Raw genomic sequence first — 57,671 nt, 5'->3', positions numbered from 1 at the left:
GACCGAGAAATTTCCGGGCTGGTCGGCGCTCGGCTGGCTCTTCGTCAATGCCATCCCCGGTCTTCTGCTGATCGGCATCATTTTCGGCGGCGTGCGCTCCGGCGTCTTCACCGCCTCGGAAAGCTCCTGTATCGCGGCCGTCTACGCCCTGCTGGTGACAACCCTCGCCTATCGCACCATGGGCTGGGACGATTTTGTCGGCGCCACCAAGGCAGCCGTGCGAACCACCGCCATGGTGCTGCTGGTGATCGGCTGTGCGGCGTCCTTCGGCTGGCTCCTGGCCTTCCTGCGCATCCCGGCCGAACTCGTCGCCTTTCTCAAGGACATTTCGGAAAATCCGCTGGTGATCCTGCTCCTGCTGAACATCGTGCTTCTGTTCCTCGGCACCTTCATGGACATGTCGCCGCTGATCGTCATCACCACGCCGATCTTCCTGCCCGTGGCCACCGCCTTCGGCGTCGATCCGGTGCATTTCGGGGTCATCCTGGTGCTCAATCTCGGCATCGGCCTGTGTACCCCGCCGGTCGGCACGGTGCTCTTTGTCGGCTGCGCTGTCGGCCGGATTTCCGTCTGGGACGCGATCCGGACGATCTGGCCCTTCTATGGCGCCGCCGTCTTCACGCTGCTGCTCGTCACCTACATTCCGGCACTGTCCCTGTGGCTGCCGTCTCTCTTCCACTGAGGCCTGTCCGATGTTCGTCAAGACCTATCCGGAAGTCGCCGCCGATCCCGGCATTCGCCGCCAGGTGCTGTCCCAGACACCGGAACTGATGGTGGTCGCCTTCCGCTTCCAGCAAGAAGGCGCCGAAGGCAAGCTGCACCATCACGTCCATGTCCAGTCGACCTACGTGGAAAGCGGCCGCTTCCGCTTCTCCATCGACGGCGAAGCCTTCGAGGTCGGACCCGGCGACAGTTTTGTCATTCCTTCCGACGCCCTACACGGCTGCGTCTGCCTGGAACCGGGCACCCTGATCGACACCTTCACGCCGCGCCGCGACGATTTTCTGTAATGCAAAGGATTTGCCATGCTGACCGTTGAAACCCGTTACGCCATTGATCCGGACACGGCCAAGGCGCTCGACACCTCCGGGCTGCGAACCCATTTTCACGCCTCCGGCCTGTTTCAGGACGGCCGGATCAACCTTGTCTACACCCATTACGACCGCATGATCCTGGGCGGTGCCGTGCCCGCCGGCGGCAACCTGGTCCTGGACGCGGTCAAGGAAGCCGGCACCCCGTCTCTGCTCGACCGGCGCGAACTCGGTGTTCTCAATATCGGCGAGCCCGGCACCGTCTCCGTTTCCGGTGACACCTACGAGGTCGGCAAGGGAGAAGTGCTTTATGTCGGCATGGGCGCCGGACCGGTCACCTTCTCGGGCGCCGGCCGGTTCTACATCCTGTCCGCGCCGGCCCACCGGACCTGCCCGACACGGCTGATCACCCTGAAGGACGCGCGAAGGGTCGAACTTGGCTCGGCGGAAACCTCCAACGAGCGGGTCATCCTGCAGTTCCTGCATCCGGAAGTCGCCGAGAGCTGCCAGCTGCTGATGGGCTACACCCAGTTCGCCAGGGGCTCGGTCTGGAACACCATGCCCGCCCATGTCCATGACCGGCGCATGGAAGCCTATCTCTATTTCGACCTCGGACCGGACCAGCGCGTGTTTCACTTCATGGGCAAGCCCGAGGAAACCCGCCACATGGTGATCGCCAACGAGGAGGCGATCGTCTCCCCGCCCTGGTCGATCCATTGCGGCGCGGGCACCGGTGCCTACACCTTCTGCTGGGCGATGGCCGGAGACAATGTCGATTTCACAGACATGGACATGGTCGCCATGGAGGACCTGCGGTGAGCGCGTTTTCTCTTGAAGGCAAGCGGGCGCTGGTCACCGGTGCGAACACCGGCATCGGTCAGGCGATTGCCATCGCCATGGCTGCGGCCGGAGCAGATGTCCTCTGCGCCGCCCGGCGTGACTGCGACGAGACCCTTTCGAAGATCGGCAGCGGCCGTCACGTGCAACTGGATTTTTCCGATCCGATGGCCGCCACGAAGCTGTTTGACCACGAACGGATCGATATCCTGGTCAACAATGCCGGCATCATCCGCCGGGCGGATGCCGTCGATTTCACCGAGGCCGACTGGGACGATGTCATGGACGTCAACCTGAAGGCCGTCTTCTTCACCTGTCAGGCTTTCGGCAAGGCCGCATTGGCGGCAGATCGTCCGGGCGCCATCGTCAACATCGCCTCGCTGCTGTCCTTTCAGGGCGGCATCCGGGTACCGTCCTACACAGCCTCAAAACACGGTGTTGCCGGCCTCACCAGGCTGCTCGCCAACGAATGGGCGGCGAAAGGCATTAACGTCAACGCCATCGCACCGGGCTATATCGCCACCAACAACACCGAAGCGCTGCGCAACGATACGGAGCGCAACCGGCAGATCCTGGAACGCATCCCGGCCGGCCGCTGGGGCGAGGCCAGCGACATCGGCGAAGCGGCCGTTTTCCTGGCCTCGCCGGCCGCGAAATATATTCATGGCACCGTTCTCAATGTCGACGGAGGCTGGCTTGCCCGCTGATCTGCCCCGCTTGTCCCGCAACCGACCGGCGCCCCGCCCCGGGATCGTTCACCTGGGGCTGGGCGCGTTCTTCCGCGCCTTTGGCGTCATCTACATCGAAGAAGCAGCCGCGCATTCCGGCGAAGACTGGGGCATCGTCGGGGTCAGCCTGCAAAGCCCGCGCGTGCATGACCAACTGGCGCCGCAGGATTTCGTCTACACCACCCGCGAACTGGGACCGGAAGGCGAGGTCTTGCGCCAGGTGGAGAGCATTGTCGATGTGCTGGTGGCCCGCGAGAACCCGGAGGCTGTCCTGGCGGCGCTGGCGGATCCGGCCATTCGCATCGTCACGCTCACCGTCACCGAGAAGGGCTATTGCCACGATCCGGCAACCGGGCGGCTCAATCTCGGTCATCCTGACATTCAGCACGACCTGACCCAGTCCCTGCCGATCTCCGCACCAGGTTTCCTCGTGCGGGCACTTGCCCGGCGCAAGGCAGCCGGCTTGCCACCTTTCACCGTCCTGACCTGTGACAATCTTCCCGACAACGGCCGGCTCGTGCGCGGCATCGTCCTGGAGCTTGCCGAAAAACTCGATCCGGAGCTTGCGGCCTGGATCGCGTCCGAAGGCCGGTTCCCCGCCACCATGGTCGACCGCATCGTGCCGGCGACGAAACCGGAAGATATCGACGCCCTGGCGCAAAAGACGGGACGCTACGACGCCGCCCCAGTTTTGCATGAACCGTTCCGCCAATGGGTCGTCGAGGACGATTTCGTGCCGGCCTACGGCTCCGGCGCCAGGCCCGATCTTGGCGCTGCCGGTGTCGAACTGGTCGACAATGTCACGGCTCATGAGCACATGAAGCTCAGGATGCTCAACGGCACCCATTCGTCGCTCGCCTATCTCGGTTACCTCGCCGGCTACGAGACCATAGCCGAAACGGTGGCCGATCCGGTCTTCGCGCGTTTCGTCAAGGATCTGTGGAGGCGGGAGATCATGCCCTCGTTCCGCGCCCCTCCAGGTGTCGATCTGGAAGCCTATGCCGACGCTCTCTTTGAACGCTATGCCAATCCCGGCATCCGGCACCGCACCTGGCAGATCGCCATGGACGGCAGCCAGAAACTGCCGCAGCGCATTCTCGGAACGCTCTCCGACAACCTGACTGCGGACCGGCCATCTCCGGGCCTCAGTCTCGCGGTCGCCGCCTGGATGATCTATGTCGGCGGCACCGACCTGAACGGCACCCCGATCGACGTGCGGGACCCGCTGGCCGGCAAGCTGAAAGCCCTGTCCGACAGTGCCGGCGACACCGCCGGCAAGGTGGCGGCTCTCCTGGAAGTCACCGAGATTTTCGAGCATCGGCTGGCAAATGCCCTGCGCCCCGCCGTGACCGCCGCCTATGCCGCCCTTCATAAAGACGGGGTGCGCACAAGCCTGGAGGCCCTGGCATGATCGAGGGTTGGCGCTGGTATGGCGGCTTCGACCGCATTTCGCTCTCCGAGATTGCGCAGACGGGCGCGACAAGCATCGTCACGGCCCTGCACGAAATTCCCTATGGCCAGGTCTGGCCGCGCAACACGATTGCCGACACGCGCGCCCAGATCAACGCCGCCGGATTCGACTGGACCGTGGTGGAAAGCCTGCCAGTGCACGAGGCAATCAAGCGGGCCGAAGGCGACCTGTCAGAGCTCTTTGCCAATTACCGGCAATCCATGGCGAACCTTGCCGCCGAAGGCATCCGGGTTATCTGCTACAACTTCATGCCCCTGCTCGACTGGACAAGGACGGACCTTGCCGCTCCGGTCCCACGCGGCGGCACCTGCCTGCGCTTCTCCCTTCCGAAGATGGCGGCCTTTGACGTTTTCATGGTGGAACGGGACGGCGCGGAGAAGGACTATTCTGAGGCCGTTCTCGCTGCCGCCAGATGCTGGTTCGACAAGAGCACCCCGGCCTTAAGGGAAGGGCTGACCGCCGCGATCATGGCTGGCTTACCAGGCGCCTATGACCGCTATGATGCCGATGGGCTTCGCCAGGCACTCATTCCCTATGCCGGGCTCGACCGGACCACGCTCCGGCAGAACCACAAACGTTTCCTGGAGGAAGTGATCCCGACGGCCGAAGAACTCGGCCTGAAACTCGCCGTCCATCCCGACGATCCGCCGCGCGATCTGCTCGGCCTGCCGCGGATCGTCACCTGCGCGGAGGACATCGACTGGATCCTGTCGGCCGTGGACAGTCCGGCCAACGGACTGACGCTCTGCGCCGGTTCGCTCGGCGCCAATCCCGACAACGACGTGCCGGCGATCGCCGAACGCTTCGCCGGCAGAATACACTTTGCGCATCTGCGCAATGTCGCCAAGGATCCGGATGGCTCCTTCGAGGAAGCCGCACACCTGACCGGCGACACCGACATGCCTGCCCTGGTGTCCGCGTTTCTTCGGGAAGAGCAACGCCGGCGCGCCGAAGGACGGAGGGATGCAGAGATCGTCTTTCGCCCGGACCACGGCCACGAGCTGCTGGACGATGCCGCTCGCGGCACCCATCCCGGCTATCCGCTGATCGGCCGCCTGCGTGGCCTTGCCGAATTGCGCGGTGTGATCGCGGGGTTGAACGCAAGCATGCCCAATATCGCCTGATCGCTTTGAAGGTTTGCCCTCACCGGGCCTGTTCGGGCTCCCCCGCCATCGGCGGGTGGGCGTCGGTCATACCCGTCAGCAAGCGGTCGGTAACACCCGAGGACAGCCAGATTGCCGTCAAAGTGATCCAGGCAGTGACAGCGAAAATGGAAGCACCAGTAATGCCGGCGCCGACTGCGCAGCCGCCCGCCAGCATGCCGCCAAAACCCATCAGGGTCGCTCCGGTCAGATAACGTGCCATCGACTTGCCACCTTCAAAGCCCTGCAGCGACAATTCCCGCGTTAGCAGGGCTGCCAGGAAGGAGCCGAGGAAGACACCGGGCACAAGGCCGATATCAAAATCGAGCACGTCACCCGGCGGCGACAGCACCAGCATCAGCGTGTCCGCGGACGGGCCGGTGAAGGTAACGCCTTCCACCTGTACCGGATCGAAGGCCTGCCGGGCCATGGCCGAGGTGAACCACCAGGCGAGCGGAATCGCCAGCCCCGCGCCCGCCGCCGCAACCATCTGCCAGAGCGCCACCCGGGCCCGCCACGCAAAGAACAGCCCCGCCATCGACCACAGGGCGGCAAAGGCAATGGTCATGGCAGGTGTCAGGCCAAGATGGGCGGTCAGGTCATTGCCACCGATATCGCCCGTGGTCCAGAGCCCCGCCAGGCCTTCGCGCACAGGCGCGAGCATGCCTCGCAGGCTTGCCTGCGCCACCACCGCAAACACCAGGCCGGATAGCAGCGCCCTCAGGTTGCCCGTTGCCGACAGAACCAAGAGACGGCTGGCACAGCCGCGCGCCAGCACCATGCCGGTGCCGAACATCAGGCCGCCGAGCAGCGCTCCCGACAGGCTTTGCGGCGAGGCCAGCTGCCGCGCCTCGTTGGACTGAACCTCGCCCAGAGCGATGAGAACCTGCGTGCCCAACAGGGCAGAAGAGAACGCAAACAGCCAGACCGGCAACCGGTCCTTCGGAGCGCCCCGGGAAAACTCCAGACTTGCCGCCCGCAGGCAAAACCGGCTCTGTTGAGCAAAAGCGCCGAACAGCACCCCGACGAGCAGTCCTCCGACTGCCAACAGCCAGGGTTCGGAGACCCTGTCGAGCAGAAATGTCAGATCCATCGCCCTCTCCTTCAGACAGCGTTTCGTCAGTTTCGCTGCGCTTTCACACGTCAGGCATTGACCAATCTCAAGGAAACATAGATAAATTCAAAAGTTTGCATATGTGGAGGATGCCATGACGCGCACGCCAGGGAAAGATCTCACCAGACGCACGGTTCTCGCCGGAGGTCTTGCGGTTGCGGGCGCAAGCCTCACTGGCCTGCCGCGGCGGGCATCGGCGGAAACCGCGCTCAGCCTGGGCGACCATCAGATCATGGTGTTTTCAGACGGACACCTGACCCTGCCGATGAATTTCATTCTGCCAGATCGCAGCGAGGCCGAGATTGCAGCGCTGCTGGAACCGCATGGCCTTGCCACCGACGTATTGACGCCCAACTGCAACATCACGCTGCTGAAATCCGGCGATCGGCTGGTCCTGTTCGATGTCGGTTCAGGCACCAATTTCCAGCCGACCGCGGGTGAGCTGCCAGCGAAGCTGGAAGCGGCGGGAATCGATCCGTCCAACATCACCGACGTGGTGCTGACCCACGCCCATCCGGACCATCTCTGGGGCATTCTCGACGATTTCGACGATCCGCTGTATCCGGAAGCCAGCATCTGGGTGCCGGAGGCCGAATGGGACTATTGGCGTGCCGATGACACACTCGCCAACATGCCGGAGGAGCGCAAAAGCTTCGTGGTCGGTGCGCAGGCCCGCTTCGAGGCAATCGAGGATCAGGTCTCGATGATTCGCCCGGGACAGGAAATGCTACCGGGCGTCGAGGCTGTCGATACCGCCGGACACACACCGGGTCACATGTCCTATGTGATTCATGGCGGCGGTGACAGCGTCATGGTCGTCGGCGATGCCATCACCAACACGGTGATCTCTTTTGAAAAACCCGGCTGGGCGTCCGGCTCGGACCAGGACCGGGACATGGGCATCGCGACACGGATGGCGTTGCTGGATCGGCTGGCGCAAGAAAACACGCGGCTGATCGGCTACCACTTCCCGCACCCGGGCAATGGCCGCGTGGAGAAGGCCGGCGTAACTTATCGCTTCGTGGCAGGCTGAGTTTCCGAAAACTATTCTGCCGCAGTGGGACGAACGCCATCACTGCGGCGGAAGGCGGCCAGCACCGAGCCTTCCATCAGCCAGGCAAGGCCGACGCGCGCGCCGAAGGCCATGGACAGCATGACAACAGGCGCCGAGATGGCCAGCGCGGAAAAGCCGGTGATGCCCTGCCCGACCGTGCAGCCCATGGAGAAGACACCGCCAACACCCATCAGCGTGCCGCCAAGGAGATGCCGGCCAAGTTCGCGGGCATCGTCACAGGCTTCCCAGCGGATGTCCCGGTTCCACAGGGCCGCCACGACGGCGCCCACCAGGGTTCCGATGATCAGGCCAACGCCGTAATCGGGCCAGGTGCCCGTATAGGTGATCAGCTGCATGATCGTGTCGCCGACCGGCACCACGAAGGACCCGGCTTCGATCTGCACCGGATCGAAGGAGCGCTCGGCGACAAAGGTGGTCGCCCACCAGCCGAAGGTGATTACGCTGCCGATGATGACGGCGGCCCCGATTTTCGTGATCTGTTTCCGGTAAGACGTCGACTTGAAAATCCAGAACAAACCGGTGAGAGCGATCACGGCCGCCACGACGCCGGTCAGGTCCAGGCCAAACAGGCTGGAGACAATGTCCCCCATGGACTGGCTGCCGCTGTTGGCAAAGGAGATGGCCAGGTCGTCGACCAGAGGCACGCGCAGGACACCGACTATGCCCCGCTGCGCCGCCAGCGCGGACAGACCGATCACGGTAAGCACCACAAGCGCCCGAAGACTGCCGCCACCAAGGCGAAGAACCGCGCCGAAACCGCAGGTACCTACCAGCGCCATGCCGATGCCGAACATGACCCCGCCGATGATGGCACCTGTCCAGGGAAAGGCGGAGGCGAGATAGAACGAGGCATGCGTGTCGGCAAGACCAAAGGCGGCGAGAATCTGCGTGCCGATCAGGGCGGAGACCGACGCCAGAACCCAGGTTCGAAGACTGCTGCTGTCACCGGCATACCAGTGACGCTCCAGCGCCGACAGCGTGCAGAAATGGGTCGCGCGGGCGGCGAAACCCAGGACGCACCCAGCCAGCACACCCAAAATCGGCGTCAGCACCACCGGATCCAGTATTATCATGTGCGCATAACCCCACAGCCCTTTCCGGGCCTTTTGAAGCGTTTCCTCTCCCTCGCCTTCCGGCGATCCTCAAAAAAGGTAGCAGGCGGGTCTTCAGCCCGCAAACAATGTCCATGCTGCGCCGCACGCCGAAACCGGAGGGTTCCTGCCGTCAGGCGTCCTTGGCGCGCACGTCCTTGCAGAACAGTTCATAGAGGCTCGCGATGATCGAGCTGACTTCGTCATCCAGAAGACGGTAGTAGATCATGCGGCCGTCACGGCGCGACTGGACCAGGCCCTCCAGGCGCAGCCGGGCCAGTTGCTGGGACACGGCCGCCTGCGGCATGGTCAGGATCTCTTCCAGTTCGGAAACCGACTTTTCGCCTTCCGACAGCAGACACAGGATGACCAGGCGGACTTCGTGAGACAGGGCCTTCAAAAGGTCGCTGGCCTTCCGGGCCTGCTCCATCAGCAGGTCGAGATCCTTTGCGTCCATGTCTTTGGTAAAGACCGGTAGGTTCATCTAAGCCAATTGCCCCAATTCATCCTGCCTATTGCATCGCACAATAGTCAGCAATCAAGATACATGCCCGAACTTGCCATACGGATCAACAATCTCAGTTGATCTTTTCGGGTAGTTTTTCGAGCATAGCCGCGAGAAGCGGCCAGAAGAAGTGTTCGCCCGGATATCCCCTGAGCCGGTCGATCTCAACCCCGTCCGACACCAGGATGAAGGTCGGCGTCAGCCGTTCTTTCGCAACCTTGTCGAGGTCCTCCGGCCACGCGCCGGTGATGTCGACCCGGCGCAAGGGAGCTCGCGCGCCTTCCGCGGTTTTGGGATAGGCACTCCCGATTTCCTCGTTCCAACGCTTGCACCAGACGCAGCCTGGCTGCTCCAGCATGATCAGCTCCGCCGACGCCGCGGGCAGCACCCAGACAAGCGCTGTCAGAAGCCCCGCCGCGATCGCCAATAACCGAGTTGTGAAAGGCATCATGCCGTCTCCGAATTTCTCTGATTGCAATATATAGGAATTTTTGAATATTTTAAAGCAACTCATTCTCGAGATTCACCGGGAGGCAAGGAATGCTCGACGTGACCCTGGGCGCCGCCTTTCTGGCCGGGTTGCTCTCCTTCATATCACCCTGCGTGCTGCCAATCGTGCCGCCCTATTTGTGCTACCTGGCAGGCGTAAGCGTCGACGAACTCAAGGGCGATGCCGCCACGGCGGAGACCGGACGCCGGGTCGTTCTTGCAGCCATCGCCTTCGTGCTCGGGTTTTCCGTCGTCTTCGTCGCGCTCGGCGCGACGGCCAGCGTCATCGGCCAGTCGATTGCGCGCTACTACGACATTCTGACCTATGTGGCCGGCGCCATCATCATCGTCATGGGCCTGCATTTCCTGGGCGTGTTCCGGATCGGTCTCTTGTTCCGCGAAGCGCGCATTCATGTGGAAAGCAAACCGGCGGGGCTGATCGGCGCCTTTCTGATGGGCCTGGCTTTCGCCTTCGGCTGGACGCCCTGCGTCGGTCCGGTTCTGGCCTCAATCCTGTTCGTCGCGGGGTCTTCGAACACGATCTGGCATGGGGCGGGGCTGCTGGCGGTCTACGCCCTCGGCATCGGCCTGCCCTTCGTGCTCGCGGCCGCCTTTGCCGGTCAGTTCCTGAAATTCGCCGGGCGGTTTCGCAAACACATGGGCACGGTCGAAAAGATCATGGGCGGACTTCTGGTCCTGACCGGGCTGCTCTTCATCACCGGCCAGATGTCGGCCATCGCCCTCTGGCTGCTAGACACCTTCCCGGTCTTTTCGCAGATCGGATAACACGCCTTGGGAGGATTATAACATGCGCATCCTGACAGCATTGATAACCGCAGTGGTCATCACCGCGACCTCGTATCTGCCGGGAATTGCCGCCACGATGGGCGAGGACGGACTGCACAAGCAGCCCTGGTTCACCATCACCTTCAAGGACATGGCTGAGGACATCCAGGCCGCATCCGAAGAAGGCAAGCGACTGGTGGTCATCTTCGAGCAGCGTGGCTGCACCTATTGCCGCCAGATGCACGAGAAACTGTTCTCGGACCCGGAAGTGACCGACTTCATCAAGGAGCATTTCATGGTCGTCCAGTACAACATGTTCGGCGACGAGGAGGTCATCGACCTCGACGGGGAAGAGCTGACCGAGAAGACCGCCGCCCGCAAATGGGGCTATGTTTTCACTCCGACGATTGTGTTCCTGCCGGAGGAAGTTCCCGAGGACGGATCGGTCTCTGAAGTCGCTGTCGCGACCATGCCTGGGTTGTTCGGCAAGTGGACTTTTCTAAACATGTTCCGCTGGGTGCACGAAAAAGGGTATGAGGGCGAAGAACATTTCCAGAAGTATCATGCTCGTATTTACAACGAGTTGCGGGAGGAAGGCCGGATCGATTCCGAGTAAGGGAACCATGTTGCGGCTGATAAAAACGGTCTTCGCAAAAAGGCCTATTGCATAACATATGCAAAAAATCATATCTTTTAATATGAGGAGAACAGGCAGGCTGGGGATTCGGACCTGCCGGCGAAACGCAAACCGGCGAAGCCCGGGCGTTTCACATTGAGGAGGAAAGCCGACACAATGACCAAGGGCGCGACATTCAAAGCTTTGCCGGCCGCGCTGGCCGGACTGGCTCTCATGGCCGCATCGGTGGCGACCGCCGGAACCGTGGCACCGGACAGTGTGCCGATCGAGGACATGGAGCTCAAGCAATCGCTGACCGGTACAGCTGGTGACGCGGTTGCCGGACGCGAGGCCTTCGCCGACCGCAAGAAGGGCAACTGCCTGGCCTGCCATGCCAACACCGATCTGAACGAGCAGCTGTTCCACGGTGAAGTCGGACCGGTGCTGGACGGCGTGGGCGACCGCTGGGACGAGGCCCAGCTGCGCGCCATCGTCGTCAACTCGAAGGATGTCTTCGGCGAACAGACCATCATGCCCGGATTCTACACAATGAAGGTCGGCATCAACGTGGCCGAAGACAATCAGGGCCAGACCATCCTCACCGCGCAGGAAGTGGAAGACGTTGTCGCCTACCTCCTGACGCTGAAAGAAAACTGATCTCGACACTCTGGGAGCAAGAGATGATCATCACACGACGCCAAATGTTCGGTCTGACGGCAGGTGCCGCCGCCGTTCTGGCTTTCAACCCGCAGCTTTCCTTTGCAGCACCGGATGAAACCGAAGCCGCCATCAAGGCCTTCACCGGCGGCGCAACGCCGACGGAAGGCACCGTCAGCCTGGACACGCCGGAAATCGCCGAGAACGGCAACACCGTGCCGGTCGGCGTCTCCGTCGACAGCCCGATGACGGCCGACAACTTCGTCGAATCCGTGCTGATCCTGGCGGACGGCAACCCGAACCCGGCCGTTGCAACGTTCCACTTCACCGCCATGAGCGGCGCGGCCGACGCCAAGACCCGTATTCGTCTTGCGAAGACCCAGAACGTGATCGCCGTCGCGAAAATGAACGACGGCTCCACCTTCATCGACCGCAAGGAAGTCAAGGTCACCATCGGTGGCTGCGGCGGCTAAGCGAGCGGAACAGGATACGAGGAAACAAACATGGCAACTCCAAAACCCCGCGTGAAAGTGCCCAAGAAGGCATCCAAGGGCGAAGTCATCACGATCAAGACGCTGATCAGCCATCCGATGGAATCGGGCCAGCGCAAGGACAAGAAGTCCGGCGAGCTCATTCCGCGCCAGATCATCAACAAGTTCACCTGCGAATTCAACGGCCAGATGGTCTTCAGCTGTGACATGGATCCGGCCGTCTCCGCGAACCCCTACATGGAGTTCAATGCGAAGGTGACCGAGTCCGGAACATTCAAATTCACCTGGGTGGATGACGACGGCAGCGTCTACGAAACCGAAAACAAGATTGCTGTTGAATAGGGTGCGGGAACGCAGCCGCACAAATCGGGAGGAGACGATTTGGCCAAGACGTATAAAAGCATCGCCCTGTTCTCAGCATTGTTGATGGGAACGGGAGCCGCACTGGCCGGGGGGCCGGTCGACGACAAGCTCGTGATCGACGGGGAAATGGAAATCCAGACCCGCGTCGCCGCACCTGAGGGCCATCCGTTCGACGAGATCATCTCGGGCTGGCACTACCGCACGGAAGAAACCCGCGCCCTCGAGGCCGACAGCTTCCAGAACCCCGGCATGCTCTATGTGGAGCGCGGCGAGGAGATCTGGAACACGGTGGACGGCGACGCCGGCAAGTCCTGCGCCTCCTGCCACGAGGATGCCGGCGAGTTCCTGAAGGGCCTTGGCGCGAGCTATCCGAAATGGAACGCGGACGCCGGCAAACCGTTCAACATCGAGCTGCAGATCAACCAATGCCGCGAAAAGAACATGCAGGCCAAGCCCTACAAGTTCGACGCGGCCGATCAGAAGGCGCTTACCACCTATATCAAGCACCAGTCGATTGGCATGCCGGTGGAAGTGGATCTGACCCAGGGCGACATGCAGGCCTGGTGGGACAAGGGCAAGGAGCTCTATTACACCCGCACCGGTCAGCTGAACCTCGCCTGCGCGTCCTGCCACGAGGATTACAACGGCAAATACATTCGCGCCGACCACCTCAGCCAGGGCAATGTCAACGGCTTTCCGACCTATCGTCTGAAACAGTCCGAAATGGTGTCCCTGCACAACCGCTTCCGCGGCTGTATCCGCGACACGCGCGCCGAATTCCCGGCCGCCTTCTCCGACGACCTGATGGCGCTGGAAGTCTATGTGACCTGGCGCGGCTCGGGTCTCGGTGTCGAAACCCCGGCGGTGCGCCAATAGGCTGACCGCAACTCTCCGGCGCGGCCGCAGCCGCTGCGCCGGACCTTTCGCCGCCGTTGCGGCTTGTGATTTCAAAACCGCCTTCGGGAAGACCGGGGCGCATGAGGTATCGTGCGCCGGCGGGTAAACTGTGCCTTTGGGCCTTGGCGAGGTAAACGCCCGGTCCTTGAATTTGGAGTGAGTTGGAATGTTCTCAAGACGTGAGTTCCTGATGGCCGCGACGGCCACCAGCGCCCTGCTCGGGTCCGGCATGGCCGGTTCCTGGTCGCGGCTCATGGCGCAGCAGTCCCTGACCGAAGACCAGCTTCTTGCCATCGAACCGACAGGCCAGCTCACGCTGATCCACATCACCGACATTCATGCCCAACTGAAACCCCTCTATTTCCGCGAGCCGTCGATCAATCTCGGCATTGGCGATGTCAACGGCAAGCCGCCGCATGTGACCGGCGCCGATTTCCTCAAGCTCTACAACATTCAGCCGGGCACCCCCGACGCCTATGCGTTGACCTCCGAGGACTTCGTCTCTCTTGCAAGGACCTACGGCAAGATGGGCGGCATGGACCGCGTTGCCACGGTCATCAAGCGCATCCGCGCCGAACGCGGCGCCGACAATTGTCTCCTGCTTGACGGCGGCGACACCTGGCAGGGCAGCTACACCTCCAACGTCACCAGGGGCGAAGACATGATCACCGTCATGAACGCCCTGGAACCGGATGCCATGACCGGCCACTGGGAATTCACCTATGGCACCGACAGGGTCCAGGAAGTTATCGACAACCTGCCCTTTTCCTTCCTCGGCTCCAACATCTACGACAATGAATGGGACGAGCCAGCCTTCGAAGCCTGGAAGATGTTCGAGCGCGGCGGCGCCAAGGTCGCGGTCATCGGCCAGGCCTTCCCCTACACGCCGATTGCCAATCCGCGCTGGATGATCCCCGGCTGGTCCTTCGGCATTCGCGAGGAGGACATTGCCAAGCATGTGGCCGAAGCCCGCGATGAAGGCGCCGAAGTGGTCGTGCTGCTGTCCCACAACGGTTTTGACGTCGACCGAAAGCTGGCCTCCCGCGTCGACGGCATCGACGTCGTCCTGACCGGCCACACCCATGACGCCCTGCCCGAACCGGTGATCGTCAACGACACGCTGGTAATCGCGTCCGGCTCCAACGGCAAGTTCGTCTCACGCGTGGATCTGGACATCAGGGACGGCAAAGTCGCCGGTTACGCCTACCGGCTGATCCCGATTTTCTCGGATGTGATCTCGCCCGACGCCGACATGGCGTCGCTGATCGACGAGGTTCGCGCTCCTTACGAAGCCGACCTTGCCCGTGTGCTTGGCAAGACCGAAAACCTCCTCTACCGGCGCGGCAACTTCAACGGCACCTTCGACGACCTGATCTGCCAGGCACTGCTGGAGGAACGAGATGCCCAGATCGCCCTGTCGCCCGGCTTCCGTTGGGGCACCTCCCTCCTGCCGGGACAGGACATCACATTCGAGGACCTGCACAACGCCTGTGCCATGACCTATCCGGCGGCCTACCGCTCGACCATGACCGGCCAGATGCTGAAGGACATCCTGGAAGATGTTGGCGACAACCTCTTCAACAAGGATCCCTATTACCAGCAGGGCGGCGACATGGTCCGCGTCGGCGGCATGGGCTACACGATCGATCCGGACAAGGACATCGGCGAACGCATTTCGGGCATGACCCTGCTTGCCACCGGAGAGGCCATCGACCCGGCCAAGGATTACGTGGTCACAGGCTGGGCCTCGGTCAACGAAGCCACCGAGGGCCCGCCCATCGACGAGGTCGTTGAGAGCTACCTTCTGAAAAACCCAGTCGTGAAACTGCCGGACAACCAGTCCGTCAAGCTGGCCGGCTGATCGAACACCCAAGAGAAATCCTAAGGACACCCCCATGAGTGATACCAAGGGTTCCCCCCCCCAGAACCTTTCCCGCCGTTCTCTCCTCAAGGCGGGTCTGGCGGCCGGTGCGGTTGCCGGATCCGCCGGTGCGGCCAAGGCCGCCGGCGACCCCCTGATCACCGAGGTCCAGGACTGGAACCGTTATCTCGGCGATGGCGTGCAGGCCCGGCCCTACGGCACCCCGTCCGAGTTTGAATCCCATGTGGTTCGCCGCGACGTGGAATGGCTGACCGCCTCGACCGAAAGCTCGGTCAACTTCACACCGCTCCATGAACTCGACGGCATCATCACGCCGAACGGCCTGTGCTTCGAGCGCCATCACGGCGGCATTTCCGAGATCAACCCGGCCGATCACCGGCTGATGATCAACGGACTGGTCGACACGCCGCTGGTCTTCACCATGGAGGACCTGAAACGCTTCCCGCGGGAAAACCGGGTCTATTTCCTGGAATGCGCTGCCAATTCCGGCATGGAATGGCGCGGTTCCCAGCTGAACGGCTGCCAGTACACCCACGGCATGGTCCACTGCGTGATGTATACCGGCGTGCCGCTGAAGCTGATCCTGGAAGAAGCCGGTATCAAGACCAACGCCAAATGGGTCATGCCGGAAGGTGCCGACGCCTCGGCCATGACCCGCTCCATCCCGATGGAAAAGGCGCTCGATGACTGCCTCATCGCCTTCAAGATGAACGGCGAGGCGCTCCGGCCCGAACAGGGCTACCCGCTGCGCCTAGTCGTGCCCGGCTGGGAAGGTAACATGTGGGTCAAGTGGTTGCGCCGCATCGAGGTTGGGGACGAGCCCTGGCATCAGCGCGAGGAAACCTCCAAATACACCGATCTTCTGGCATCCGGGAAAGCCCGGCGCTTCACCTGGGTGATGGACGCCAAGTCCGTCATCACGAGCCCCAGCCCGCAAGCCCCCGTGACACACGGCAAGGGCCCGATGGTGATCTCCGGTGTCGCCTGGTCCGGAAACGGCCGCATCACCCGCGTGGACGTCTCGATCGACGGCGGCCGCAACTGGAAAACCGCACGGATCGACGGCCCCAGCCTGCCCAAGGCACTGCACCGGTTCTATCTCGACATCGACTGGGACGGCTCGGACCTTCTGATCCAGTCCCGCGCCATGGACGAGAACGGTTACTTCCAGCCGACCAAGAACGAGCTGCGCGCCGCCCGCGGCGAGAACTCGATCTACCACAACAACGGCATCCAGACCTGGTATGTCAAAGCAGACGGAACGGTGGAAAATGTCGAAGTTTCTTAAAGCACTTTGCCTCGGGACCGCCCTTGCCGCCCTGCCCGGCCTCGCAATCGCCGGCGATGCCGCCAAGGGCGAGAAGGTCTTCAAGAAATGCGCCGCCTGCCACGCGGTCGGCGATGGCGCCAGGAACAAGGTCGGCCCGCAGCTGAACGAGGTTTTTGGCCGCACGGCCGGAACCGCCGAGGATTACAAATACTCCAAGGCGATGATCCAGGCGGGCGCGGACGGACTTGTCTGGAACGAGTCAACGATTGCCGCCTATCTGGCTAAGCCGAAAGACATGATCAAGGGCACCAAGATGGCCTTTGCCGGTCTCAAGAAGCAGGAAGATCTGGACAATGTGATCGCCTATCTGGCGAGTTTTTCAAGCGCGTCACCGGCTGCGCAGGACCAGAGTTCCGCGGAACCGGCTGCTGCAGAGCAGACCCAGACCGCGGACGCCTCTGCGGCAGCCGCACCGGTCTCGGCGACCCGCGACGGAGGTGTCTTCGGGCTCGGCCGCGAAGCCACCGAGGATGAGATCGCCGCCTGGGACATCGACATCCGCCCCGACGGAACGGGTCTACCGGTCGGCTCCGGAACGGTTGCCGACGGTGAACCGATCTATTCCGAAAACTGCGCGGTCTGCCACGGCGATTTCGGCGAGGGCGTCGGCCGCTGGCCGGTGCTGGCCGGCGGTCATGACACCTTGAGGGAAGACCGGCCGGAAAAGACCATCGGCTCCTATTGGCCGTATCTGTCGACCGTCTACGACTATGTCAGACGGGCCATGCCCTATGGCAATGCGCGCTCGCTGTCGGACGACGACGTTTATGCGCTGACCGCCTATCTGCTTTACCTCAACGACGTGGTGACCGACGAGGATTTTGAGCTCTCCAACGAGAACTTCACCGACATCCATCTGCCCAATGAAGAAAACTTCATCGCGGACAATCGTGCGGATGAAGAACACTACGCCCAAAAGGGTGAGCCCTGCATGAGCGACTGCAAGCCCAATGCCGTCGAGATCACCATGCGCGCGCGCATTCTCGACGTGACACCCGGCTCGGTCGATGACGACGAGGCCGCCGGCGTTGGCGGCGTCGACTGACATCGTTTTGCGGCCGGCCGGCAGTCTTGACCAGCCGGCCGCATGACACTGTTTCCGCACGGCGGAAACGCCAGAGGGAGGGAACGATGAGACTGTTTGCAAAATTGGCGGCGGTGCTGTCCGTCATGATGATGCTTGCCACAACCGCTTTTGCCGAAGACGGGGTCCACAAGCTGGCACTTCAGATCACCGACAATGATCCGCAGAAAATGAACACGGTGCTCAATGTCGCCGCCAATGTCGCGCGCCACTATTCGGATATGGGCGAAGAGGTCGACATCAAGGTGGTTGCCTTCAATCAGGGCCTGCACATGTTCCGGGCTGACACCTCGCCGGTGAGCGAGCGGATGAAATCCTTCGTGCAAAGCATGCCGAATGTCGCCTTCGAAGCCTGCAACAACACCCTTCAGGCGATGACCAAGAAAGCCGGCAAGGACATCACGCTCTTGGAAGGTGTCGAAATCGTTCCGGCCGGAGCTGTCGCGCTGATGGAACTGAACGAGGACGGCTATACGATCCTCAGACCCTGAGGTAAAAGCATCTCTGCGCGGGCCCCAAACCCGCGCAGCCTGCCAGGACGGGTACAGGAGGACCCGGAATGACACCAACCGGACGTCGCAGGTCAAAGTGGATCGCCCAATCCGGCCTTTTTGCCGGGAGGCTGAACGTCCGGACAATGGTTTTAGCCAGCTGTCTGACACTATCCGCTCCGGCCCTCGCCCAGGAAGGCGATCCGGCAAAGGGCGAAAAAGTGTTCCAGGCCTGCAAATCCTGCCACCAGGTCGGCGCCGAAGCCCGCAACGGGGTCGGACCGCATCTCGACGGCCTGTTCGAACGCAAGGCCGGAGCCATCGAAGGTTTCAAATATTCCAGCGCCATGAAAAAGCTGGGCGAAGACGGCCTGGTCTGGAACGATTTCACGCTCGATCAGTATCTTGAAAAACCGCGCGACTATGTGCCGGGCACACGCATGTCCTTTCGCGGCATGAAGGACAAACAGGATCGGACCGACGTGATCGCCTATCTGAAAGCCCTCTCGCAGGAAGCCCCTGCCGCCGACCCGACCGCCTCCGGAACGGCACGGCCGGAAATCGGCGGGGCGGCAATGCATCTCGAAGGCGATCCGGAATATGGCGAGTATCTCTCCAGCGAATGCGTCACCTGCCACCAGATATCCGGCCGCGCCGACGGCATTCCCTCGATCATCGGCTGGCCCAGGGAGCCCTTCATCCGGGCGCTCTTCGAATACAAGACCAACGTCCGCAGTCACCAGGTCATGCAGAACATGACCGTCAATCTCGGCAACGAGGAAATCGCAGCACTTGCGGCCTATTTCGGGTCACTCGATCCGCAGTAGCAAGAAGAGGAGCCAAGCCGCCCGCTGCCAAATTGGGAGGAAGGAAAATGCCTGGAATCTCTCGTCGAACTTTCGGCATGCTCATGGGCGCCGGAGCCACAACATTGGCGATGCCCTATTACGCCCGCGCCCAGGGCAAACCGCGTGCGGTTGTCATCGGCGGCGGAGCCGGCGGCGCAACGGCGGCCCGCTACATGGCCAAGGATGCCGGCGAGGATCTCGACGTCACCCTGATCGAGGCCAACCCGAAATACACGACCTGCTTCTTTTCCAATCTTTATCTCGGCGGCTACCGCGACTTTGACAGCATCACCCACGGCTATGACACGCTGGCCTCGAATTACGGCATTAGCGTCGTCAACGGCATGGCGGACAGCGTCGACCGGGACGCGAAGGAAGTCGTCATGGCGGACGGCTCCAAGGTGCCCTATGACCGGCTGATCGTCGCGCCGGGCATCGACCTGATCTATGACAGCGTACCGGGCTATTCGGAGGAAGCGGCGGAAATCATGCCGCATTCCTGGAAGGCCGGACCGCAGACCCAGCTGTTGAAGGCAAAACTCGACGCGATCGAGAACGGCCAGCAGATCGTCATGGTCGCCCCGCCCAACCCCTATCGCTGCCCACCTGGTCCGTATGAGCGTGTCTCCATGATGGCCCATGTCCTGAAGGAAAAAGGGTTCACGGACGCCAAGATCATCATCATCGATCCGAAGCCGAAATTCTCCAAGCAGGGTCTGTTCACCGAAGGCTGGGAGAAACACTATCCGGGCATGATCGAATGGTACGGACCCGACGTTCACGGCGGCATCAAGAGCGTCAATCCGGCGACCGGCGAGGTCGAGACCGATTTCGACACGTTCAAGGGCGAGCTGGTCAATGTCATCCCGGCCCAGAAGGCCGGTATGATTGCCGCCAGGACCGGCCTTGCCAACGAAAGCGGTTTCTGCCCGATCGATCCGAAATCGATGCGCTCCTCGGCGGACGAGAACATCTTCGTCATCGGCGATGCCTCGATTGCCGGCGACATGCCGAAATCCGGCTTCTCGGCCAACAGCCAGGCCAAGGTCGCGGCCATGGCCGTACGCGGGGACCTCACCGGCTCGAAAGTGTTTCCGGCGAAATACTCAAACACCTGCTGGAGCCTGATCGAGACCAATGATGGCGTGAAAGTCGGCGCGCAATATGCCCCGACCGACGAGAAGATCGCCTCGACCTCGAGCTTCATCAGCCAGACCGGTGAAGACGAAGCCCTGCGCCAGGCGACCTATGAGGAATCCGTCGGCTGGTACAAGGGCATCACCGCCGACATCTTCGGCGCCTGAATGTAAACCCGGTTCCGCGGCCAACCTTGCCGGTCGCGGGACCATTCTCGTTTCCTCATCCCACAGTGGAAACACCGGGGCTGACAAGGCGCGATGCGCCTGATACTGGTCGCGACTGCTTCGATACCGGCGCTCGATCGCCGGGTTCGGCATATGAACATCTGCTTCGATCGGCGCGCACGTGACCAAAGTCTGCATCTTCACCTATTCCTACATGCACCGGCACCACACGATGGTGAATTTCCATATCGACAACATGTTCGATGGCAATTCCTGTGTCTGTGTCGAGGACGAGCGGGAATTCAGGACCGTCGAGCGGCCGCGCCTTGTCCGCAACGACGTGCCGCGCGGACCTCTCGACCCGCTTCTCGGCGTGATCACGAAATTCTCCAACAAGTTCCGCAAACTGCCGGCCGGCAGCATTTATGGATCCGAGCGCCGGGCGATCCTCGAGTTTCTCGCCAGAGAAAAGCCCGATGTTATCTTGTGCGAATTCGGCTGCATCGGTGTCGACATCGCCGAGGCTATTAGCACCTGCGGTATTCCGATATTCACCTATTACCGCGGCTACGACGCCACCATGCGGGTGCGTTCAAAACGTCAGCAGAACCTGATCCGGCGCGCCTTTCCGAAAATGAAAGGGGTGTTCTTCGTCTCGCATTACCTGCGCAAGAACCTGGCCACATACGGTCTGGAACATCCGAACAGCCACGTCTTTCCGAGCGGCGTCAACACCGACAAGTTCACCCCGGCCGAGAAACGCAAGGCGAATTTCATCGCCGTCGGCCGGCTGATCGAAAAGAAGCGCCCGGACCTCACCGTCGAGGCCTTCTGCAAGGAAGCCCGGGATTTCCCCAAAGCGACCCTGGATATTCTGGGCGGCGGTCCGATGCTGGAACCCTGCCGTGAGATCGTCCGCCGCGAAGGCATGGAAAACCAGGTCACCCTGCATGGCGAGCAGCCGCATGGGAATGTGCTGAAACACTTGCGCGAGGCGGAATTCTTTCTGCAGCATTCCGTCACCAGCCCCAGCGGCGATGCCGAGGGCGCGCCGACCTCGATCCAGGAGGCATTGGCCTGCGGCTGCACCGTCATCGCCACCCGCCATGCCGGCATCCCGGATCTTGTCGAAGAAGGCAGAACCGGTTTCCTGGTCGACGAGATGGATCTGGACGGTTACCGGAAATGGATCCGGGCCGCGCTCGCCGGCGAGATCGACGCCCCGGCCATCTCCAGGGCCTCGCGCGACTTCGCCGTCGCTAACCTCGACAACCGCCGCCTGATCAAGCGGGTGGAAGCGGTGCTGGAAAGCGCGGTTTGAAGGCAAGCAGGTATACGACAACCACACCCACTGCGTCATCCTGAGGAAGCGCGCAGCGCTGTCTCGAAGGATCCGCCACTTGCAAAAGAGACCGTCGGCCATCTTCCTGGACACGCGGCAGTCCGATCCCCTCAGCCCATCATTCCGGACAAGTGCAGCAATGCTGCACGCTGATCCGGAACCCAGCGCATCAGCGCGAGCGAGAGCGAGCACAAATCAAACAAGCATCTGAATTTACGGATTAGGACGCACCTGCGGTGCGAAGTATCCGCTAGGTTCCGGATCTGGCCATGCAGCTGCGCTGCAGACCGTCCGGAATGACGATTGAGACGTCGTCAACGGTCTCAGCGCGCAGGCACTCTTACCTGAACAGCCGCGCCAGTTTCTTTTTCGACAGGAACCGGAAGAACGGCTTTTTCTTTTTGTCCTTGTCCTGCGGCTTGAAGCCGAAGCCGATCTTGACGTTTTCCTTCACCGGGAAGTCCCGGTGGGCCAGATATTCGCGGATCACGGACTTGTAGAGCCTGTTCTTGACCTCGGCCTTGAGGTTCAGGAATTCCTGCACCACCTCGACATCGAGAAACGGATAGCGCGCCTCCATGCCGAAGGAGCCGGCAACCATCTCTTCCTTGGCAAGATAGGCCGCCTGGGTGCTGCCGAAGACCGACGCCCAGGGGAACCGGCCGAGCAGATTGTTCGGAAACTTGCCGCCGAAATTGCTGTGGGCGAAGAACTTGTGACCGTCGAAGCCGTAGTCGGAGACGATCTCGTCGGCACCGCTGCCCGAAAGATAGACCAGCGCACCGGCCGCTTTCGCCCGCTCGCAGACACCGGCCAGGATCAGCGCCGCTTTGTCCTTGTGAACGCTCTTGCCAACCTCGACCCGCTCGCCGCTGTCATTGACGATGACATAGGGCTGGTCCTCGACATTGTCGTCGAGCCATTTGCGCAATTTCTCGACCTCAAGCTCCGTGTCGGGAATGGTGATCGGCTCGTTGCCGGAAGCGCGCACAGCGGCTAGCCGCCCTTCGACCACCTCTGGGTCTTCGCGCCCCTCGACGGTGACGCTCATGAAGTCCTTGCCCTGCGCGATCAGCGAAGCGGCGATCGCGCCGCTGTCATAGCCGCTGGAGAGGCCGACAAAGGCCTTGCCCTTCATGTGCTTGACCCGCTTGGCGACGGCCCGGTCAAAGGCGTCGAACCAGCCGGTCATGTCGGTCTTGAACTGCGCCAGATTGAACGTGTAGATCTCGCGCTCCAGGATCCGGGTCCGGTCCAGGCTGTATTCAACCGCATGGTTCGGCTTCAACGGCCGGACCTCATCAAAGCCGAGCACGAGGAGCGCGTCGCGATAGCTGGCGAAGCCGAACTCGTCTCCCCTGGCGCCGAAAAACAGCGGCTTGGTACCGAAACAGTCGCGCGCCACATGAACAACGCCGGCGCAGAAATCGACGATCACGATGGCATATTCGCCGTCCAGCTCCTTGAAACAGTCCGCGCCCTTGTCCTTGTAGAGATCAAAGAGATAGCGCGCTTCGCTGGAGTAGGTTTCCGGACAATTGTAGATCTCGCCGTTGAACATGACGACGACGTTCTCGGTGTCGGCCACATAGGGCTGGCCGACATAGTCGCCGCGCATGGACAGAAGATTGTGGCAAAAGAAACAGCCTTCGATCACGTGGCTCTGGGTGAAATCCGGACCGCGCAACGCCATGATCCGGTTGAACTCGGTCGTGGTCGGCTGGATGGTCGAAAAAACGAAACTACACATTCTGGTCCATGATCCTGGCGAGCGGCCGCGCCCCTGGCTTGAGCCCCTGCCGCCTTAGTGTGCCTTTCAGCCACGAAATGCAAGGCTCCAGTCGCTTCGCCGTATCTCGAGCCTGGCCACACCCGCATGAGAGGTATTTCCCCGGACAACAACAATGACTTACATCTTTCAGGTCACATATTACAATTCTCTGGAAAGCAGAAAATTGATAGACTAGGTCCAGGATCAATCCTCTCGTCGGGAGCAGGTATTCGATACCTGTCTGACTATGACGACCCTTGTTTTTCACTCGATCAATGCCACCATCGGCAGCAGCGCTGCCAATGTCCTTCCGGTTCGGCCTGAAAAAACGCCCAGACTTCGAAAGGGAACACTTGGCTCCCTGGGGGTTGCAGCCGCTCTCCTCTTCGCTGTCTCCCTGCCCGCCACCGCCCAGGTTCCCGATGTCGGCGACGGTGTCTGTGTCGCCTTTTGCGACGACTACACGCCGCCGACCTATGACAGCTACAATTACGGCGGCGGCGGTGGTTACAGCTACCAGCAGGAACAGATGAAGCGGAGCAACACGCAGCCGAGCACACGTCCGAAAAAATTGCGGCCGAGCGCCAGCCAGCGCAAGAAGATCAAACAACAGAAACAACTGGCCAACTGGCGCCGCAAATCCGTTCAGGAAAACAAGAAATGCCTGAAGGCGTTCGACGTTCTCTATTTTAACACGGAGCGCATCGAGACGTTGATCAAGCATTGTTCCGCCGCGCTCGACTATTGCCGGAAAGGCCGTGGCAATTGCACGGTCGACCGCTGGAACATGGCGCTCGCAAACGCCAACAAGGCCAAGGAAGACAAGAACTACGCCGACGCGGTCACCTATTACGACGAGGCGATCAACCTTTGCGGCTATGACGACGACTGCAGCGGCGTCGGCTCACATTCGTCACTGGAAGGCATGCGCTCCAGCCTGGAGGCCAGCCGCAAGAAGGTCGCCGCGCTCGCCGAGCTGCAACGGGAGGCAGGGCAGAGCCAGAGCAGGATCGAAGCGGCCGTGACCAGCCCCCTGGTGGACGCGCCCGCCTCCAGCGCGGATACCGGCCTGAGCTTTCTGGAGGCTGATGCCATCATGCCCAGCCAGAAGGCCACCTATCTTCTTGACGCGCTTCAAGCCGGCCAGGGCAACTGGACCAAAAGCCTGGAAGACCTGGAAAAAACCGTACGCGACAATCCGGACGACCGCTCAGCCCGCGACGCCCTGCTTTATCTCAAAGGGTTGCACCAGGGTCACCTGACGATCTCCAAACTGAGCAACGCCCGCTACAAGAAAGGCATCAACGCCTGGATGGACGGTGACTACAAAACGGCAACCGACTTTCTCGCCGAGAGTTATCTCGCCGATCCCGATGATCCCTCATCCCTGGAGGCCTATGGCATTGTCTCTGGCCTCGCCCAGTCGGATCTTTATCTCGACTGGACCCAGAATTGCGGCATGTTGAAATGCCCGCCGCCGGATCCCCTGCACTATGTCGGGGAATATGCCTCGCTCCTGAACAGCACCGCCTACGAGCTCCTGAACGAAGATGAGCGGGAACGGCTGATCCAGGCGCGCTCCCTCTATTCCGATCCGGGCGCCGATCCGGACCAGCGCGCGGCCCTGCAATATGTCGAGGGGCTCGCCGCCTGGGACGATTTCCGGGAGCGCGTGCTGGAACGGGCCGGTTCCGGGGCGGACGTGCCGACTTTGACACAGGCCTATATCAAGATGGGCACCGGCGATTATCAGGGCGCCATCGATCTGCTCAGCCCCGGAGCGCTCCTGGACGACGACGCCGCCACGTTTGCCTATTTCCATGCCATCGGCCTGGCCGGGCAATACACACCGACCGGCAGCGCCTTCCTGTTCGAGGAGAACCAGGACCGGCTGGAAGCCACCTGGCGCGACCTCCAGGAAACCCGCTCCGCCGCCCGGGTGCTGGTGCGGCACGATCCGAACCTGCGGCCACCCTGGAAAGTCATCCGCGACCGGCTCAATGCCGCGGAATATGCCGCCTGGGCGGACTTCATGGCCGATCCCTTTGAGACCGCGGAGGAAATTGTCCGGCTCCAACAATAGGTATTGTGATGAAATGGTTCCTGACAGCCTTTTTGATCGCCTGCGCTGTTGTCTCCACCCCGGCGCTCGCCGACTTGCGCGACTGGAAAACCGAATATCAAAAAGGGCTAGAGGCCGCCAAGGCCGGTGATTTCAAGAAGGCCGCCGAGCTTTTCTCCCTGGTGAACAGCGAAACGGAAGTTCATCCGGGCGTGATCTTCAACTACGGCCTCGCCAGCGCGCGCAACGGCAACTCCTTCAAAGCCACGATGATGTTCCGGCTCTATCTCGTCATGCTTCCGGAAGCACCGAACGCCGCTGCGGTCAGGCTTGAGATCGAGCGGCTCGACGAGGAAATCCTTGCCAAGCAAACGGATCTGTTTCGCCGCGCGCTCGCCGCCGCCAAGGAATTCCCGGAAATCGCGCCTGAAAGCGATTACTCACGGCCCAAGAAAATGAGCCTTCTGGATTCCATTGCCGACAGCGCAAACGCGGTCGGCAACTCGGAGATTGCCGAGGAAGCGATCCGGCTGGCACGTCGGTCCGCCGAGATCCACGGCTATGACTACAAACCCGACGATGCGGCGGAACAATACCGCGACAATCTCGACGAGGCCGGTGACATTGTCGCCCTTGTCGAGGCTTACCCGCAATTCGACGATGCCGAAGACTATGTTGAAGCGCTGCTGGCGGCGCTGGACGGGCTCTCCGATTATGCGCCGGACGGCACCTTGCCCTTTCTCGAAGCACTGCCGAAAGAACTTCTGACGGCCGACAATTATACCGTCAATGACCTGATCAAACTTGCACTGGATTCCGGGAGTGATGACCCCTTCTTCACGCATCGCGCCTGGGACGATGACTTCATTTATCTCAAAGACACGGATCTCCAGGACACCGTGCTGGCGTTTCAACCTCCGGAAAGCTGGCGGCCGATGGCCGAAAAAATCTTGCGGCGCAAGCCGGACAGCGTCGGCACTCTAGCCGCCCTGTCCCAGTCCCGGCAGGCGTTAAAGATTGTCATGGACAACAGGGGCAATCCCTTCAACCCGTATGGGGAATGGGCCAGTTCGGTCCGGGTCGCCGAACTTTCCCTGGCAATCGGGAATGTCGACGGCATCAAACGCGCGCGCAAACAGCTGCTGAAGCTCTCGGACGAAGAAACCGATTTCAGCAAGATGAGCAATGTGCTGCTGCAGACGGCCTCGGGACACATCGACAAGGCGCTCGCCGCTATGCAGGATCGTGCGCCCGAATGGGACAGCTGGGAACAGACCATGGACCTTTATTACGGCCGGGTCGCCAAGACTGCGGCCCGTGCCCTCATGCAGAAGGAGAAATACAAGGACGCCGAAAGAATGATCCTGGAGGGAACGCGCGCGTATGAGACCGCCGATCTGCTGCGCGAACTGGCTGACCGAATGGAGGAAGGCGGCAACACCGGCGAAACCGGACGCCTTCGCAAGTCGGCCGACGAGATCGAGACCAGGACACGCGGTGGCTGGAAACCGGAGTCCGACGAACAATTTGAGCGTGTCAGAAAGTGGCGCAAGATCGCCAACTATTACAAGTTTGGCTTTTCCAACACCGAGAGTGTCGACAAGGCCGTCGAACAGGCGCTCAACACCGACTATTGCCACTACGACACCGAAGCCGAATGCATCATCAATTCGCTCGACTATTCCGCAAAGACCTGGGGGCAGAACCTGATGACCATCAGGGCGCTGGAAAAACTCGACCCGGAAAACGCGACCTGGCTGACGCCGGAAACACGTAAACGGCTTGCCAAAGTCCGCAAGGAAGCGCTCGAAAAGATTGGCCCGACGGCGCGTGAAGCCCTCGCCAAATGGCTGGCGGAAGACGATCTGGATGACGACGAGACCCGCTACAAGTCCATCAACGACCACAGGATGGCCGCGAGCGAAGGCAACGCCGCGTCCGTGCGCAGACTGATCGATCTATACGATCCGGAGGAGAAGGGTCTGAAAGCGCCGGAAGTGGCCAGTTTCATTGCCGACGGCCTGCGCCGGGGCGACCGGTCTCTCCACGATCATGTGACATCGAGCTTCAGCAGTTGGCCCAAGCCGCTGCGCCTCGAGTTCCAGCGGGTGCTCGCCGATGAGGGCCTTTACAGCAGCGGCATCGACGGCGCCATCGGCCCCGGTACCCGCAAGGCGATCGAGGGCCTGTTCGCCAGCGCGGCGCCGGCAAACTGAATCCGGATGACGCAGGACAGGACATACTTTCGGCAAAAAGACGAGCCGGCTAAATTCTTCTGATGAAACGGCCGAAGGCGTTGCCGTTCAGGCCCTTTGACCTGCACGGATCATGTCCGCCGCCTTTTCCGCGATCATCACCACGGGCGAGGCCGTATTGCCCGAAACGATCTTGGGCATGATCGAGGCGTCGATCACTCTGAGGCCGTGCAATCCCCGCACACGGAGCTCCGTATCGACCACTGAGCCCTCGTCCGCGCCCATGCGACAGGTGCCGACCGGGTGGAAGATGGTGGTGCCGATGTCGCCGATCTTTTTCAAAAGATCCTCGTCGCTGTCGACCACGGGTCCCGGCAGGATTTCCTCCGGCTGGTAGGGCTGCAACGCCTTGGCGGTCATGATGGTGCGTGCCTGGCGCACGGATTTCAGCGCGATGTCCTTGTCCTTTTCCGCCGACAGGTAGTTCAGGCGGATGTCCGGCTGCGCCGCATTGCCTTGCTTGGTGACATGCACCGAACCTGTGCTTTCCGGCCTCAGGTTGCAGACCGACATGGTGATTGCCGGGAACGGATGCAGCGGATCGCCGAGCTTGTCGGTCGACAGCGGCTGGACGTGATATTCGAGATCCGGCGTGTCCAGCGATGGGTCGGACTTGGAAAACATGCCGAACTGGCTCGGGGCCATCGACATCGGTCCGGACTGGGTCAGCGCGTATTGCAGCGCGATCTTCGCCTTGCCAACCAGAGAATTGGCCATCGTGTTGAGCGTCTTGGCGTTCCTGACCCTGTAGACCGTACGGATCTGCAGGTGATCCTGAAGGTTCTCGCCGACACCAGCACTTTCGTGCCGGACCTCAAGGCCCCTGTCGCTCAGGATTTCCGGCGCGCCGATGCCGGAAAGTTCCAGGATCTTCGGCGAGTTGATTGCCCCCGCCGCCAGCAACACCTCGCGCTCTGCGGAAGCAGTCAGACTGCGGCCCTTGTGGGTGAAGCGCACGCCGGTGACCTTCTTGCCGTCGAGCACCAGGCTGTCGGTTTCCGCATAGGTGATCAGGCGCAGGTTGGGCCGTTTCAGCGCCGGCCGCAAAAAGCCCTTCGCCGTGTTCCAGCGCACGCCGTTTTTCTGGTTGACCTCGAAAAAGCCGCTGCCTTCATTGTTGCCATCGTTGAAATCGGCGCGCGGCTCGATGCCGAATTCCCTGGCGCCTTGCTGAACGGCTTTCAGGATGTCCCAGGTCAGCCGTTGCCGCGACACCTTCCATTCGCCGCTGGAACCGTGCAACTCCGACTTGCCGGCGTGGTGATCCTCCGATTTCAGGAAATACGGCAGGACGTCTTCCCAGGACCAGCCGACATTGCCGAGCTGGCGCCAGTGGTCATAATCGGCCGCCTGGCCGCGCATGTAGATCATGCCGTTGACGGAGGTACAGCCGCCCAGCACCTTGCCGCGCGGATAGACCAGGCTGCGGCCGTTGAGGCCCGGCTCGGCGGCCGTCTTCATCATCCAGTCGGTGCGCGGATTGCCGATGCAGTAGAGATAGCCGACCGGAATATGCACCCAGTGGTAATTGTCGGACCCGCCCGCTTCCAGCAGCAGAACGCGGGTGGACGGATCTTCGGTCAGCCGGTTGGCGAGCACACAGCCTGCCGTGCCGGCGCCGATGATGATGTAGTCATAGGATCCGTCGAGTGTGTCCGGCCCGCTCATCTTACTTCCCATCCCTGCATTCCTGTCGCCACAGAGGCTTTACCCGGCCGCACAGGACCGCTTATTTGACCGCTCCGCACCAGCCCTCATTCTGCCAGGGCAGCTATTTTCACCGAGCGTAATCTTTCCCAGTAGAAGTGCAACTTATCCTGCAGGACTAGGCGGTATCTCCAAACTCGTCCCAGAATGACCGCATGGTCTCAGTGAGTTTGAGATACATGCGGTAGCGGCGATCGTATTGCGCTTGCATCGACGCATCCGGCAGATATTCGTTTTTGGTCCTTGTCATCGCCGCAACCGCCTGTTCATAGGACCCGAATTGCCCCGAACCGATCCCGGCCCCGATGGCCGCGCCAAGTGCGCCGGTTTCCCGGGCTTCAGCGACGCGGATCGGCACGCCGAGGCAATCGGCGAACATCTGCGGCCAGACGGGACTGCGTGAGCCGCCACCGGACAGCACCGCCGTTTCGAAGGCAACACCCGCTTTCACCAGGGTTTCGATATGGCGGCGGTGCTCGAACACCACGCCCTCGAACAGCGCCCTCAATAGGTGCCCTTCGCCATGCCAGCCGGCGAGGCCATAAAAGCCCGCACGGAACGCCGCTCCCTGGCCGGAGCCGTAGAGAAACGGATGAAACAAGGGATCGTCGGCCGCCGGCGTCACCTTGGCAATGACGTCGTTGCAAGTGCCGAACGGGTCGTCGTGATGCTCTCCCCGCTCGACCAGCTCGCGCACATACCATTCCAGGTTCGCCGCGGAGGTCGCGCTCGACTCGATATTCACGAACCGGCCCGGCGCAAAACCGGACACCATGAACATGGACGGGTCGATCACCGGAGTTTCGGAAAACACCTGGTTGACGCTCCAGGTCCCGGCGATGATCGAGGCTTCGCCCGGACGGATCACGCCGGAACCGAGCGCGCTGGCGATTACATCGAAGTAGCCGCCAACGACCGGCGTGCCCTCCTTGAGCCCCGTTGCGGCCGCAGCCGTTGCCGTGACCGTGCCGGCAATTTCCGCCGGTTCGACCAGCCGCGGCAAGAGATCTTCCGCATCATCCAGGCCGAAGAGCTCCAGGATCTCCGGATCGTAGCGTCCATCCGGCATGCGCAGGAGACCGCAACCCGACATGTCGGAAATATCGCTGACCCGTTCGCCCGTCAGTTGGAAAGTGATGAAGTCCTTGCAAAGTAGAACCGTGCCCGCCGCTGCATAGATCTCCGGGCGACACGCCTTGATCCAGGCGAGCAGCACAGGGGTCTGCGACGGCCAGGGTTTCTGCAGGCTGAGCGCATGCAGCTTGTCGCCATGCCGGGTTGCAAGATCCTCCGCATGGGCCGCCGCCCGCGTGTCGAGCGACTGGATCCCCAGAAGTGGATCCGCGGCCTTGTCGAGCAGGTAAAGCCCGTTGCCGTGACCGGCGCAGCCGACCGCCGCGACTTCAGCGGGATCGACCGCTGCTTTCTCAAGGCAGGTGCGGATCACCTGCTGCGCGTTCGACCAGAGTTCCGAAAGACCGCGTTCCACATGACCGGGCTTCGGCGAGAACGACTGCCCGTCCAGAGCCGCCATGGCAACCTGGCGTCCGGCCAGGTCGAACAGCACGGCCTTGATCACCGTGTTGCCGGCATCCAGTCCCAGCAGGTATGTCGTCTTGTCAGCCACGGTTATAGATGTCCCATGCTTCGTCGCCGTTGGCGCCTTTATGGATCATCGCCATCAGGGCAGCGACAACCGCTTTCGGATTGTCATGCTGATAGATATTGCGGCCATAGACCATGCCCTTTGCCCCCTGCGCCATCAGCGCGGCGGACTTTTTCAACACCGTTTTGAGGTCTTCCTTGCCACCGCCGCGCACCAGCACCGGCACCCTGGCGGCTTCGACCACCCGGTGGAAATCGTCCGCATTCTCCGTTGGGTCCGCCTTGATGATGTCGGCGCCCATTTCGCTCGCAAGACGCACCAGCGTGACAATCTTGTCGGCATCGCCATCGACCTGATAGCCGCCGCGAATGCCGTTGGGCAGCATCACCAGCGGCTCGATCATCAGCGGCATGCCGTATCTGTGGCAGGCAGCACGGACCCTGGAAATGTTTTCCACGCATTGGCGGAACAGCTCTGGCTCGTCGGGCAGCATGAACAGGTTGACCACCACGCAGGCGGCATCCATTTCCAGCGCGCCGATGATCGGCTCATCGGCATTCTGCAGCATCGACCACATCACCCGGTGGCGCTGGTCATTATAGGGATTGCCCATATCGATGCGCATCACCAGAGCCGGCTTGTCCTTTTCCGGCCGGTTCTGCAACAGGTCCGCCTGGCCATAGGCCATCTGGATCGCGTCCGGGCCGGCTTTGACCAGGGTGTCGACCACACCCGCCATGTCCTCCAGGCCCACCATGAAACTCGGCTCGTTGCAGACCCCGTGATCGATAGCCACGTCCAGACAACCGCCATGGGTGAACATCCGGTTCATTCGGACTTTCGGGCTCAAACGCATATTCTGCTCCTGCTGATATTTTCGCTTTGCGGCGCTCCGAACGAAACGCCGTGATAGGTTTTCAGATCTTCCAGAAGGGCGGCGGTCTGACGGGCTGTTTCTTCCGCCGACCAACCAAGTTCACCGGCGACGACTGCGGCAAGACTGTCGATCAGCTCCGGGCTGAGAAGCCCCCTGATCGCGAGCGTCGTCCGCCGCAGTACGACATCGGCAAGGCTCACCACCCATTCACGCCGCGCCAGAAAGGCGATCTCCGCAGCAGTGATGTCCCTTGCCCCGTCCAAGGGCACGTCATCGGCGCGTGACTGGCAGAAGGTCAGGAGATCCCGGGCCGCGGTGCCATAGGATGCCACCAGATGTGCCGCGCGGTCCCGGCCGATCCCGAATTCGGCCACAAGCTCCCGTTCCAGGATCGCGGCGGCCTTCGGAAAGGCCTTTCCGCCGCCAATCGGGCGGCCGAGCGTGCCGGTTTTCCGGGTCCGCTCGAGCGCCGCCAGAACCTCGTCGGCCGCCTGTTCGGCAAAGGCGCGGAAGGTGGTCCACTTGCCGCCGATCATGCAGATCTGCGGCACGGTTCCCTCGAGGCGCCTGGTGAAATGGCCGCGCGAAATCCGGCCGGTGAAGTCCTGATCGCTTTTGGGCAGCGGCCGAATGCCGGAATAGCTGTAGACGACATCTTCCGCGCTGAAATCGAGATCCGGAAAGACGAGCCGGAGCGAGTCAAGAATATAGACTTCCTCGTCCGGCTCGCAGCGCACGCGGCTTGCCGACGTCACCCTGATATCGGTCGATCCCGCGAGCACCTTGCCGAAGAACGGGAAGACGATGCAGACCCGGCCGTCGGAGTTTTCGAAATAGACCATGTGCCCGCCGAGAGCCGCCTCCAGCTCCGGATTGTCCAGGATCAGATGCGAGCCTTTGGTGCCCGACACCAGCGCTTCGTGGCTGTCGGTTCCGGCTAGCTCGTCAATCGCGTCGTCGAGCCAGGCACCGGTCGCATTGACGAAGATCTTCGGGCGGACCGGCAGGAACTGGCCGGTGAGTTCGTCCCGGACCACATAGCCGTCCCCCTCCGGCATGAGACAGGCATAATTGAGCGCCGCGCAGCCTGGTGCTTCGGCAGCCGCATCCTGAAGGAGTTCCAGGCCGAGCCTTTCCGGATGGCTGATCCAGGCATCGTGATAGGTCGCCGAGCAGCGGATCGCGCCCGTCAGCTTCGGCCAGCGGCGTTTCGTGGCACTTTTCCCGTCAAACCGGTGTTTCGGCAACAGGCGGCGATGCCGCGTCACCCAGTCATAAAGCGTCAGGCCGAGCTTGATCGGCAAGGCGCCCCGGTTGGCGGGTTTGCCCGACACGCCGAAGAAACTCGCGGCGCTGTTCAAGAGACCGGAAAAATACGACGTGATCGGAATGACCGTCGGCAGCGGATGCACCAGATGCGGCGCATTGCAAAGCAGAGCGTCCCGTTCGCGCAGACTTTCTTTCACCAGATCGAACTCGCCGTTTTCCAGATAGCGCAGACCGCCATGGATCATGCGCGAGGGCGCCGCGCTGCAGCCGGAGCAGAAGTCGTTGCGCTCCACCAGAAGCACGTCCAGCCCCTGCAACGCGAGATCGCGATAGACGCCGATGCCGTTGATGCCGCCGCCGATCACAACGGCGTCGAACGCGCCGTCGCGGGCGATCCGGTCCCATATGGTCTGCCGTTTTGCGGACATGCCTCTCCCGTTCGCCGAAGCGGTCTCCGGCGTCCTTCCTGTTGTCATTGGTGTGGCTGACTTAAGCGGCGAGCTCAGTCAGGTGGACGGCGGCCGCCTTGCCGATGATGTCGATCTCCGCCGCCGTCAGGCGCAGCCGGCCGGCCCTGGCGTTCTCGGCCGCCTGCCCCGGATTTCGCGCCCCGCAGAGCGAGAAGGTGATCCCCGGCTGCTGCAGCGTCCAGGCGATTACCACCTGTGCCTTGGTCGCCTGATGGGCTTCGGCAATCGGTGCGATCACCTCCATGAGCTGGGCGACTTTCTGCCGGTTCTCGATGGAAAACCGTGGATTGTCCTTGCGCTGGTCGTCGCCTTCAAAGGTCCGCTCCGGACCGATCTTGCCTGTGAGAAGGCCCAGCGCCAGCGAGGAATAGCTCAGCACGGACACGTTGTTCTGCCGGCAAAGCGGAACCAGGGTCGTCTCGATGTCGCGCTTGACCATGGAATACTCTTCCTGGATCGCGTCCAGCTGGCCAGCGGCCATATAGGCCTTCACGTCGTCGGGCGAGGTGTTGCTGGCGCCGATGGAGCGGATCTTGCCCTGGGTCTTCAGGGTTTCCAGCGCCTCCATGGTCTCGGCGACCGGCGTGGTCGGATCCTGCCAGTGAGTGATGTAATGATCGATGACGTCGGTGCCGAGCCGCTTCAGGCTCTGCTCGACCTCGTAGATGATTGCATCCTTGCCGAGATAGCGGTGCACAGGCTTGCCGTCATAGTCGAAGAAATGATTGCCCCTCTGGGTGTGCCAGACCAGGCCGCACTTGGTCGCCAGGACCACCTGGTCGCGCCGCCCCTTGATGGCCTTGCCGACGATCTCCTCGGCAACACCCTGGCCATAGGCCGGCGCGGTGTCGATCAGGGAAACGCCTTCATCGATGGAGGCCTGGATGGCCTCTATGGACTGGGCTTCGTCCGTGCCGCCCCACATCCATCCGCCGATCGCCCAGGTGCCGAGGCCTATGGCCGAGGCCCTGATGCCGGAGCGGCCGATTTCGCGTGTCAACATTTCATGCGACATCCTGTTTGCCTTCCATGGTTGCGAGGACCTCGCTGGCGGTGTCCTCGTCCAGAATGAGTGAATTCAGATAATTGCCGTTCAGAACCGAGCGGATCGGCCAGACCTTCTCTTCGCCGGAGACCACGCCGATGACCCGCGAGCATTGCCGCAGTTCCGAGGGATGCAGGGCCACCAGGCGCGAATTCAGCGCATAGTCGGCAACGCTGCCGTCCGTCTTGATCAGGTGCGCCAGAAACTCGGCGCTGACACCGCTGCCGATGAGCATCTTGCGGTCGGCGTCCGGCATCGGGTGCAGATCGTAGTAGCTCGACCCTGGTGCCGCGATCGAACCGACGCCGACCAGGGCGACGGTCGCCCGCCGGGCAAGGTCGAGCGCCTCGCGGATAGAGCCAACCTCCATCAGCATGTCGCGCTGTTCCCGGCTTTCGGCGAACAGCGGCGCGTGAAGCTGCATGGCCCGGCCGCCGAGCTTGTCGGCCAGGAGCATCGCCTGGTGATTGACGTCGGTATGGTACTTGCCCTGGACGCCACCGGTGAACGGCACGACGGTGACGTCGAATTTTCGTTCTGTTTCAATGTTCTGCACCACCGCACCAATGGCCTTGCCGCCAGTGATGGCGATGATGTCGCCGTCGCGCAGGGTCTCGACCAGATGATTGGCCGCCGCCAACCCGACCTGGCGCAGCGTTGTCGCCGGGCTGCCTTCCACCGAAGAGGTCACCAGCGCCTTGGAGAGCGGTGCGGCTTCCTCCAGGAGGTGTTCCAGGTCGGTCAGGCGCTGGAACGGGTTCTCGATGTCGATCTTGACCATGCCGAGCTTGCGTCCCTGCGTGATCAATCGGTTGACCTTGGAGGTCGACAGGTTCAGGAGCTCGGCGATGTCCGCCTGTTTCTTACCTTCCAGAAAATGCAACACGAGGACCGTGTGCATCTGGCGCATCAGCTCGATATCGTTTTTCTTATCAGCCATGAGATCCAGCCTTTGTCCTTGCAGCGTCAGGCGCGTTTCTTGACGAGGTAATGGTCGATGGAAACGGCCGTCAGCAGGATCGAACCGCGGATGATGTCCTGCCAGTAGACCGAGACGTCCAGGAGCGCGAGCGAACTGGACACCACCGACAGCAGCACGGCGCCGAGGATCGCCCCGAAAATGGTGCCCGAGCCGCCCTTGAGGCTGGCACCGCCGATTACCGCGGCGGCGATCACGTTCAGCTCCATGCCGATGCCGAAGGTCGGCTGGGCCGAGCCGAAGCGGGCCATGTAGATGATCCCGGCCACGCCGCAGAGCGCGGAACACAGCGTGGTGGTGAAAAAGATCACCCGCTTGGTCCGGATGCCGGAATAGGCGGCCGCCTTCTCGTTCGAACCGGTGTAGAACACCTTGCGGAACAGCGTGGTCCGCCGCAGCATGAAGTCAAAGCCGATCACCACCGCCAGAAAGATGATGATCACCACCGGGATCGGACCGATCGAGCCCTGACCGATGAACTTGAATTCCGGCGGCAGGGTGAAGAGACCGAGCGGCCGCCCGCCGGTCCCGAGCAGACAGGCTCCCCTTGCGATCACCATGATCGCCAGCGACACGATGAAGTGATGCAGGCCGACACGGGTCACGAAAAAGCCCATGAAGGCGCCGATGCCGGTACAGGCGGCGATCGAGATCGCCGAGGCGACCCACGGATCGACACCGTTCAGGAACAGCCAACCGGCGATCACCATGGCGAGCGCCGTCACCGAGCCGACGGAGAGGTCGATACCGCCGGAAATCAGCAGGATGGTCATGCCGACCACGACGATGCCCTCGACCGCGAAAGCCATCACCATGGCGCGCATGTTCACCCAGGTCAGGAAATAGGGCGAGGCGAAGGACATCACGATGAACAGCACGAGGATGATCGCGATCAGTCCGGTCTCACGCATGCGCAGGAGCCGGTGGATGAACGAGACTTCCGGTGATTTGTTTTCTGGCGCGCCCGTCAGGGAGACAGCGTCTTCCATGGTTTCCCCCACTCTTATTGTATGGCTGCCTGTGCGCCGCCGACCGACGCCAGGTGCATGATGTTTTCTTCTGTCATCCTGTCGCCCGTCACTTCGCCGCTGATCCGGCCTTCGCGCACGACCAGCACCCGGTCGCAGACGCCAATCAGCTCCGGCAGTTCGGAAGAGATGACCAGGATGCCGACGCCGCTGGCGGCGAGGTTCCTGAGAATGCGGTGAATTTCGGCCTTGGCGCCGACATCGACGCCGCGGGTCGGCTCGTCCAGGAAGATCAGCTTGGGATTGACCGACAGCATCTTGGCGATGGCGACCTTCTGCTGGTTGCCGCCGGAGAGCGATGACACCGGATCGGTGAGAGACCCGTATTTGAGATTGAGGCGGGCGCCGAGCGCCTCCGCCTGCGACTCTTCCTTCTGGCGGAGGATCAGGCCGAAACCGTTGGCCACCTGCTCCGGCTTCAGGGCGGAGACGTTGCCGGCAATGGGCATGTCGAGAAAGATGCCGTCACCCTTGCGGTCCTCGGAGAGATAGACGATGCCCTCGGCGATGCTGTCCTGGTAGGAGGAAAGCGAGAGCGTCTTGCCGTTCAGCGCGACCTCGCCGCTGACCTCGCCCTCCAGCTGGCAGATGCCCTTGACGATTTCGCTGCGCCCGGCGCCGATCAGGCCCGCCAGACCGAGGATCTCGCCCTTCCTGAGCTGGAACGACACGTCCCTGAACCGGCTGCGTTCGTTAAGATTGCGGACGTTCAGGATGATCTCGTCGGAGCGCTCTGCTTCCGTCTGCTTGCGCGGGTAAAGCTCGTCGATGACCCGGCCGACCATGGCATTGACCACATCGTCGGGCGTGATCTCGGAGACGTTGCGCGTGGTAATGTACTGACCGTCCCGGAAGACGGACACCCGATCGCAATTGTCGAAGATCTCGACCATGCGGTGGGAAATATAGATGATCGAGATGCCCTTGTCGGCGAGGCGCCGCATGATCCTGAACAGGATCTGCGCTTCCTTCTCGGTCAGGGCCGCGGTCGGCTCGTCCAGGATCAGCACCCGGCAATCGAGCGTCAGCGCCTTGGCGATCTCGACCAGTTGCTGGTGAGAAATCGACAGGTCCCGCACCAGGGTCGCCGGATTGATGTCGACCAGTTCGCCGAGCACTTCGGCAGCTTTCTGTTCGAGGGTGCGGTAATTCATCAGCAAGGAACGGCTGGCATTGGTCGTCGCCATGAAGATGTTCTCGGCCACCGAGACGTCCGGACAGAGCGCGGTCTCCTGGTGCACGAAGCCGACACCGAGTTTCTGCGCCATGGCCGGAGAAGCGATCCTGACCGGCACGCCATCAAAGAGGATCTCACCGCTGTCCGGCTGCAGGATGCCGTCGATCACATTCATCAGGGTCGACTTGCCGGCACCGTTCTCACCTGCCAGCGCATGGATCTCGCCCTGGCGCAGTTCGAAATCGACGCCCTTCAGCGCGCGGACGGGCCCGAAGGATTTCGAAAGATTGGAGATCTTGAGGATCACATCGTCGGTCATGACAAGGCCGTCTTGGCGTTAGTTGCGTTCGGAAAAGGGGCTGTTCGCGCCAGCTCGATCGGCGGGACAGCCCAAGGGCCGGGGCGCTTGGCGCCCCGGCTTGGGATCAGCTCGGATCCCGGCCTTCCATGTAGACATTGAGGTCGAAGCTGTCGGCATTGTCCTTGGTGATCACCGCAAAGCCGTTGTCGACATAAGGGATCTGCACCGGGTTGTAGCCGGAGACCTTGTAGTCGTTGAACGGATCGAACACGTCGGAATGCGCCGCCAGGAAAGTGGCCATGAAGCCCATGAAACCCTGCATGCCCTGGTTCGGGTTGAGCGCCATGTGGATGTTGCCCGCCTTGATGTGCTCCAGCGTCGTCGGGGTGACGTCCGCATGCATGATCAGCACCTTGGCTTCCGCTTCCAGAACCGCGGCGACAGCGCCTTCCGCGGACCCGGCTTCCGGGATCCACAAAGCGGCCAGGTTCGGATTGGCCTGCAGGATCGAACCGGTCGCCCGGTAAGCGGCGTTGCTGTCCTGGTTGGTCGCCTGGCGGCCGACCAGCTTCATGTTCGGGTAGTGCTCTTCCATGTAGGAAATCAGCGCGGTGACCCGGAGGTCATGGTTGGACTGGCCCGGGTTTTCCAGGACGGCATATTCGGCGCTGTCGCCAACCTGTTTGACGATTTCCTCGGCTGCGAACTTGGCCTCGGCCAGGTTGTCGGAGGTGATGTAGGACGTGCGGTTGGACTTCGGCGAGTCCGCCGCGAAGGTCACGATCTCGGTGCCGCTGTCGATGGCCCGGTTGATCGGCTCGATGAACGGATCGGCCTGCATCGGGTGCAGCAGGATACCGGCCGGCTGCTTGACCATGTCCTGCTCGAAGGACGCGATCTGCTTGGTGATGTCATAGTCCGGCGTGCCGGAAAAGACCGTCTTGCAGCCGAAAGCTTCCGCGGCCTGCTTGAAGCCCTGATAAACCGGCACCCAATAGGGGTGGCCAGAGACCATCACGTTCATGATGTAGGTTTCGCCCGGCTCGCATTTCAGGCCGTCAGCGGCCGCCGGTGCTGCGGACAGGATTGCGGCAGACACGGCCGCCGTTGCCAAAATGGCCTTAACTTTCAAACCGCTCATGGTTTCCTCCCTAGAGCTGCTCCTCCCGGTCTTGCAGCTCCGCCAATCGATTTCAGCGCCATCTGCAAGAAATTTCAAGCGCCGGTTTTTATCCCAGCGACAACAGGGATAATGTCCGGCCCGCTGAAGGGTCAAACATTTTTGGTATTTATTTCTTTTTGTGAAATTTATTTCACGAACAAGTAAAACCCAGCTCACAGCCGAGCTAAAGGCCCGTCGACATAACATTCTGAAAAATATAAATCTTTGACGACGGCCACGAGCTTTTGCGCTGCTCGGGCCCAAGACCCAACATGCCCGGCTCGATGGCTGGACGAGCAATTTCAGTTGGGTTGCAAGAACCCGGACACACCAAACGACGGTCGAGCAGGCATGAGCACCTGAAGATCAGTCTCGCCAAGTCCGCGGTCTTCTGACCTCGATGTCCCGTTCGGTTTGTCCTCCGTCGAAAGCAAGGGCAACACGCCCACCTGCACCGATTCTGTAAATACGGAGGGACCAGTCCGCTCGATGACCAGCACCGGAAGTTTCAAGCCGGATGTCTGTGTCGCTCTCGACGAAAAAGGCAATCGCCGTCAGGTCCTCTGAGATCCCCAGGCCCTGCGCTTTCAAATACGCTTCCTTGAGGGTCCAGAAGTCGAGAAACAGGGACCGGCGCGCCGCACCCGTGAGCGCAATCAACGCGGCCCTCTCCGGCGGCGAACAGACCTCCGGCAGCAACAGGTCCACGTCGGCCGAACGGCCGTCGGTTTCCGCATCGATGCCGACTCGGCCGGCCGTCGCCACGGCGCAGGCCACCAGCCCTCTTGTATGTGTCAGGCTGAAATCCGGCCCTCTCCGTCCGCGTATCTGTGGCTTGCCGGTGGCATCCGCCTCGAACCGCCACGCGCCCGGATCCGTGGCAGGCTCCCGGTCGCTCAAGGTCCGGCGCAACAGGGCATGCGCCAGGGCATAGTCCCTGCGGTCCGCGTCAAAGTGAAAACGGTGAAAGCGCGCCAGCTCATCGTTCGAAAGGACAGCACAGGCAGCCTCCAGCTCACCGGGTGCGCATGTGGCCGTTTCCAGGATGTTCACCGTGACGTCGTGCACCTTGTCCGGCACGCGTGACCTTTCGTTTGGTTCAGAAAAATCGGTGTCACCGGGGCCCGGATCCCGAAAGCACAGCCCCCAGTCAGGAAGGCGCCGTCAGGCGTCGACATCCGCCGGTGTCCCGACCTTGCTGATCTTGCCTTCCTCCATCCAGACAATCTTGTCGGCAATGTCGAAATAGCGGTCGTCATGGGTGATCGCGATGACCGTTCGGCCGTCCCTCTTGAGCTTCGTCAGAAACTCCGTATAGAACCAGCGCCGGTATTCCGGATCCTGATCGGCCGCCCACTCGTCGAACAGATAGACGTCCCGGTTTTCCAGAAGCGCAACGACCATCGCCAAGCGCTTGCGCTGACCCGTCGACAGGTTGGTCGTGCTGAAGCGGTTGTTCCGGTAGTGGACCTTTTCGTCCAGTTTCATCTCTTCCAGAAGGTCATAGAGTTTCTGTTCGTCCGAGAGATCGACGCCGTAGAGCCGGTCGAACAGGTGAAAATCGGAAAAGATGACCGCGAACAGGCTGCGATAGACGTCGATGTTTTCCGGCTTGACGGTCTTGCCATCCCAGGCGAGATGCCCGCCGTCCGGGTCGTAGAGACCGGTCAGGATCTTCGCGAGCGTGGACTTGCCGCTGCCGTTGCCACCGACAATGAACACCATCTCGCCGGCGGCAATGTCCAGGTCGCAGGGCCCGATCGAGAACGGCCGGTCGCCATTTTCACTGTGATAGGTATAGGCGATCTTTTTCAGGGAAATCGCCTTGGTCAGCTTCGCCTGCTTGGCCTCGAGCCGGTCCTCGGCAGCTTCGCCGTATTTCTCCAAGAGGTTTTTCAGATCCTCGATGTTGGAGACCGCGAGATTGGCCCTGGAAACGACCGGCAGCATGCGGATGATCGACGTGATCGCGCCGCTGGCGAAGACGATCACGGTGACGATCTTGCCCGGAATGGAGAGGTCCGAGACGTAGAAGGGGATCGCGAAAACCAGCGTACCCATCAGCGTATAGAAAAAGACGTCGCTGACCGACTGGCCATAGTTGAAGGACCGGCCGGACTCCACCCGCAGCTCTTCCACCCGCTCGGAGCGGGGCACCACATAATTGTGGAACAGGTCGTCGCTGCGTTCCGCGTTCAGCTTCACTTCCTTGAACCCGCTCAGGATGTTCTCAAAGCTGTTCTGGAAGGCCTGTTCGCTCAGGCTCGCCTGCCGCATCAGCTCTTCCGCGTCCCGGTAGCTTTTGCGGTAGAAGAACACCGCTCCCGCCAGGAAGGCGATCGTGACGGCAAAGGCCAAGGGCGACAGATAGAAGATATAGAGCGCAGACATCACCAGCTGCATGACAAAATAGATCAGGCCGACCAGGGCCGGCGCGGTCTCCTCGATGGTCTGGTGATCCCGGCCAACGGCGGCGCGGATCCGGTTCAGGCCGATTTCCTCGACCGACGCCAGATTGAGATTGCGCACCTGTGCCGTAACCCTGATGCGCAACCGGCAAAGGTAATCCGCGACGATCGCCGTCGCCATGTTGAGCGCGCGGTTCATCGTGAACAGAACGGTGGTGCATCCAAGCACGAACAGCCCCAGATACTGCCATTGCAGACCACCGGTCTGCTGGTAGTTGGTGGTGGCATTGATCACCGCGATCACCAGCCCCATGACCAGGCCAGGCACCAGGGAGAGCAGCAGAAAGGTGCGCCTGCTGTCGCCCGCTTCACGATACAAAAGACGAAAGAACTTCATCGAAAATCAGGCGCTCCAGGTGGTCAGCCACCGTTCGTATCAACAGTCTTGGGTCTCAGCTGCCGGCGGCATCCCGGAGGCTTTTCGGCCGGATATCTGTCCAGTTCTCATTGACGTAATCCAGGCAGTCCTGGCGCTTGCCGGGACCGAACACGTTCCGCCAGCCGTCAGGCACCGGCACGAATTCCGGCCACAGGGAATGCTGCTCCTCGGCATTCACCAGCACGAGGAAGGTGCCGTCCGGATCGTCGAATGGATTGCTCATCGTGTTCTCCCCCGCCGTGGCTCAGTCGGCCCACGCCCTGTTGCACCAGCCGAATTCATCATAGTCTTCAAGACACTGGTCAACAAGCGACAGCATCTGGTCCATCGAGCCGTCGCGACGGGCGATCGCGGGCAGCTGCAGTTTGACCTCTTCGTGATTGCCGGCGTAGTTGCGCTCATAGAGTTCGTGACGGCCGGCAAACTCGGATCCGGTCGCGTCCCACAGAAGCTTCATCAGCTTGATGCGCTCCTTGTAGCCGATGTCGTTGGAGCCGCGCACATAGCGTTCCAGATAGGCATCGATCTCCGGGTTCTGGAAATCCTTCGCCGAGGATGGCAGGTAGATCAGCGCGGAGGCCACGATCTTCTGCACGATTTCCTTGACCCGGCCATAGGCATCCGGCGCCAGCGCGCGATAGGCCTGGGCTGCCGTCAGGCCAGGCAGCACGGCGCCGTCAGCGAAGGGCTCCGGCGTTCTGGCCATGGCATCGGAGAGCGACCAGAACAGGTGCCGAAGCGCGATCACCTCGCCCTGCAGGACCTGGTTGCCGCGGAATTCGTCGCCGCTGGTCATGTGCAGCGCCTTGGTCAGGAGACCCGCGAGAAAGTCGAGCTTGACCGCGAAGCGGGTGCAGCCGTGAAAGCAGGTGCCCTGCAGATAGCCCGTGTCCATCAGGAAATCGATCGGCTTGTGGGCCGGCCCGTGCACCAGCACGTTTTCCCAGGGCACGAAGACATTGTCGAGCACCAGAATGGCGTCATTCTCATCGAAGCGCGACGACAGCGGACTGTCGAACGGGGTCGAGGCCTGATGGGCCGCGAATTCATAGGAATTGCGGCAGATCAGCTTGATGCCCGGCGTCGACATGTCGAGAAAGAACATGAAGGCGGTCGGCGGTTCATTCGTGTCCGAGACCGCGTGATGGCTGAGGAAATTGTAATGGGTCAGCGCTGCCGAGGTGGCCACGACCTTGGCTCCGGAGAGATACATTCCGGCATCCGTTTCCTTGACCACATGCACCAGCACGTCCTTGGCCTCACTGATCGGCTTGGCCCTATCAATAGGCGGATTGGCCACCGCATGGTTCATGAAATAGGTGCGGTCCTGGGCCAGGTGATACCAGCGCCGGGCATTGTCGGCGAAAGGGCCGTAATAAGCGGCATTGGCTTCCAGCGTGTTGACGATGGCCGCCTTGTAATCCGGCGACCGCCCCATCCAGCCATAGCTGAGTCTGGCCCATTCGGCGATTGCCCTCTGCTGGCCGAGCAGATCCTCGCCCGAGCGGGCCACCTTGAAATAACGATGGGTGTAACCGGCCGGATCGGCATCGGCCGGCGCGGTCAGCACCTCGGTACCGCTGTCGTGGTCCTGATGCAGGGCGTCGTAAAGCCGGGCAAGCGACTTCACCGAATTGCGAAAGGCGGGATGCCCGGTGAGATCCGTCACCCGCTCGCCATTGAAATAGACGCAGCGCTGATCCTTCAGACTGTCAATGAACTCGCCGCCGGTCATGGGGTTTGGAGGAGTCGCGGGGATCGCCGCCTCGACGGGATCGATGTCATGGAGGGTTTCAACCGACATTCTTTAGTCTCCCTTCCGGAACGTCCTGCCCGGCGGGCTGGTCGCTTGGGTTCATCCAGTCAGCCAGCGACTTGCCGATCTCGGCAAGCGCCGCTTGGGACGTCATTTCGTGATGCGTGCAATCGAGCACATGCGTATCAAACCGGCCCGATGTCAGGGCCTGCCAGGGATCGGCCTGCAACGACATCATCCGCCAGGATTGCCTCGAGACAAAATGCAGGAGCGGACAGGTGAGGCGCCCCGGTCTGTAACCATGGGCGAGCCGGGCATTGTTGCGCGCGATCCGCAGCATATTACCGAAATCCGCCGGCTGAAGGTCGGCAAGCGGATGTCCGCCAGCTTTCAGAAACCTGCCTATCTCTTCAAAGGAAATATCGTCCGGATCGCGCCCCCCCGGGTCAAAACCGACCATCTCGAAAAAGGCACCGCGCGCGCCGCGGTCGGAGAGATCCGGAAGCGGATCGCCGGCAGCCATCGGATAACTGTCCAAGAGGGTGAGAAATTCGACCTTGCGGCCTCCGGCTTCAAAGAGCCGCGCCATTTCAAACGCCGCAAGACCGCCGAAGGACCAGCCGAGCAGGCGGATCGGGCCTTCCGGCACAAACTTTTCGACACACGCCACATAATCCGTCGCCATCTCGCCGAGCGTTCCCGGCAAGCGGGCCTCTCCGGCATACCCGAGTGCCTGAAGCGCGATGATCGGAACATCCGCCGGCAGCACGGAGACCAGTCCGGCATAGGTCCAGCCAAGACCGAAACCCGGATGCACGCAAATCAGGGGCGCTTGCCGTCCGGCCGCCCGGATCTGCAGAACCGGGTCGAGCAGTCCTGTCTTTCGCCCGCCATCGGAGGACAGAAGACCGCGCACCGTCGGCGTTTCGAAGATTTTCCGCAGGCTGACCTCCAGACCCATGCGCTCTTTCAGGAGCATCTTGAGCCGGGTCGCCAGCAGGGAATGCCCGCCCATCTCGAAGAAATTGTCATCCGGCCCCGGCATCGCGTCCGGCAGGACTTCGGCGAACAGGTTGCACAGCAGTGTTTCCTGAAGGGTCCTTGGCGCTGAGGACGCTGCCCCGCGCACCGGATCGGGCAAGGCCAGCCGGTTGAGTTTGCCATTGGGCGTCAAGGGCAGGTCGGGCAGAACAACAATATCTGCTGGCACCATGTGATCCGGCAGGTTCTGCTGCAGCAGGATGCGCATGGGGCCAGGCTGCAGATCCGCCCCCGTCTGCGCCACCACATAGGCAACCAGGGAAGGTCCCTCGCCCCAGCCCGGCCGGACAATCACCGCAGCCCTGGCGACATTGGTCATGGCGACTAGCGCGGCTTCGATTTCGCCCGTCTCAATACGATGGCCACGGATCTTGACCTGCCCGTCGCCGCGTCCGAGGAACGCCAGCGACCCGTCCGGCTTGCGATAGACGATGTCGCCGGTCCGATACATGCGGGCACCGCCGCCGGCAAAGGGATCGGCAACGAACCGCTCGCCGGTCAGGTCAGGCCGGCCGTGATAACCCCGCGCCAACCCGAGCCCGCCGATATAGAGTTCGCCCGCGACACCGCGCGCAACGGGCTTCAACGCTTCGTCCAGGACATAGGCCCGCGTATTCCAAACGGGCAGGCCGATCCCGGGGCCTGACGCCGGGTCCTGTGCAAGCGGTTCGCGCAGGGACCAGATGGTGGTTTCGGTCGGGCCGTAGAGATTGTTGACCGGCCCCACTTTTAGGAGCTCTGCGGCAAGACCCGCGTCGAGAGCTTCCCCACCGACAAGCACGCGTAACTCCGGCAGCGGCCCGGACATCAGGAGCCCCCGCCAGAGCGACGGGGTCGCCTGCATCACAGTTGGCTTTTCCAGGGCAATCCAGTCGGCGAGGCAATCCGACTCCCGCTGGTTGCCTTCGAACAGGAGCAAGGTTGCTCCTGCCAGCAACGGTCCGAAAAGCTCCAGTCCAGCGATGTCGAACCCGATCGTGGTCGCGCTCAACATCCGATCCTGGTGCGTCAGCCCGAGATCGCAGCTGAGGCCGCACAGGAGGTTGCTCAACCCCTGCCTTGTGACCACGACACCCTTGGGCTTGCCGGTGGAACCGGACGTGTAGATGGCATAGGCCGGATGACGCGGATCGATGGGCTGTTTCCGGTCACGATCCTCGGGCGCCTTTGTTGAGGCTTTTGCCAGCTCCGCTTCGGTCTCTGCCGCGTCCATGACCAGCAAGTCGCAACCCTGCAGGCCTTCGGTCAGCCCGGAGGCTGTCAGCACCAGTTTCGGCGCGGCATCGTCCAGCATCATCGCGATCCGTGCCGGCGGATAGTCCGGATCGAGCGGCAAATAGGCCCCACCTGTTTTCAGGACTGCCAGCAGCGCCACCACCATCTCCACCGAGCGCGGCAGGGCAATTGCCACAAGATCCTCCGCGCCGATGCCCCGCTGGAGCAACAGATGCGCCAATCGGTTGGTGCGCTCTTCCAGTTGCGCATAGGTCAGCCGCTCGCCGCCACCGACCACCGCCTCACGATCCGCGTGACGGCTGGCTGTCACCGCGATCAGATCGACAAGATCGCCCTCCGGCAGACTGTGGTCTGTCTCGTTCCAGCGGTCCTGAACCGCCTTCCTCTGCTCTGGAGCAAGTGTCTCCAGCGCTCCGAGCGCCGCCCCCGGCTGGTCGGACATTTGCCGCAACAGATGACCCAGCTGGTCCAGCAGGCTCCGGCCGAGCTCCGCGCCGATCCGTTCCGCCCGGCAGTCCAGCCGCAACAGCAGCCGCTCACCCGGCACCACCATCAGGCTCGCCGGATAGTGCGTGCGGTCGCGCACCTCCAGGCCCTTGATCCCGAGACCAGTCTCCCCGCTCGCGCCCATGTCCTCCACGTCCGGATAGTTCTCGAACACCATCAGCGTATCGAAGAGGTCGCCCAGCCCGGCCCCCGCCTGGATCTCCGGCAGGCCGAGATGCTGATGGGGCAGCAAGGCCGCCTGTTCGCCTTGAAGCTCTTTCAGGAAGGCTTCGACAGTAAGGCGTGGTTCCGGCCGCGCCCGCACGGGCACGGTGTTGATGAAGAGCCCGGTCATGGTCTCCACACCGGCGATCTCCGGCGGACGTCCCGAGACCGTAGCCCCGAAAACGAGGTCCTGGGATCCACAGATGCGGCCGAGCAGGATCGCCCAGGCGCCCTGCAGGACCGTGTTCAAAGTGATGTCCAGCCGCCGGGCCAGTGCCTCCAGGGACCGGGTTTCTCCGGCGCTCAGAAATGCATCGAAGCGCAGAACGTCCCCGGACGTGTCCGCAGGCTGACCGTGTACTGCGGCAGCAAGGCGGGTTGGTTCTTCCAGACCGGCAAGCGCCTTCTCCCAGGCCTGCCGGGCTGCGTCCCTGTCCTGGCGCTGCTGCCAGCCGAGATAACGATCGAACGGAACCACCGGCGGCAAAGTGCCCGTTGCTCCGGCCTTAAAGATCTCCTTGAGTTCCCGCATCAATACCGGCAGTGACCAGCCGTCCAGGAGGATGTGGTGATTGGTGAGAATGAGCTTTGAACAATCGCCGGCCAACCGCACCAGACAGGCGCGCAGGAGCGGTCCAGTCGCAAGGTCGAAGCGCTGACGCCGGTCTTCGGTGAGAAGCGTCTCCAGAGCCCCTTCCGGATCTTCGGCGTCCACCAGATCCACCACCTCGAACGGCAGCACGGCATCCTTCAGGATCACCTGCACCGGATCGCTCACGCCCTCGTGGCAGAAGACCGCCCGCAGCGGCGCGTGCCGGGCGACAAGCGCTTTGAGGCTCCCCTTCAACCGGTCCACGTAAACCTCGCCGTCCAGATCGACGACCGTCTGCACCAGATAGGCATCCTCGCCCGTCTCCGCGTCCATCAGGCCGTGGAACAGAAGACCCGACTGCAGGCCGGTCAGAGGCCAGACGGTTTCAAGCCGGGCGCCGTAGGTGCTCTTCACATGCGCAAGATCGGAATCGCCGAGCCAGCCCGGTACGAGCTCCGTCTCGGCCTCCTGTCCGTGCCTGACAACCGCGACCGCGGCGAGTTCGGCCGGCGTCTTGGCGTTGAAGACGTCCCTGGCGGAAAAAACCAGTCCCGCCCGCCGCGCCCGGCTGACCAGCTGGATCGACAGGATGCTGTCGCCGCCAAGCGCAAAAAAATTGTCGCCTGGCGCCACGTTCTTCAGCCCGAGCACATCGGCATAGAGACGGCAAAGGTCCGCTTCGGTCTTGCTGGCCGGTTGCTTGGTTTGCGCGCTGCGGATCTCCGGCAGTGGCAGGGACTTCAGGTCGAGCTTGCCGTTCGTGGTGAAGGGCAGCTTTTCCAGAACCACGCAATGGGCCGGAACCATGAAGGCCGGCAGCGTCTCTGTCAGGTGCTTGCGAAGGCGCGTGAGATCCGGAACAGCGCCAGCCGTCCCGACAATATAGGCGACCAGCTTCTTTTCCCCCGGCCGGTCCTCCCGGACAATCACCGCGCATTGGCCGACATCGTTCCGCCGGCCGATGACATTCTCGATTTCCTGGGGTTCGATCCGGAAGCCGTTGATCTTGACCTGGTGATCCGCGCGGCCAACGAAGACCAGGAGCCCGTCGCTGCGCCAGCGCACAAGATCGCCGGTGCGGTACATCCTGGTACCGGGCTCCCCGAAAGGATCGCTGACAAACCGCTCCGCGGTCAGCCCTGCCCGATCCAGATAGCCGAGCGTCAGGCACTCACCGGCGAGATAAAGCTCACCGACCATGCCGATCCCGACCGGCCGCAAGCGGTCATCGAGAATGCGTACGGCGCAATTGTCGCGCGGCAGGCCGATCGGAACCTTGTGGGCGTTAGAATCGAGCGACCGCATCGCATGCCAGGTTACGAAGGTCGTGCCTTCCGCCGGACCATAGCCGTTGACGAAGCGCGTGTCGGGTGCGGCAGCGGTTGCCCGCCGCAGGGCTTCCGCGGATGCCGCCTCGCCGCCGATCAGAACCGACTTCAAAGGCCTGAAGGCCTCCGGTTTCTCGCCGGAGATGATGTTGAAGAGCCGCGTCGTGATACAGGCGGCGGTTATTCCGTGGTTCTCAATCAGCCGGGCAATCGTCTCCGCGTCCAGAAGGCCTGGAGGCGCAACAAAGAGCTCCTGCCCCAGCATGAGCGGCGTCCAGATCTCGTAAGTCGACGCATCGAAGGCATAAGGGGAATGCAACAACACCCGCTGATGCGATCCGTCCGGCCAGCACCCGTCCAGCGCCAGCGCCTGGATGTTGCGATGGGTGATCGCGATGCCCTTTGGCCGTCCGGTGGACCCGGACGTGAACAGCACACAGGCAATCTGGTCGGCCCGGACGGCCGGCAACGGCACGTCTTCGAGATCCGCGCGCAGATCGGCGAAGGCCGTACAGGGCACACTGCCAATATGAGCGGGATCTTCTGCCCCACCATCAATCAGGACCAGGGCCGCACGGGTATCGTCAACGAGCTGGGCGAGCCGTTGCGGCGGATCGTTCCTGTTCAGGGGGACATAGGCGCCCCCGGCCTTCACGATCGCCAGCGTCGCAATGACAAGATCGACGGTTCTCTCCATGAACACGGCAACCCGTGCCCCGGGACCAACGCCGCGGCTTACAAGATTGCGCGCGACGCGGTCCGACTGGACATCGAGCGCGGCATAGGAAAGCGCAGTGGTTTCGCTGTGCAGCGCCGCGTGGTCTCCCTGCTGCATCGCGAGCAGCCTGAACCGGTCGACGAGTGAGGTCCCAAGTTCAGGCCTTGAGACGAGCTTGCCCTCACAGAGGCCGGCGAGCCGGTTTGCTTCGCTGGCTCCGACAATCGAAAGATCATCGATCCGGCAATCCGGCTCCACGGTCACGGCCTCGAGCATTGCGACAAACCGTTCGGCAATCGTCTGCGCCACCTGCTGGCCCAGGAGATCCGTACGGAATTCGATCTGGCCCCGCACACCAGAAGGTAACCCGTCTTCACCACGATGGACTGTCAAATCGAAAGACAGGTCGAATTTGGACGCCATCGCCGGAAGGTCTTCCGCAACGCAGGTCAGTCCGGGCAGCGTCAGCCGCAGTTCACCTTCCATGTCCAGCGCGAGCACCAGCTGGAACAGCGGGTGGAAGGACAGGTCCCGGTTCGGAGACACCGCGTCGACCACCAGCTCGAAGGGAACGTCGCGCCGGCGATAGGCCTTGAGGTTCCGCGCCCGTGTCGCTTCCAGCAAATCCAGGAAGGACGGCTGGCCGGAAAGATCGGACCTGAGAGCCAGCATGTTGACGAACAGCCCGACCGTTTCTTCAAAACACCTGTCCGGCCTGCCGTCGACCGGCGTGCCGATAACGATGTCCTCGCCCGCCCCCAACCGGTACAGTGTTGCCGCGAGCGCCGCCTGAAGCACCATGAACAGGCTCGACCGGTTCTCCCGCGCGAACTCGTCCAGCCGGGCATGCAGGTTTTCAGGGATATCGAGCGGGACACTGTCCCCGTCCCAATAACCGGAGCGGCGGCGCCCCTCCGCGCAAGGCAGGTCGAGGCACTCGGGTGCGCCCTCGAGCTCCGTTTTCCACTCGGTAAGATAAGCGGACATCTGCCCGGCCGCATCGCGCTCCTGGCCGTCTCTTTGCCAGACCGCGAACTCCGCATAGCGCGCCGAGCGAGCCTCCCATCGAGGAACACGTCCCGCGCTGCGCGCCACGAAGGCGGTCTCGAAATCGGCAAGAAGCCGGCGAACGGCTCCCCCGTCGAGAGCGATATGATGACAGACGAGCTGCATCATGTGGGAACGGCTCTCGGCGCCGTTCTCTTCCGAAAGGAGATGAACCCTCAACGGCATATCCTTGCGCAGATCGAAGGGCCGGCTGGCAAGGCGGTGCAGATCCACCTGAATCCTGCCGGAACCGGTCACTCCTTCCAGCGGGATGTCCGCCTCCGCTCCTTGCCGGAGAATTTCTTGATACGGTTTTCCGGTGTCGTCTTCCGGGTAGACGGTTCTGAGGATCTCATGCCGGTCGATGACATCCCGCCAGGCCTTGCGAAAGGCCTCCGGATCGAGCCGGCCCTTCAGGCGAAAGGCATAGGCGAGGGTGTAGGAGACATCATCCGGATGCAGCCTGTTGAGGAACCAGAGACGTTCCTGCGCCGGCGAAAGCGGTACTTTCTCCGGCAGTGGCACCGGCTTGAACCCGCCTTTGCTGGCGCCCGCGACCGCCACATATGCGGCCAGCTTCGCTGGGGTGGGCGCCTCAAATATGCTGATCGGCTCGACAAGGACGCCCAGCTTGTCGCGCAGACGGTAGGCAAGGCGGGCGGCCAGCAGAGAATGACCGCCAAGAAGAAAGAAATTGTCGTCCCGGGAAACCGTTTCGACCCCGAGCACCTGCGCAAAGAATTCGCAGATGGCTGCTTCGACTTCCGTTTCAGGGGCCGCTTCCGGCATCGGGCCGGTGCCGGCCGTTTCCAGGTCCGGCAGAGCGGCCCGGTCCAGCTTGCCGTTGGGTGTTAACGGCAAGGCTGCCAGCGGCACGATTGCGGAGGGCAGGTAGGCCGCCGGGAGTTTCTCCGCCAAGGCTTTCAGAAGCTTGCCAGGGTCCCGGTCCGCATCCTTCTCGAAAACCACATAGGCGGCGAGGAAGATCTCCCCGCTCGCCCTTTTCTTCGAGACCACCGCGGAGCGGGCAACCGCCGGCAAGCTGTCGAGGGCGGCAGCGACCTCACCGGGCTCCACCCGCACACCGCGGATCTTCACCTGGTGGTCCGAACGTCCGAGATATTCGATGGTGCCGTCGGGCAGCCTGCGCGCCACATCCCCCGTCCGGTACAGAACCGATCCGGGAGGACCGAAGGGCGAGGCCACGAAGCGTTCAGCGGTCCTGTCGGCCTGACGGTGGTAACCGAGGGCAAGACCCGCCCCGGAGATGTAGAGCTCGCCCTTATCGCCATCCGGAACCGGCCGAAGCCTGTCGTCGAGGAGATGAATGCCGGTGTTTCTGACCGGCTTGCCGATCGCCACCGTCTCGCCGGCAACGCACCGTGCCCACAGGCTGTCTCCTGCGGCTTCCGAAGCGCCGTAGAAGTTGAAAAGCCGGGCGCCGGGAAGTTTTTGGGCAAAGGCCTGCATCAGGCTGGACGGCAGCGGCTCACCACTGCTCACCCAGGTACGGCATCCCACCAGATCATTCACGCACTCCGCCTCAAGCAGGCTCGCCAGCTGGCTCGGCACTACGGTCAGCCGGGTGATGGCGGAACTTGCCACGGTCTTTGCCAGGCGGCGGGGGTCGCCGGCGATCTGTCCTTCCGCAATGACGACAGCGCAACCGTTGGTCAGCGCGCCCAGCAATTCCGTCGAGCCGTCGATGAAATTGAGCGATGTCTTGAAGAGGGTCCGCTCCCCCGGTGCGAAGGGCAGGGCCTCAGCGATCCAGAGCAACCGGTTGGCAAGCGCGCGCTGCCGGCCGAGCACGCCTTTGGGCCGTCCCGTGGAACCGGACGTATAGACCAGATAGGCAGGGTCATCATCGGATGGAGGCCGAACAAATGTCTCTTCGTCAGGAGCAGTCACCTTCTGTGCGGCGAGCGCCCGCTGAAGCGCGCCGGAATCCAGAAATACCGCCTTCTCCGTCAGTCCGGCTGCTTCGAGAACAGGCGCAACCGCCCGCTCCGCCAGGATCAGGTCCGGCTTTGCATCCTGCAGCATGTCGCGCAGGCGCTGCAACGGATAGGCCGGGTCCAGCGGCATGTAGCAGGCCCCGGCCTTGATGACGCCGAGCAGGCAGACGACCAGGTCCCGTCCCGCCGCACAGCCGAGCGCAACGATGTCGCCCGCGCCGATGCCGCGCCCGGCCAGATACCAGGCGACCCGGTTGGACTCCTTGTCGAGATCGGCAAAGGTGAGCCAGGATCCCGGCAGGATCAGTGCCTCCTGAGCCGGATGGTCCCGGACCCGCCGCGCGAACAAGTCCCGGATGGAGGGGCCTTGCGCAATGCGCTCAAGCGGGCACACGTGACCGGTAGCCGCCGCCCCCTCGTAAGAGGAAGCTTTCGCGAAGGCTGCTTCGGAACTTCGGTCGCGGGATGCCATTCAGATCAACTCCGTCGAAGGCTCGCCAAGTCACGTGCACGGTGTCTCGATCGGAACCACCCAACGGCGGTGCCGGTCATGTCAGCATTGCAGTCCAAGTCTTTGTCTGAGAGTGAGCGGTTCTTGTGCCGCTTCTCTGAGATGTCCGCGTGCGCGCAGGATCGGCACGACGGACCGGGAAAACTCATCGAAACTTCCGGGAAAATGCGTGGGAGTGATCACGAAACCATCACAGGCTTCGGCCAGGAAATAGGCCTCCAGCTGGTCGGCCACCTGTTCCGGCGTGCCCACCAGGCGCGGCGTCGATGTGCTCCGCGACATGCGGATGGCGATGTCCCGAAGGGTCCAGTTTCTGGCCCGGTCTTCCGCCCGGATCCGGTCGAGCCAGGGAAAAGCGGCCCCGCCATCGACGGCCCCTTTCCCGGAAGCCCCGGCGGTTTTCTCAAGCACTTCGTCGATCGGCGTCTCTGGGTCGAAGCCGGTCGCATCCCGGCCGATCATGCCTGACAGAAACGCGATCGCCACATCGGGACAAATGAGCTCGTCCAGATAGTCGGCACGCGCCCGCGCGATTGCTTCCGTTTCGCCAACCACCGGCTGCACCGCCGTGAGCAGGAAGATCTTCTCCGGGTCGCGTCCCTTTTCGGCTGCTCGCCGCCGCACATCGGCCCGCAGTTCGGACATCCCGTCCGCATCGGCCTGGATCGCAAAGATGACATCCACCCATTTGGCGGAGAAATCGCGGCCGCGCGGCGAAACACCGACGCTCATCAAGATCGGCTCACCGTCCGGACCGGCGGGAAGCGACAGGGGACCGCGGAGCTGGAACAGGTCGCCCTCGTGATCGATCGGACGGATCTTGCCGATGTCCGCGTAAATGCCGGCGGCCTTGTCGGCGACGAGCGCGCCGTCCTGCCAGGACTGCCAGAGGCTCCTGCAGATCTCCAGGATTTCCTCCGCCCGGTCATAGGATTCCGGCGAGGTGAGTTTCGGGAAGTGGCCGAAATTGTGCCCGTTGCTCGGCCCGGCCGAGGTCACCACATTCCAGGAAATTCGCCCCCGGCTGAAATGATCGAGCGTGCTCAGCGTGCGCGCGAGATGGTAGGGCTCCATATAGGTCGTCGACAAGGTCACCGTGAAGCCGAGCGACTGTGTCACCGAGGCCATCAGCGAGACCAGCTGGCTGGGATCGTGCCGGATGGCGCCGACCGCGCCGCGTTTCAGAAAGGTCTCGTAATCGTTGCTCAGGCCTGTCGTGACGCTCAGGGATTCGGGGATGAAGGCGAGGTCAAAGCCGCCGCGTTCCAGCGTAACCGCAGTATCCTTGAAAAGATCCGGGTCGCAGAAATCCGTTTCGCTGTAGGGATGGCGCCACATTCCGGCAAAATGGCTTCCGGGAACCAGGATATACCCGGCCAGGAACATGTGTCGCTTGGCAATAGTTGAACTCAAATCACCCCCCTCGAAGGCGCAGTAATCGTCGATTTACAGTTTCAACAGTTGCAATTCATTCAGTTTGCACATTCATACCGTAACGGCAACACAAAATGGTTACACGAAATTCACCGGTCACAACTGTTAACTTTCCTTAATTCTCCCCGCTAAATTGTAGAACGCTCCACTTTTACTAAAGTCTTTGAAAGACGCGCAGTGTGTTTCCATAGAAAACCCGGGGAATGTCCTCACTCTTCAGAAGCCGGAAACCCGCCGCTTCGACTTCTCTTTCGAGCGCCGCCGTTTTCACCTGCCGGACCCATTCGCCGGAAAAGAGGAGATCGTCCAGATTGTGCGCCAGACGGCGCAGGAACGGCTTTTCGACCATATCCTTGAACAGAAAAAGACCGTTTGGGCCCACCCGGCGCAGGGCCTGCGCGACCGCCTGCGCCCGGTCCGCTTCGGGAACGTGATGCAGCACATCGACCATAGTGACCACGTCGAAGCGGTCATCTGGCAGCTCCTCAAAACCTCCGATTTGCCGAAACGTGACGCGCTCTCCCCGTCCCGTGCGCTCCGCCGCCTTTGTTGCGGAGGCAAGCGCGTCGCCGTTCACGTCGCAGCCGACCCCTTGCCGGATCCTCTCCGACGCCAGTAGAATCGCCAGCAGGGCGCCGTTGCCACAGCCGACATCCAGCACCTTTGCATCTGAGGGTATGTGCCGTTCGAGATGATCGAAAGGACAGACATAGGGCCGCGCGGAAATGAGCCGGCGCAGCAGCTTCGGTTCGTAATCATAGAGATCGTAGAGAAAACGGCTCAGCGCCTGCCGGTCGTAGCTGAAGGAAGCTGAACTGGACGACACGTACGGCTCCTTCGCTCTGGGTCCGGCCGCCTGTCAGCGGGCCGGAAATTAACCATAAGTTGCAGTGACGTTAAGCCATGCACCGCGACTTAAGCAAATTATTGTCGCCTTGCCTAGCGTAAGAAACACGCTTGCCACCGCGTTCTTTTCTTGCAAGTCTTCTGCCGTAGGCCTTGACCAGGCCGCGCCGGAAGGCATTGACAGACCTTGTTTTATTCAGGCTGCGGACCGCCGGACCAGCCAAATGCCCCAAAGGACAGGTCTATTCCAGGGAGCGCCGGATGAGCGTTGCGGAAGACGAAGTTGAGGCGAAGGCGGCGAAGAAGAAGCCGCGCAAGGCCCATAGGCTCAGCCGTACCGACAAGGTGATCGCCTATCTTCTGCTGCTCGGCTTTGCCGCGATTCTGCTTTGGCCCCTCACCTTCTTCATCATCGGGCCCGGCGAGGTCGGCGTCCTGTTCAGAACCCTCACCGTCGGCACCGAAACCAAGTTTGTCTTCCCGGAGGGCATCAACGCGAAATGGCCCTGGAACCGCATCTACCGGTATGAAGTCCGTGTTCAAAAGCTGGACGATACGGTCCACGGTCTTTCCGCGGACGGTCTGCGCATCACCTCGGAAATCTCGATCCTGTATCATCCGATTGCCGAAAATGCCGGCAAGCTGCACAAGGCCATCGGTCCGGACTATGCAGAACGTTTTGTGCGCCCGACCGCGATCGAGGCCGTGCGTTCGGTGATCGGCAAATACGATCCGCATGAGCTCTATCAGGTCGACATGACCAAGCTTGAAGCCGAGGTCATGGACGTGATTGCCACGAGCAAGCAGGACCTGATCTTCTTCGAACAGGTCATCATCAAGCGCATCCAGCTGCCAAAGGAGCTCAACCAGGCGATTTCCAGGAAACTGACCGAAGAACAGAATGCTCTCGCCTATGAATATGTCCTGGAACAGGCCCGCAAGGAGGCGGAACGCAAGCGCATCGACGCGATCGGCTACCAGACCTTCTATTCCATCGTTGCGGACGCTCTGACGCCGCAGCTGCTGACCTGGCGCGGGATCGAGGCGACCGTCGAACTTGCCCAGTCCAACAACAGCAAGATCGTCATTGTCGGCAGCGGCAAGGATCAATTGCCGCTCATTCTGGGCAGCGACATTGCCAATCAGCCGGACCTGCCAGCCCCGGCCGCCGTCAACCCTCAGCGCTACAGATTGCCGGATTTCAATTCTTTGCCGAAGCTCTTCCCCTCTGCGAGCGCGCCACAGGAAAACACGCCCGAAAGCGCTGAAGGCAGCCAGGAAGACATGCCGGACGCGGACACGGCAGGAACGCCTCCCACGGATGGTTCTGCCGGCGAAAACACGGAAAAGGTGCAAGACGACACCAGATAGCGCCTTGATTGCCAGATTGAATTCGGGGCGCACACGAGCTACCCTAACGTGAGTTAGCAGCCGATGCTGCCAAGCTGGGAAAGGAATATGTGAAATGACGACGAAGTCCACTCGCACAAGTTCCGCCAAGGCAGGACCTTCCGACTCCGCCGAAGAAGCCGAGAAACTTGCCGAAAGCACGCAGCAATCCGACACCGCGGACATGTCCCCGGAGGAACGCACACAGCTTGCCGACAAGGTCATCCGCGACCATGTGATCGTCGGCACCGGCACGGGGCTTATTCCGATCCCGATCTTCGATCTTGTCGCCGCCATCGGCACACAGTTGAACCTGATCCGGAAGCTGGCGAAGGTCTATGACGTGCCCTTTTCCGAAAACCGGGCCAAGACCGCTGTCACCGCGCTGCTTGGCAGCCTTGGCGGCGTCGGCGCCGGAACTTTCATCGCCTCGAGCCTGATGAAGACTGTTCCCGTTCTGGGCACGGCCCTTGGCATCGCCGGATCCGGAGCAACGCTCGGCGCCTTCACCTTCGCCGTCGGCAAAGTGTTCCAGCAGCACTTTGAATCCGGTGGCGACATCCTGAATTTCGATGTGGCCGCCTATAAGGACCATTTCCGGAAAATGGTGAAAAAGGGTGAAACCGTCTCGGAAGAAAAGCCGGAAGCCGCCTGATGTATGTCGCCCCTCTGGTCATCTATCTGGTCCTGTGTGTTCTCGTCGGCTACCGCGGACGGGAAACACGTCTCGGGTCATTCGGCTGTTTCCTGGCGAGCGTGATCTTCACGCCCGTTCTGGTCTTCGTGGTGCTTCTCCTGACGGAACCGCCGCGGTTCCTGTCGCAGAAATAGCCTGGCTCAGACAAGAGTACCCCAAACGTCAAAAAGCCCGCAGGTTTGTACCTTGCGGGCTTTTTTTGATTTTGTTTCGGTGTGAGGATTTGAGTTTTTGTCCTGGGCTTCGGGCTTCGCGCTTCTTGGGGCGCCTGGTCAGC

Annotated in this window: 46 protein-coding genes (1 of these 46 running past the window's edge); 25 read left to right on the top strand and 21 right to left on the bottom strand. The window is 61.9% G+C overall.

Annotated features, from left to right (window positions below):
* The 6 genes in view from M0H32_RS24600 to uxuA are tightly spaced (at most 15 nt apart) and all read left to right on the top strand, a layout consistent with a single transcriptional unit that may run on beyond the window.
* Positions 1-682: the 3' portion of a TRAP transporter large permease gene (locus M0H32_RS24600; RefSeq protein WP_248158689.1), read on the top strand. The gene continues 599 nt to the left of window position 1, outside the view; 682 of the gene's 1,281 nt are visible here — the last part of the coding sequence; its start codon lies beyond the left edge, outside the window; the stop codon is at positions 680-682.
* Between the two features lie 10 nt (positions 683-692).
* Positions 693-1,010 carry a cupin domain-containing protein gene (locus M0H32_RS24595; protein WP_248158687.1) on the top strand — a complete coding sequence of 106 codons (318 nt, stop codon included), beginning with the start codon at positions 693-695 and terminating at the stop codon, positions 1,008-1,010.
* A 15-nt stretch (positions 1,011-1,025) separates the two neighbouring features.
* Positions 1,026-1,850 carry a 5-dehydro-4-deoxy-D-glucuronate isomerase gene (gene kduI / locus M0H32_RS24590; protein ID WP_248158685.1) on the top strand — a complete coding sequence of 275 codons (825 nt, stop codon included), beginning with the start codon at positions 1,026-1,028 and terminating at the stop codon, positions 1,848-1,850.
* Positions 1,847-2,575 carry a 2-dehydro-3-deoxy-D-gluconate 5-dehydrogenase KduD gene (gene kduD / locus M0H32_RS24585; RefSeq protein ID WP_248158682.1) on the top strand — a complete coding sequence of 243 codons (729 nt, stop codon included), beginning with the start codon at positions 1,847-1,849 and terminating at the stop codon, positions 2,573-2,575. The genes kduI and kduD overlap by 4 nt, the downstream gene beginning before the upstream one ends.
* A complete protein-coding gene (locus M0H32_RS24580; RefSeq protein WP_248158771.1) occupies positions 2,547-4,007 on the top strand; it encodes a mannitol dehydrogenase family protein in 1,461 nt (486 codons plus the stop codon). The genes kduD and M0H32_RS24580 overlap by 29 nt, the downstream gene beginning before the upstream one ends.
* Positions 4,004-5,191 (top strand): mannonate dehydratase, encoded by a 1,188-nt coding sequence (uxuA, locus tag M0H32_RS24575; RefSeq protein ID WP_248158680.1) that lies wholly within the window; start codon positions 4,004-4,006, stop codon positions 5,189-5,191. The genes M0H32_RS24580 and uxuA overlap by 4 nt, the downstream gene beginning before the upstream one ends.
* Positions 5,192-5,210: 19 nt before the next feature.
* Here the strand turns inward: uxuA and M0H32_RS24570 are convergent, their stop codons facing one another.
* Complete coding sequence (locus M0H32_RS24570; RefSeq protein ID WP_248158678.1) at positions 5,211-6,302, bottom strand: YeeE/YedE family protein; 1,092 nt, start codon at positions 6,300-6,302, stop codon at positions 5,211-5,213.
* A 115-nt stretch (positions 6,303-6,417) separates the two neighbouring features.
* On the opposite strand from M0H32_RS24570, the gene M0H32_RS24565 reads away from it, so the two are divergent.
* Entirely contained in the window at positions 6,418-7,356 is a 939-nt protein-coding gene (locus M0H32_RS24565; protein WP_248158676.1) for an MBL fold metallo-hydrolase, read from the top strand.
* A gap of 11 nt (positions 7,357-7,367) precedes the next feature.
* On the opposite strand, the gene M0H32_RS24560 is transcribed toward M0H32_RS24565, so the two are convergent.
* From M0H32_RS24560 to M0H32_RS24550, 3 genes are all read right to left on the bottom strand, one after another.
* On the bottom strand, positions 7,368-8,471 hold the full coding sequence (locus M0H32_RS24560) for a YeeE/YedE family protein (protein WP_248158673.1): 1,104 nt from the start codon (positions 8,469-8,471) through the stop codon (positions 7,368-7,370).
* A 151-nt stretch (positions 8,472-8,622) separates the two neighbouring features.
* Complete coding sequence (locus M0H32_RS24555) at positions 8,623-8,973, bottom strand: ArsR/SmtB family transcription factor (protein ID WP_248158670.1); 351 nt, start codon at positions 8,971-8,973, stop codon at positions 8,623-8,625.
* 94 nt (positions 8,974-9,067) lie between these two features.
* Entirely contained in the window at positions 9,068-9,442 is a 375-nt protein-coding gene (locus M0H32_RS24550) for a thioredoxin domain-containing protein (protein WP_248158666.1), read from the bottom strand.
* 92 nt (positions 9,443-9,534) lie between these two features.
* On the opposite strand from M0H32_RS24550, the gene M0H32_RS24545 reads away from it, so the two are divergent.
* From M0H32_RS24545 to M0H32_RS24485, 13 genes are all read left to right on the top strand, one after another.
* The gene (locus M0H32_RS24545; protein WP_248158665.1) at positions 9,535-10,269 is read left to right on the top strand and encodes a cytochrome c biogenesis CcdA family protein; all 735 of its coding nucleotides are present in this window, start codon (positions 9,535-9,537) and stop codon (positions 10,267-10,269) included.
* A gap of 22 nt (positions 10,270-10,291) precedes the next feature.
* Positions 10,292-10,885 carry a thioredoxin family protein gene (locus M0H32_RS24540; RefSeq protein ID WP_248158664.1) on the top strand — a complete coding sequence of 198 codons (594 nt, stop codon included), beginning with the start codon at positions 10,292-10,294 and terminating at the stop codon, positions 10,883-10,885.
* A 177-nt stretch (positions 10,886-11,062) separates the two neighbouring features.
* Positions 11,063-11,542, top strand: coding sequence for a sulfur oxidation c-type cytochrome SoxX (gene soxX, locus M0H32_RS24535; RefSeq protein ID WP_248158663.1), 480 nt, complete (start codon positions 11,063-11,065; stop codon positions 11,540-11,542).
* A 23-nt stretch (positions 11,543-11,565) separates the two neighbouring features.
* Complete coding sequence (gene soxY, locus M0H32_RS24530; RefSeq protein ID WP_248158662.1) at positions 11,566-12,015, top strand: thiosulfate oxidation carrier protein SoxY; 450 nt, start codon at positions 11,566-11,568, stop codon at positions 12,013-12,015.
* A 30-nt stretch (positions 12,016-12,045) separates the two neighbouring features.
* The gene (gene soxZ, locus M0H32_RS24525) at positions 12,046-12,375 is read left to right on the top strand and encodes a thiosulfate oxidation carrier complex protein SoxZ (protein WP_248158661.1); all 330 of its coding nucleotides are present in this window, start codon (positions 12,046-12,048) and stop codon (positions 12,373-12,375) included.
* A gap of 84 nt (positions 12,376-12,459) precedes the next feature.
* Positions 12,460-13,272 carry a sulfur oxidation c-type cytochrome SoxA gene (gene soxA / locus M0H32_RS24520; RefSeq protein WP_248158769.1) on the top strand — a complete coding sequence of 271 codons (813 nt, stop codon included), beginning with the start codon at positions 12,460-12,462 and terminating at the stop codon, positions 13,270-13,272.
* 187 nt (positions 13,273-13,459) lie between these two features.
* Entirely contained in the window at positions 13,460-15,154 is a 1,695-nt protein-coding gene (gene soxB / locus M0H32_RS24515) for a thiosulfohydrolase SoxB (RefSeq protein ID WP_248158660.1), read from the top strand.
* Between the two features lie 34 nt (positions 15,155-15,188).
* Complete coding sequence (soxC, locus tag M0H32_RS24510) at positions 15,189-16,463, top strand: sulfite dehydrogenase (RefSeq protein ID WP_248158657.1); 1,275 nt, start codon at positions 15,189-15,191, stop codon at positions 16,461-16,463.
* Complete coding sequence (locus M0H32_RS24505; RefSeq protein WP_248158655.1) at positions 16,447-17,550, top strand: c-type cytochrome; 1,104 nt, start codon at positions 16,447-16,449, stop codon at positions 17,548-17,550. Before soxC ends, M0H32_RS24505 begins: the two co-directional genes overlap by 17 nt.
* A gap of 86 nt (positions 17,551-17,636) precedes the next feature.
* Positions 17,637-18,080, top strand: coding sequence for a DsrE family protein (locus M0H32_RS24500; protein WP_248158652.1), 444 nt, complete (start codon positions 17,637-17,639; stop codon positions 18,078-18,080).
* Positions 18,081-18,226: 146 nt separating this feature from the next.
* Entirely contained in the window at positions 18,227-18,907 is a 681-nt protein-coding gene (locus M0H32_RS24495; protein WP_248158650.1) for a c-type cytochrome, read from the top strand.
* 47 nt (positions 18,908-18,954) lie between these two features.
* Positions 18,955-20,232 carry an NAD(P)/FAD-dependent oxidoreductase gene (locus M0H32_RS24490; RefSeq protein ID WP_248158648.1) on the top strand — a complete coding sequence of 426 codons (1,278 nt, stop codon included), beginning with the start codon at positions 18,955-18,957 and terminating at the stop codon, positions 20,230-20,232.
* 181 nt (positions 20,233-20,413) lie between these two features.
* Positions 20,414-21,553: a glycosyltransferase gene (locus tag M0H32_RS24485; RefSeq protein WP_248158645.1), complete on the top strand. Its 1,140-nt coding sequence runs from the start codon at positions 20,414-20,416 to the stop codon at positions 21,551-21,553.
* Between the two features lie 361 nt (positions 21,554-21,914).
* On the opposite strand, the gene M0H32_RS24480 is transcribed toward M0H32_RS24485, so the two are convergent.
* On the bottom strand, positions 21,915-23,324 hold the full coding sequence (locus M0H32_RS24480) for an asparagine synthase-related protein (protein WP_248158642.1): 1,410 nt from the start codon (positions 23,322-23,324) through the stop codon (positions 21,915-21,917).
* A 268-nt stretch (positions 23,325-23,592) separates the two neighbouring features.
* On the opposite strand from M0H32_RS24480, the gene M0H32_RS24475 reads away from it, so the two are divergent.
* Positions 23,593-25,428 carry a hypothetical protein gene (locus tag M0H32_RS24475; RefSeq protein WP_248158639.1) on the top strand — a complete coding sequence of 612 codons (1,836 nt, stop codon included), beginning with the start codon at positions 23,593-23,595 and terminating at the stop codon, positions 25,426-25,428.
* Positions 25,429-25,436: 8 nt separating this feature from the next.
* Positions 25,437-27,623 carry a hypothetical protein gene (locus M0H32_RS24470; protein WP_248158636.1) on the top strand — a complete coding sequence of 729 codons (2,187 nt, stop codon included), beginning with the start codon at positions 25,437-25,439 and terminating at the stop codon, positions 27,621-27,623.
* 87 nt (positions 27,624-27,710) lie between these two features.
* On the opposite strand, the gene M0H32_RS24465 is transcribed toward M0H32_RS24470, so the two are convergent.
* The 16 genes from M0H32_RS24465 to M0H32_RS24390 form a co-directional block, all read right to left on the bottom strand.
* The gene (locus M0H32_RS24465) at positions 27,711-29,330 is read right to left on the bottom strand and encodes a GMC family oxidoreductase (RefSeq protein ID WP_248158634.1); all 1,620 of its coding nucleotides are present in this window, start codon (positions 29,328-29,330) and stop codon (positions 27,711-27,713) included.
* A 157-nt stretch (positions 29,331-29,487) separates the two neighbouring features.
* On the bottom strand, positions 29,488-30,996 hold the full coding sequence (locus M0H32_RS24460) for an FGGY-family carbohydrate kinase (RefSeq protein ID WP_248158632.1): 1,509 nt from the start codon (positions 30,994-30,996) through the stop codon (positions 29,488-29,490).
* Positions 30,989-31,831, bottom strand: a complete 843-nt coding sequence (locus tag M0H32_RS24455) for a class I fructose-bisphosphate aldolase (RefSeq protein WP_248158630.1) — start codon at positions 31,829-31,831, stop codon at positions 30,989-30,991. The genes M0H32_RS24460 and M0H32_RS24455 overlap by 8 nt, the downstream gene beginning before the upstream one ends.
* Complete coding sequence (locus tag M0H32_RS24450; RefSeq protein WP_248158628.1) at positions 31,822-33,549, bottom strand: glycerol-3-phosphate dehydrogenase/oxidase; 1,728 nt, start codon at positions 33,547-33,549, stop codon at positions 31,822-31,824. The genes M0H32_RS24455 and M0H32_RS24450 overlap by 10 nt, the downstream gene beginning before the upstream one ends.
* Positions 33,550-33,610: 61 nt before the next feature.
* Positions 33,611-34,606, bottom strand: a complete 996-nt coding sequence (locus M0H32_RS24445; protein ID WP_248158626.1) for an aldo/keto reductase — start codon at positions 34,604-34,606, stop codon at positions 33,611-33,613.
* Complete coding sequence (locus tag M0H32_RS24440) at positions 34,596-35,576, bottom strand: sugar-binding transcriptional regulator (protein ID WP_248158624.1); 981 nt, start codon at positions 35,574-35,576, stop codon at positions 34,596-34,598. The genes M0H32_RS24445 and M0H32_RS24440 overlap by 11 nt, the downstream gene beginning before the upstream one ends.
* A 26-nt stretch (positions 35,577-35,602) precedes the next feature.
* A complete protein-coding gene (locus tag M0H32_RS24435) occupies positions 35,603-36,526 on the bottom strand; it encodes an ABC transporter permease (RefSeq protein ID WP_248158759.1) in 924 nt (307 codons plus the stop codon).
* Between the two features lie 92 nt (positions 36,527-36,618).
* Positions 36,619-38,139, bottom strand: coding sequence for a sugar ABC transporter ATP-binding protein (locus M0H32_RS24430; RefSeq protein ID WP_248158621.1), 1,521 nt, complete (start codon positions 38,137-38,139; stop codon positions 36,619-36,621).
* A 106-nt stretch (positions 38,140-38,245) separates the two neighbouring features.
* Positions 38,246-39,262 carry a substrate-binding domain-containing protein gene (locus M0H32_RS24425; RefSeq protein ID WP_248158617.1) on the bottom strand — a complete coding sequence of 339 codons (1,017 nt, stop codon included), beginning with the start codon at positions 39,260-39,262 and terminating at the stop codon, positions 38,246-38,248.
* Between the two features lie 387 nt (positions 39,263-39,649).
* Positions 39,650-40,363 (bottom strand): 4'-phosphopantetheinyl transferase family protein, encoded by a 714-nt coding sequence (locus M0H32_RS24420; RefSeq protein ID WP_248158614.1) that lies wholly within the window; start codon positions 40,361-40,363, stop codon positions 39,650-39,652.
* An 84-nt stretch (positions 40,364-40,447) separates the two neighbouring features.
* Positions 40,448-42,088 carry a cyclic peptide export ABC transporter gene (locus M0H32_RS24415; RefSeq protein ID WP_248158611.1) on the bottom strand — a complete coding sequence of 547 codons (1,641 nt, stop codon included), beginning with the start codon at positions 42,086-42,088 and terminating at the stop codon, positions 40,448-40,450.
* A gap of 55 nt (positions 42,089-42,143) precedes the next feature.
* Entirely contained in the window at positions 42,144-42,353 is a 210-nt protein-coding gene (locus M0H32_RS24410; protein WP_248158608.1) for an MbtH family protein, read from the bottom strand.
* 21 nt (positions 42,354-42,374) lie between these two features.
* Positions 42,375-43,865, bottom strand: coding sequence for a 4-hydroxyphenylacetate 3-hydroxylase N-terminal domain-containing protein (locus M0H32_RS24405; RefSeq protein WP_248158756.1), 1,491 nt, complete (start codon positions 43,863-43,865; stop codon positions 42,375-42,377).
* 58 nt (positions 43,866-43,923) lie between these two features.
* Positions 43,924-52,989: a non-ribosomal peptide synthetase gene (locus M0H32_RS24400; protein WP_248158607.1), complete on the bottom strand. Its 9,066-nt coding sequence runs from the start codon at positions 52,987-52,989 to the stop codon at positions 43,924-43,926.
* An 81-nt stretch (positions 52,990-53,070) separates the two neighbouring features.
* On the bottom strand, positions 53,071-54,441 hold the full coding sequence (locus tag M0H32_RS24395; RefSeq protein WP_248158606.1) for an NtaA/DmoA family FMN-dependent monooxygenase: 1,371 nt from the start codon (positions 54,439-54,441) through the stop codon (positions 53,071-53,073).
* 175 nt (positions 54,442-54,616) lie between these two features.
* Positions 54,617-55,288, bottom strand: a complete 672-nt coding sequence (locus M0H32_RS24390; RefSeq protein ID WP_248158604.1) for a class I SAM-dependent methyltransferase — start codon at positions 55,286-55,288, stop codon at positions 54,617-54,619.
* Positions 55,289-55,569: 281 nt separating this feature from the next.
* Between M0H32_RS24390 and M0H32_RS24385 the strand changes: the two genes are divergently transcribed.
* The 3 genes from M0H32_RS24385 (at position 55,570) to M0H32_RS24375 (ending at position 57,528) form a co-directional block, all read left to right on the top strand.
* On the top strand, positions 55,570-56,679 hold the full coding sequence (locus M0H32_RS24385) for a prohibitin family protein (protein WP_248158602.1): 1,110 nt from the start codon (positions 55,570-55,572) through the stop codon (positions 56,677-56,679).
* A 94-nt stretch (positions 56,680-56,773) separates the two neighbouring features.
* Positions 56,774-57,352: a YcjF family protein gene (locus M0H32_RS24380; RefSeq protein ID WP_248158599.1), complete on the top strand. Its 579-nt coding sequence runs from the start codon at positions 56,774-56,776 to the stop codon at positions 57,350-57,352.
* Entirely contained in the window at positions 57,352-57,528 is a 177-nt protein-coding gene (locus M0H32_RS24375; protein WP_248158596.1) for a hypothetical protein, read from the top strand. Before M0H32_RS24380 ends, M0H32_RS24375 begins: the two co-directional genes overlap by 1 nt.
* The last annotated feature ends 143 nt before the right edge of the window (positions 57,529-57,671 follow it).

The sequence above is a fragment of the Roseibium sediminicola genome, from assembly GCF_023156505.1.
In the GTDB taxonomy this organism is placed as follows: Bacteria; Pseudomonadota; Alphaproteobacteria; order Rhizobiales; family Stappiaceae; genus Roseibium; species Roseibium sediminicola.
Note: the sequence above shows the minus strand (reverse complement) of the source record. Positions and strands in the feature narration are given on the sequence as shown.

Bases quoted from the DNA above. Each gene is read 5' to 3' on its own strand.
- soxC (WP_248158657.1), top strand. From the start codon at position 15,189: ATGAGTGATACCAAGGGTTCCCCCCCCCAGAACCTTTCCCGCCGTTCT.
- M0H32_RS24555 (WP_248158670.1), bottom strand. From the start codon at position 8,973: ATGAACCTACCGGTCTTTACCAAAGACATGGACGCAAAGGATCTCGAC.
- soxB (WP_248158660.1), top strand. From the start codon at position 13,460: ATGTTCTCAAGACGTGAGTTCCTGATGGCCGCGACGGCCACCAGCGCC.
- M0H32_RS24550 (WP_248158666.1), bottom strand. From the start codon at position 9,442: ATGCCTTTCACAACTCGGTTATTGGCGATCGCGGCGGGGCTTCTGACA.
- M0H32_RS24570 (WP_248158678.1), bottom strand. From the start codon at position 6,302: ATGGATCTGACATTTCTGCTCGACAGGGTCTCCGAACCCTGGCTGTTG.
- M0H32_RS24490 (WP_248158648.1), top strand. From the start codon at position 18,955: ATGCCTGGAATCTCTCGTCGAACTTTCGGCATGCTCATGGGCGCCGGA.
- M0H32_RS24580 (WP_248158771.1), top strand. From the start codon at position 2,547: ATGTCGACGGAGGCTGGCTTGCCCGCTGATCTGCCCCGCTTGTCCCGC.
- uxuA (WP_248158680.1), top strand. From the start codon at position 4,004: ATGATCGAGGGTTGGCGCTGGTATGGCGGCTTCGACCGCATTTCGCTC.
- soxX (WP_248158663.1), top strand. From the start codon at position 11,063: ATGACCAAGGGCGCGACATTCAAAGCTTTGCCGGCCGCGCTGGCCGGA.
- M0H32_RS24425 (WP_248158617.1), bottom strand. From the start codon at position 39,262: ATGAGCGGTTTGAAAGTTAAGGCCATTTTGGCAACGGCGGCCGTGTCT.
- M0H32_RS24595 (WP_248158687.1), top strand. From the start codon at position 693: ATGTTCGTCAAGACCTATCCGGAAGTCGCCGCCGATCCCGGCATTCGC.
- M0H32_RS24380 (WP_248158599.1), top strand. From the start codon at position 56,774: ATGACGACGAAGTCCACTCGCACAAGTTCCGCCAAGGCAGGACCTTCC.
- M0H32_RS24505 (WP_248158655.1), top strand. From the start codon at position 16,447: ATGTCGAAGTTTCTTAAAGCACTTTGCCTCGGGACCGCCCTTGCCGCC.
- M0H32_RS24475 (WP_248158639.1), top strand. From the start codon at position 23,593: ATGACGACCCTTGTTTTTCACTCGATCAATGCCACCATCGGCAGCAGC.
- M0H32_RS24405 (WP_248158756.1), bottom strand. From the start codon at position 43,865: ATGACCGGCGGCGAGTTCATTGACAGTCTGAAGGATCAGCGCTGCGTC.
- kduI (WP_248158685.1), top strand. From the start codon at position 1,026: ATGCTGACCGTTGAAACCCGTTACGCCATTGATCCGGACACGGCCAAG.
- soxY (WP_248158662.1), top strand. From the start codon at position 11,566: ATGATCATCACACGACGCCAAATGTTCGGTCTGACGGCAGGTGCCGCC.
- M0H32_RS24470 (WP_248158636.1), top strand. From the start codon at position 25,437: ATGAAATGGTTCCTGACAGCCTTTTTGATCGCCTGCGCTGTTGTCTCC.
- M0H32_RS24565 (WP_248158676.1), top strand. From the start codon at position 6,418: ATGACGCGCACGCCAGGGAAAGATCTCACCAGACGCACGGTTCTCGCC.
- M0H32_RS24465 (WP_248158634.1), bottom strand. From the start codon at position 29,330: ATGAGCGGGCCGGACACACTCGACGGATCCTATGACTACATCATCATC.
- M0H32_RS24540 (WP_248158664.1), top strand. From the start codon at position 10,292: ATGCGCATCCTGACAGCATTGATAACCGCAGTGGTCATCACCGCGACC.
- M0H32_RS24560 (WP_248158673.1), bottom strand. From the start codon at position 8,471: ATGATAATACTGGATCCGGTGGTGCTGACGCCGATTTTGGGTGTGCTG.
- M0H32_RS24480 (WP_248158642.1), bottom strand. From the start codon at position 23,324: ATGTGTAGTTTCGTTTTTTCGACCATCCAGCCGACCACGACCGAGTTC.
- M0H32_RS24400 (WP_248158607.1), bottom strand. From the start codon at position 52,989: ATGGCATCCCGCGACCGAAGTTCCGAAGCAGCCTTCGCGAAAGCTTCC.
- M0H32_RS24440 (WP_248158624.1), bottom strand. From the start codon at position 35,576: ATGGCTGATAAGAAAAACGATATCGAGCTGATGCGCCAGATGCACACG.
- M0H32_RS24455 (WP_248158630.1), bottom strand. From the start codon at position 31,831: ATGCGTTTGAGCCCGAAAGTCCGAATGAACCGGATGTTCACCCATGGC.
- M0H32_RS24415 (WP_248158611.1), bottom strand. From the start codon at position 42,088: ATGAAGTTCTTTCGTCTTTTGTATCGTGAAGCGGGCGACAGCAGGCGC.
- M0H32_RS24495 (WP_248158650.1), top strand. From the start codon at position 18,227: ATGGTTTTAGCCAGCTGTCTGACACTATCCGCTCCGGCCCTCGCCCAG.
- M0H32_RS24385 (WP_248158602.1), top strand. From the start codon at position 55,570: ATGAGCGTTGCGGAAGACGAAGTTGAGGCGAAGGCGGCGAAGAAGAAG.
- M0H32_RS24445 (WP_248158626.1), bottom strand. From the start codon at position 34,606: ATGTCGCATGAAATGTTGACACGCGAAATCGGCCGCTCCGGCATCAGG.
- M0H32_RS24545 (WP_248158665.1), top strand. From the start codon at position 9,535: ATGCTCGACGTGACCCTGGGCGCCGCCTTTCTGGCCGGGTTGCTCTCC.
- soxA (WP_248158769.1), top strand. From the start codon at position 12,460: ATGGGAACGGGAGCCGCACTGGCCGGGGGGCCGGTCGACGACAAGCTC.
- M0H32_RS24500 (WP_248158652.1), top strand. From the start codon at position 17,637: ATGAGACTGTTTGCAAAATTGGCGGCGGTGCTGTCCGTCATGATGATG.
- M0H32_RS24430 (WP_248158621.1), bottom strand. From the start codon at position 38,139: ATGACCGACGATGTGATCCTCAAGATCTCCAATCTTTCGAAATCCTTC.
- M0H32_RS24450 (WP_248158628.1), bottom strand. From the start codon at position 33,549: ATGTCCGCAAAACGGCAGACCATATGGGACCGGATCGCCCGCGACGGC.
- soxZ (WP_248158661.1), top strand. From the start codon at position 12,046: ATGGCAACTCCAAAACCCCGCGTGAAAGTGCCCAAGAAGGCATCCAAG.
- M0H32_RS24375 (WP_248158596.1), top strand. From the start codon at position 57,352: ATGTATGTCGCCCCTCTGGTCATCTATCTGGTCCTGTGTGTTCTCGTC.
- M0H32_RS24410 (WP_248158608.1), bottom strand. From the start codon at position 42,353: ATGAGCAATCCATTCGACGATCCGGACGGCACCTTCCTCGTGCTGGTG.
- M0H32_RS24435 (WP_248158759.1), bottom strand. From the start codon at position 36,526: ATGCGTGAGACCGGACTGATCGCGATCATCCTCGTGCTGTTCATCGTG.